51 protein-coding genes (1 of these 51 running past the window's edge) are annotated in these 57,671 nt (G+C 56.8%); 27 read left to right on the top strand and 24 right to left on the bottom strand.

Annotation, left to right across the window (positions count from 1 at the left end; genetic code table 11):
- Window positions 1-235: the 5' end (the start) of a glycerate kinase gene (locus tag L881_RS0100275; RefSeq protein ID WP_025731738.1), read on the bottom strand. It extends 944 nt beyond the left edge of the window; 235 of the gene's 1,179 nt are visible here — the first part of the coding sequence; its start codon is at window positions 233-235; its stop codon lies off the left edge, out of view.
- A gap of 336 nt (window positions 236-571) precedes the next feature.
- Between L881_RS0100275 and L881_RS0100270 the strand changes: the two genes are divergently transcribed.
- From L881_RS0100270 to L881_RS0100255, 3 genes are all read left to right on the top strand, one after another.
- Entirely contained in the window at window positions 572-1,264 is a 693-nt protein-coding gene (locus L881_RS0100270) for a DUF1007 family protein (RefSeq protein WP_025731737.1), read from the top strand.
- A complete protein-coding gene (locus tag L881_RS0100265; protein WP_025731736.1) occupies window positions 1,249-2,271 on the top strand; it encodes a nickel/cobalt transporter in 1,023 nt (340 codons plus the stop codon). The genes L881_RS0100270 and L881_RS0100265 overlap by 16 nt, the downstream gene beginning before the upstream one ends.
- A gap of 276 nt (window positions 2,272-2,547) precedes the next feature.
- On the top strand, window positions 2,548-4,812 hold the full coding sequence (locus L881_RS0100255) for a TonB-dependent siderophore receptor (protein WP_025731735.1): 2,265 nt from the start codon (window positions 2,548-2,550) through the stop codon (window positions 4,810-4,812).
- 146 nt (window positions 4,813-4,958) lie between these two features.
- Here the strand turns inward: L881_RS0100255 and L881_RS0100250 are convergent, their stop codons facing one another.
- A complete protein-coding gene (locus L881_RS0100250; RefSeq protein ID WP_025731734.1) occupies window positions 4,959-5,807 on the bottom strand; it encodes a siderophore-interacting protein in 849 nt (282 codons plus the stop codon).
- Between the two features lie 199 nt (window positions 5,808-6,006).
- Between L881_RS0100250 and L881_RS0100245 the strand changes: the two genes are divergently transcribed.
- Together L881_RS0100245 and L881_RS0100240 are read left to right on the top strand one after the other, a co-directional pair.
- Entirely contained in the window at window positions 6,007-6,684 is a 678-nt protein-coding gene (locus L881_RS0100245) for an HAD family hydrolase (protein ID WP_025731733.1), read from the top strand.
- Window positions 6,662-7,441, top strand: coding sequence for a formate dehydrogenase accessory sulfurtransferase FdhD (locus L881_RS0100240; protein ID WP_169730588.1), 780 nt, complete (start codon window positions 6,662-6,664; stop codon window positions 7,439-7,441). The genes L881_RS0100245 and L881_RS0100240 overlap by 23 nt, the downstream gene beginning before the upstream one ends.
- Before the next feature lie 651 nt (window positions 7,442-8,092).
- On the opposite strand, the gene L881_RS0100230 is transcribed toward L881_RS0100240, so the two are convergent.
- Window positions 8,093-9,010, bottom strand: a complete 918-nt coding sequence (locus L881_RS0100230; RefSeq protein WP_025731731.1) for a LysR family transcriptional regulator — start codon at window positions 9,008-9,010, stop codon at window positions 8,093-8,095.
- Window positions 9,011-9,337: 327 nt separating this feature from the next.
- Here L881_RS0100230 and trpB point away from each other — a divergent pair, with 327 nt between their 5' ends.
- From trpB to L881_RS0100215, 3 genes are read left to right on the top strand one after another with little or no spacing between them, the layout of a single operon-like run.
- Window positions 9,338-10,615, top strand: a complete 1,278-nt coding sequence (trpB, locus tag L881_RS0100225) for a tryptophan synthase subunit beta (protein WP_025731730.1) — start codon at window positions 9,338-9,340, stop codon at window positions 10,613-10,615.
- Window positions 10,615-11,439, top strand: coding sequence for a tryptophan synthase subunit alpha (gene trpA / locus L881_RS0100220; RefSeq protein WP_025731729.1), 825 nt, complete (start codon window positions 10,615-10,617; stop codon window positions 11,437-11,439). The genes trpB and trpA overlap by 1 nt, the downstream gene beginning before the upstream one ends.
- A 22-nt stretch (window positions 11,440-11,461) precedes the next feature.
- Window positions 11,462-11,911, top strand: coding sequence for an I78 family peptidase inhibitor (locus L881_RS0100215; RefSeq protein WP_169730587.1), 450 nt, complete (start codon window positions 11,462-11,464; stop codon window positions 11,909-11,911).
- A 79-nt stretch (window positions 11,912-11,990) separates the two neighbouring features.
- Here L881_RS0100215 and L881_RS0100210 read toward each other — a convergent pair whose 3' ends face one another.
- Window positions 11,991-13,064 (bottom strand): acyltransferase family protein, encoded by a 1,074-nt coding sequence (locus L881_RS0100210; protein ID WP_025731727.1) that lies wholly within the window; start codon window positions 13,062-13,064, stop codon window positions 11,991-11,993.
- 278 nt (window positions 13,065-13,342) lie between these two features.
- On the opposite strand from L881_RS0100210, the gene L881_RS12550 reads away from it, so the two are divergent.
- A complete protein-coding gene (locus tag L881_RS12550; protein WP_034577930.1) occupies window positions 13,343-14,077 on the top strand; it encodes an alpha/beta hydrolase in 735 nt (244 codons plus the stop codon).
- 103 nt (window positions 14,078-14,180) lie between these two features.
- Here the strand turns inward: L881_RS12550 and L881_RS0100200 are convergent, their stop codons facing one another.
- The 5 genes from L881_RS0100200 to L881_RS0100180 all read right to left on the bottom strand — a co-directional run bounded on the left by L881_RS0100200 (window position 14,181) and on the right by L881_RS0100180 (window position 19,332).
- Window positions 14,181-15,191: a hypothetical protein gene (locus L881_RS0100200; RefSeq protein ID WP_025731726.1), complete on the bottom strand. Its 1,011-nt coding sequence runs from the start codon at window positions 15,189-15,191 to the stop codon at window positions 14,181-14,183.
- Window positions 15,192-15,218: 27 nt separating this feature from the next.
- A complete protein-coding gene (locus L881_RS0100195) occupies window positions 15,219-16,529 on the bottom strand; it encodes an MATE family efflux transporter (protein WP_342664088.1) in 1,311 nt (436 codons plus the stop codon).
- A gap of 66 nt (window positions 16,530-16,595) precedes the next feature.
- A complete protein-coding gene (locus tag L881_RS0100190; RefSeq protein WP_025731724.1) occupies window positions 16,596-16,850 on the bottom strand; it encodes a YfhL family 4Fe-4S dicluster ferredoxin in 255 nt (84 codons plus the stop codon).
- Entirely contained in the window at window positions 16,851-17,375 is a 525-nt protein-coding gene (coaD, locus tag L881_RS0100185; RefSeq protein WP_245587901.1) for a pantetheine-phosphate adenylyltransferase, read from the bottom strand. It abuts the gene before it with no gap.
- Window positions 17,376-17,454: 79 nt separating this feature from the next.
- The gene (locus tag L881_RS0100180; protein ID WP_025731722.1) at window positions 17,455-19,332 is read right to left on the bottom strand and encodes a beta-ketoacyl synthase; all 1,878 of its coding nucleotides are present in this window, start codon (window positions 19,330-19,332) and stop codon (window positions 17,455-17,457) included.
- A 348-nt stretch (window positions 19,333-19,680) separates the two neighbouring features.
- Between L881_RS0100180 and trmB the strand changes: the two genes are divergently transcribed.
- The 3 genes from trmB to L881_RS0100165 all read left to right on the top strand — a co-directional run bounded on the left by trmB (window position 19,681) and on the right by L881_RS0100165 (window position 22,631).
- On the top strand, window positions 19,681-20,355 hold the full coding sequence (gene trmB, locus L881_RS0100175; RefSeq protein ID WP_025731721.1) for a tRNA (guanine(46)-N(7))-methyltransferase TrmB: 675 nt from the start codon (window positions 19,681-19,683) through the stop codon (window positions 20,353-20,355).
- A 98-nt stretch (window positions 20,356-20,453) separates the two neighbouring features.
- Entirely contained in the window at window positions 20,454-21,923 is a 1,470-nt protein-coding gene (gene dacB, locus L881_RS0100170; protein ID WP_025731720.1) for a D-alanyl-D-alanine carboxypeptidase/D-alanyl-D-alanine endopeptidase, read from the top strand.
- A gap of 321 nt (window positions 21,924-22,244) precedes the next feature.
- Window positions 22,245-22,631, top strand: coding sequence for a diacylglycerol kinase (locus tag L881_RS0100165; protein WP_025731719.1), 387 nt, complete (start codon window positions 22,245-22,247; stop codon window positions 22,629-22,631).
- Here the strand turns inward: L881_RS0100165 and L881_RS0100160 are convergent.
- Window positions 22,628-24,079, bottom strand: coding sequence for an aminotransferase-like domain-containing protein (locus L881_RS0100160; protein ID WP_025731718.1), 1,452 nt, complete (start codon window positions 24,077-24,079; stop codon window positions 22,628-22,630). The genes L881_RS0100165 and L881_RS0100160 overlap by 4 nt on opposite strands.
- A 168-nt stretch (window positions 24,080-24,247) precedes the next feature.
- On the opposite strand from L881_RS0100160, the gene pdxS reads away from it, so the two are divergent.
- Together pdxS and pdxT are read left to right on the top strand one after the other, a co-directional pair.
- Window positions 24,248-25,180, top strand: coding sequence for a pyridoxal 5'-phosphate synthase lyase subunit PdxS (gene pdxS / locus L881_RS0100155; protein WP_025731717.1), 933 nt, complete (start codon window positions 24,248-24,250; stop codon window positions 25,178-25,180).
- The gene (pdxT, locus tag L881_RS0100150) at window positions 25,180-25,752 is read left to right on the top strand and encodes a pyridoxal 5'-phosphate synthase glutaminase subunit PdxT (RefSeq protein ID WP_025731716.1); all 573 of its coding nucleotides are present in this window, start codon (window positions 25,180-25,182) and stop codon (window positions 25,750-25,752) included. Before pdxS ends, pdxT begins: the two co-directional genes overlap by 1 nt.
- 81 nt (window positions 25,753-25,833) lie before the next feature.
- Here the strand turns inward: pdxT and L881_RS0100145 are convergent, their stop codons facing one another.
- The 10 genes from L881_RS0100145 to L881_RS0100095 all read right to left on the bottom strand — a co-directional run bounded on the left by L881_RS0100145 (window position 25,834) and on the right by L881_RS0100095 (window position 37,225).
- On the bottom strand, window positions 25,834-26,550 hold the full coding sequence (locus tag L881_RS0100145; protein ID WP_025731715.1) for an NYN domain-containing protein: 717 nt from the start codon (window positions 26,548-26,550) through the stop codon (window positions 25,834-25,836).
- Between the two features lie 191 nt (window positions 26,551-26,741).
- Window positions 26,742-27,449, bottom strand: coding sequence for an SMUG2 DNA glycosylase family protein (locus L881_RS0100140; protein WP_025731714.1), 708 nt, complete (start codon window positions 27,447-27,449; stop codon window positions 26,742-26,744).
- 222 nt (window positions 27,450-27,671) lie between these two features.
- On the bottom strand, window positions 27,672-28,085 hold the full coding sequence (locus L881_RS0100135; RefSeq protein WP_025731713.1) for an NUDIX hydrolase: 414 nt from the start codon (window positions 28,083-28,085) through the stop codon (window positions 27,672-27,674).
- Window positions 28,086-28,144: 59 nt separating this feature from the next.
- On the bottom strand, window positions 28,145-29,452 hold the full coding sequence (locus L881_RS0100130) for an LLM class flavin-dependent oxidoreductase (protein WP_211238866.1): 1,308 nt from the start codon (window positions 29,450-29,452) through the stop codon (window positions 28,145-28,147).
- Window positions 29,453-29,456: 4 nt separating this feature from the next.
- The gene (locus tag L881_RS0100125; RefSeq protein WP_025731711.1) at window positions 29,457-30,236 is read right to left on the bottom strand and encodes a 3-oxoacyl-ACP reductase; all 780 of its coding nucleotides are present in this window, start codon (window positions 30,234-30,236) and stop codon (window positions 29,457-29,459) included.
- A gap of 187 nt (window positions 30,237-30,423) precedes the next feature.
- Window positions 30,424-31,500: an AbrB family transcriptional regulator gene (locus tag L881_RS0100120; protein WP_025731710.1), complete on the bottom strand. Its 1,077-nt coding sequence runs from the start codon at window positions 31,498-31,500 to the stop codon at window positions 30,424-30,426.
- Between the two features lie 131 nt (window positions 31,501-31,631).
- Window positions 31,632-32,165 carry a nucleoside 2-deoxyribosyltransferase gene (locus L881_RS12545; protein ID WP_084055334.1) on the bottom strand — a complete coding sequence of 178 codons (534 nt, stop codon included), beginning with the start codon at window positions 32,163-32,165 and terminating at the stop codon, window positions 31,632-31,634.
- A 368-nt stretch (window positions 32,166-32,533) separates the two neighbouring features.
- Window positions 32,534-32,797 (bottom strand): hypothetical protein, encoded by a 264-nt coding sequence (locus L881_RS0100110; protein WP_025731709.1) that lies wholly within the window; start codon window positions 32,795-32,797, stop codon window positions 32,534-32,536.
- A gap of 721 nt (window positions 32,798-33,518) precedes the next feature.
- Entirely contained in the window at window positions 33,519-35,933 is a 2,415-nt protein-coding gene (locus L881_RS0100100; protein WP_034577925.1) for a membrane-bound PQQ-dependent dehydrogenase, glucose/quinate/shikimate family, read from the bottom strand.
- A 476-nt stretch (window positions 35,934-36,409) separates the two neighbouring features.
- Window positions 36,410-37,225, bottom strand: a complete 816-nt coding sequence (locus L881_RS0100095) for an IclR family transcriptional regulator domain-containing protein (protein WP_025731706.1) — start codon at window positions 37,223-37,225, stop codon at window positions 36,410-36,412.
- A 225-nt stretch (window positions 37,226-37,450) separates the two neighbouring features.
- Between L881_RS0100095 and L881_RS0100090 the strand changes: the two genes are divergently transcribed.
- The 8 genes from L881_RS0100090 to pcaG all read left to right on the top strand — a co-directional run bounded on the left by L881_RS0100090 (window position 37,451) and on the right by pcaG (window position 44,917).
- A complete protein-coding gene (locus L881_RS0100090) occupies window positions 37,451-38,146 on the top strand; it encodes a 3-oxoacid CoA-transferase subunit A (protein ID WP_025731705.1) in 696 nt (231 codons plus the stop codon).
- Window positions 38,147-38,158: 12 nt separating this feature from the next.
- Entirely contained in the window at window positions 38,159-38,827 is a 669-nt protein-coding gene (locus L881_RS0100085) for a 3-oxoacid CoA-transferase subunit B (protein WP_025731704.1), read from the top strand.
- Between the two features lie 14 nt (window positions 38,828-38,841).
- Window positions 38,842-40,056, top strand: a complete 1,215-nt coding sequence (gene pcaF / locus L881_RS0100080) for a 3-oxoadipyl-CoA thiolase (protein WP_025731703.1) — start codon at window positions 38,842-38,844, stop codon at window positions 40,054-40,056.
- 26 nt (window positions 40,057-40,082) lie between these two features.
- Window positions 40,083-41,264, top strand: a complete 1,182-nt coding sequence (locus L881_RS0100075) for a lyase family protein (RefSeq protein ID WP_025731702.1) — start codon at window positions 40,083-40,085, stop codon at window positions 41,262-41,264.
- Between the two features lie 12 nt (window positions 41,265-41,276).
- Window positions 41,277-42,446, top strand: a complete 1,170-nt coding sequence (pcaDC, locus tag L881_RS0100070; protein ID WP_025731701.1) for a bifunctional 3-oxoadipate enol-lactonase/4-carboxymuconolactone decarboxylase PcaDC — start codon at window positions 41,277-41,279, stop codon at window positions 42,444-42,446.
- Between the two features lie 6 nt (window positions 42,447-42,452).
- Window positions 42,453-43,367 carry a LysR substrate-binding domain-containing protein gene (locus L881_RS0100065; protein WP_025731700.1) on the top strand — a complete coding sequence of 305 codons (915 nt, stop codon included), beginning with the start codon at window positions 42,453-42,455 and terminating at the stop codon, window positions 43,365-43,367.
- A 173-nt stretch (window positions 43,368-43,540) separates the two neighbouring features.
- The gene (gene pcaH, locus L881_RS0100060) at window positions 43,541-44,278 is read left to right on the top strand and encodes a protocatechuate 3,4-dioxygenase subunit beta (protein WP_025731699.1); all 738 of its coding nucleotides are present in this window, start codon (window positions 43,541-43,543) and stop codon (window positions 44,276-44,278) included.
- Window positions 44,279-44,281: 3 nt separating this feature from the next.
- Window positions 44,282-44,917, top strand: coding sequence for a protocatechuate 3,4-dioxygenase subunit alpha (gene pcaG / locus L881_RS0100055; RefSeq protein ID WP_025731698.1), 636 nt, complete (start codon window positions 44,282-44,284; stop codon window positions 44,915-44,917).
- Window positions 44,918-45,223: 306 nt separating this feature from the next.
- Here the strand turns inward: pcaG and aroD are convergent, their stop codons facing one another.
- The 4 genes from aroD to L881_RS0100030 form a co-directional block, all read right to left on the bottom strand.
- On the bottom strand, window positions 45,224-46,954 hold the full coding sequence (gene aroD, locus L881_RS13835; RefSeq protein ID WP_025731697.1) for a type I 3-dehydroquinate dehydratase: 1,731 nt from the start codon (window positions 46,952-46,954) through the stop codon (window positions 45,224-45,226).
- Between the two features lie 46 nt (window positions 46,955-47,000).
- The gene (locus L881_RS0100045) at window positions 47,001-48,320 is read right to left on the bottom strand and encodes an MFS transporter (RefSeq protein ID WP_025731696.1); all 1,320 of its coding nucleotides are present in this window, start codon (window positions 48,318-48,320) and stop codon (window positions 47,001-47,003) included.
- A gap of 444 nt (window positions 48,321-48,764) precedes the next feature.
- Window positions 48,765-50,363: an aldehyde dehydrogenase (NADP(+)) gene (locus L881_RS0100035; protein WP_025731695.1), complete on the bottom strand. Its 1,599-nt coding sequence runs from the start codon at window positions 50,361-50,363 to the stop codon at window positions 48,765-48,767.
- 258 nt (window positions 50,364-50,621) lie between these two features.
- The gene (locus tag L881_RS0100030; protein ID WP_025731694.1) at window positions 50,622-51,542 is read right to left on the bottom strand and encodes a LysR family transcriptional regulator; all 921 of its coding nucleotides are present in this window, start codon (window positions 51,540-51,542) and stop codon (window positions 50,622-50,624) included.
- 160 nt (window positions 51,543-51,702) lie between these two features.
- Here L881_RS0100030 and kdgD point away from each other — a divergent pair, with 160 nt between their 5' ends.
- From kdgD to L881_RS0100005, 5 genes are all read left to right on the top strand, one after another.
- Window positions 51,703-52,617 carry a 5-dehydro-4-deoxyglucarate dehydratase gene (gene kdgD, locus L881_RS0100025; RefSeq protein WP_025731693.1) on the top strand — a complete coding sequence of 305 codons (915 nt, stop codon included), beginning with the start codon at window positions 51,703-51,705 and terminating at the stop codon, window positions 52,615-52,617.
- The gene (gene gudD / locus L881_RS0100020) at window positions 52,617-53,966 is read left to right on the top strand and encodes a glucarate dehydratase (RefSeq protein ID WP_025731692.1); all 1,350 of its coding nucleotides are present in this window, start codon (window positions 52,617-52,619) and stop codon (window positions 53,964-53,966) included. Before kdgD ends, gudD begins: the two co-directional genes overlap by 1 nt.
- A gap of 278 nt (window positions 53,967-54,244) precedes the next feature.
- Complete coding sequence (locus tag L881_RS12535) at window positions 54,245-55,561, top strand: MFS transporter (RefSeq protein ID WP_034577910.1); 1,317 nt, start codon at window positions 54,245-54,247, stop codon at window positions 55,559-55,561.
- 346 nt (window positions 55,562-55,907) lie between these two features.
- Window positions 55,908-57,269, top strand: coding sequence for an MFS transporter (locus L881_RS0100010; RefSeq protein ID WP_025731691.1), 1,362 nt, complete (start codon window positions 55,908-55,910; stop codon window positions 57,267-57,269).
- A 161-nt stretch (window positions 57,270-57,430) separates the two neighbouring features.
- Window positions 57,431-57,671 (top strand): IS3 family transposase (locus tag L881_RS0100005; protein WP_025731690.1); only part of this gene is annotated, 241 nt, incomplete at its 3' end.

The following is a 57,671-nucleotide window of genomic DNA, read 5'->3' as shown; positions in this document are numbered from 1 at the left end:
GCCCCCACCTGGCAGTCGTTGGGCGACCAAGGGCATCCTTGACGTCCAACTGCTGTGGCTCAGCTCCGGAAGCGTGCAGAATCGCTTCCAGAGTCCCTTCACCACCGTCCCCGAGGGGGCAAAGGCAGGTGGTTGCATTGGCATATCCACGCTTAACGCCCTCTGCGATCGCGGCTGCTGCATCGCTGGCGGCAAGTGCATCCTTGTAGCTGTCTGGAGCAATAACGACGCGCATAGTGGCTCTCCCCTAGAAGGTTTGGGTATTCACTCACCTTTAGCACAAAGCAGCGACTCTCTCCTAACAATGGATGATCTCTTTCTTATCCTTACAGGAAGGTGCATGCCGTAAACTATTGGCCACTGCCTGCCTGATAGAGAGAAATCAGTGGGTTAAAGTCTGTCTGGAGTGAAATGGAGCAGGTTCACCTTCTCAATCGTGCACTATGGAGAAGGGCGTCACCTATGGCGCGAGTCGTTAAAAATGGAGCGGTACAATTATCGCTGGGGCGTCCTCTGTGCAGAAGGTTGAGTGGCTCTAGCGTTCGATAAATTAATGAAGGTGCAGCGGCACATGTTCGAATCGAAAAGTGTTATATTGTATCGTATTTTCGCTGGTGCAAGACTAGCCCTGCTGGCTCTTTCAAGCGTGGCGCTGCTGGCGGGTGTCTGTTCGCCGGCGATTGCTCACCCGCATAGCTGGGTTGATTACCGCACCGAGGTACATTTCAACGATAGCGGCGAGGTGATAGCGCTACGCGAAGTCTGGCTCATGGACCCTATGTACAGCATGTCGCTGATTGAAGAGATGCGAAACGATGGCAAGGAGGGGCAGCAGCGGCTGGCGGCTGATGTAAACCGTACCTTGTCAAAAGGTCACTACCTCACCCATCTGTTCAGTGGCGATACGTCTGGGAAGGAGCTGCCCATTGGCAAGGTCAAACCGCCTCGCGTGGAACAGTCGGGCCAGCGCATCATCATCAGTTTCGACGTACCGCTCAAGAAACCTCTGGCGGTCAGTGCGGAGCATCCGTTTTCCTACCAGGTGTACGACAGTACCTACTATGTTGAATTTCTTCACGATCCTGATGATATTCCGATCGAACTCGTCAATGCGCCGCAAGGCTGTTCGGCGGAGGTTAAGTCAGCCGATCCCGACCCCGCACTGGTTGCCAAGGCTGCCATGATTGACCAACAGGGACAGGCACCCGATGGACTGGGGCGTTTCTTCAGCGATACAGGAGTGGTGTCATGTCGCGGCGAGTAGGCATCATGGCGGTTATTGTGGTGCTGGCGATTGTGCTGCTGTGCAGCCTGCCTTTTTTTGACCACCTCTACGGCACATTCATTATCAAGGTATTGAACTGGCAGCGGCACTTTCATCGTCAGTTGGTGGGCAACCTTGTCTCCTTTACGCAACTGCCCTCCATGATATTGGCGGGCGCCCTGGCGTTTTTAAGCTTTGGTTATGGTGTGTTCCACGCCGCAGGGCCGGGTCACGGCAAGGCGGTCATTACCAGCTATCTGGCGACCCAGCAGCGTCATGTAGGGCGAGGAATTGCGCTCTCCATGCTGGCGGCATTTTTGCAGGCACTGGTCGCTATTGCAGCAGTCTCCATTCTGGTACTGGGGCTAGGAGTCGCGACGCTGCGGGCCGTTGCCAGCACTCGCTATCTGGAGCTGCTGAGCTTTGGATTGGTGATGGTGCTGGGTGTGTGGCTCATGGCACGGGCATGGCGAAAGCTGCGTCGTTTAAGGCGCCTACCCACGCGCTATACGGGGCTTGAATGGCAGCCCGCCTCGACAGCGCCCTCCAACGCTCTAACGATGAAGGGGGCGACGCCGCCGCTACAGGGAGAAGTGTGCCACTGCTGTGCTGGGCATCATGTCGATACCACGGCGCTGGGCGTAAGCTGGCGCGATGATCTTCTGGCGGTGCTGGCGATGGGCATGCGGCCCTGTAGTGGCGCTCTGCTGGTGCTGGGTGTTGCGGCGTTGATGGGGCAGTGGATGATTGGGGTGATGGCCGTGCTGGCGATGGCGCTGGGTACAGGGCTTACCGTGTCGATGCTGGCGATACTGACGGTTTTTGCCCGCAAGTTGGTACTGCGTGTCATGGTGGGAAAAGAGTCACAACGGCAGCGGTGGGCGGAAACCGGTTGCTGGGTGGCCCTAGCGGGTGGTGCCTTGCTGGTGTTTTGGGGGGGAACACTGGCGTGGACGGCGTGGAATACCACCGCTGCTGGCTCGATACTCGGTTTTCAAATGTCCTGATGCGCCTCCGTGCGGGCCAGAAATGGCCATCAGCCCATGGATTTCTCTATCCCGCGCGCCCGCCTATCGCCAGGGAGAAGAAAAGCGTTCAGCTAACTCCTTGAATACTTAATTGAAACCCTTGAAGGACCACATGTAGGCGATAAGTATAATCGTAATGGAATTGATAAACGTTATCATTTGTTGTTTAATCGTAAAACAAAACAACATTACCGCTCATTGGCGGTGCGGTACTTCAAACCATCACACTACACACGCTTCAAGGGATCAGTATCAATGGATAATCTCCGTTGTCAGTGTCTGCGCGCGCTTTCTTGCGTTGTTTTCGGTGCAGTAAATATTTACGCCTCGCCGTTGGTGCTGGCACAGCAAACAAATGCGACGCCCAACGCGTCAGCGCCTACCAGTGCCAGTGAGGCGGATGCCGATTCAGGCTCCACGCGTCTTGATACCATCACCGTTACCGGTAACCAGCTTTATCGCATGCAGCCCAGCGAGCAGACCAAGGGGTATGCGGTCAGCGCTGCCACGGTTGGCACCAAAACGCCTGCCGCGCTGCGTGATATTCCGCAGTCGATCAGCGTAATAACACGCGATGCCATGCAAGATCAGAACTTCCATACCCTCGATGAAGTCGCCCGTAAAACGCCTGGCCTGCGTATTCTTCCCAATGACGCGGGGCGTTCTTCCATCTACTCGCGCGGTTATGAATACAACGAATACGACATTGATGGCCTGCCTGCGCCGATGGCAAGTATCAACGGCACCCTGCCTGATGTCGGTGTATTTGACCGTGCTGAAATCCTGCGCGGCCCCTCTGGGCTTTTCAATAGCACCAGTGAGCTGGGCGGTATCGTGAATATGGTGCTGAAGCGCCCGACCGATACCTTTCAGGGCAAGGTCACCGGCAGTTACGGTAGCTGGAACCAGCGCTACCTGGAAGCCGATCTTTCAGGCCCTTTGAATAAATCAGGCACCGTGCGCGGTCGCATGGTGGTCTCGAACAATAAAACCGACGGTTTTTCCAAGCATAACGACAACACCTCGAACAACTTCTTTGGCACGATTGAAGCTGATCTGGATGATGCGACCACGGCGCGCGTCAGTTTTCTGCGCAACGATCGTGACATGTCGCCCAGCAATGGTAATCCGACCCGCAACGGTAAGCTGATTCACTATCCGCGCAACAAATACTTCGGTGGCAAGTGGAACGATTTCAGCAGCCAGCAGAATGACTGGATTGGCGAGCTGACCCACTATTTCGAAAATGGCGGTGTAGGCCATATCGGGGCGCGTTACTCCAACCGTAATACTGATTACAACTACGCCTTTGCCGGTGGGAAGGGTGTGAATGAAAACAATCAGGTGACTGCTGCCGGTACTTCAGCATCCGTCAGTCAGCACTCGCTGGCACTGGATGCCAGCTATAGCCAGCCGTTCGGCACCTTCGGCAATGTCAGTGAATTTGTCGTGGGCACCGACTACAAGCGCTATGCCACCGAAACTGAAACCGGCAAGTCGCAGAATATTTATGGCGCGTCAGATCGGAAAGCGGGTGTCGATTCCACAAGCGCTGGCTTCCGCGGTGTCGATCATTTTGATGACATCAGCTATGTCAATATTCTGGGATCAGCGCGCCAGGGCGTGGGCGGCTTTAAATACCATAATGGCCGCGAAACCCACGAAGAGTACGGTCTGTATGGCAAGCTGACATTCCGCCCGTTTGAGCCGTTAGCCTTGATTGCCGGCGGCCGCTTGAGTTCGTATCGCGTCAACTCTCGCGTTTATGCTGATTCCGATACCGGTGATATCAACGCTCATCGCAAGGATGATGCCAAGTTCACTCCCTATGCCGGGATGGTGCTTGACCTGGGCGATCACCATTCGCTCTACGCCAGCTATTCGCAGGTATTCGATCCTCAGACCGACACCGATAAAAACGGCAATCTGATTGAGCCGCGCAAGGGCGAGCAGTATGAAGTGGGCATCAAGGGTAGTTATCTTGATGACAAGCTGAATGCGCGAGTTAGCTTGTACCGCATGTACGACAAAAACCGTGCAACCAGCGTACAGGATACCTCGGCCAGCTATAACTCGGCAGTAGGCAAAACCCGTAACCAGGGGGTCGAAGTAGAAGTGACCGGCAGTATCACCCCGCAGTGGGACGTGATTGCTGGCTATAGCTACCTGGATACCAAGGTCAAGTCGGGAGATGATGAAGCGACCTTCCTGCTGATGCCGAAAAACACCTACAACCTGTGGACGCAGTACGCCTTTGACAGTGGCTGGCTCAACCACTTCACCATGGGTGGCGGTATCAACGGCATGAGCAGCTTCCACTCAAGTCAGGGCGTGAATGCACCGGGCTATGCGACAGTCGATACCATGTTCGCATATGACTTCACTTCCAACCTGCGCGGCCAGCTCAACGTGAACAATATTTTCGACCGGAAATATTACGAGCGCGTTGGTGGACTCGGCACATTCAACATCTATGGAGCGCCACGCAGTGCAGTAGCCTCACTTAGCTACAGCTTCTGACCGGTTGGGCAAGGTGGCTGTCGCCGCCTTGCCTGCTGCTCTGTACACATATAAAAATATCGCCCCGCCGATAACCTCGGCGGGGCGATATTTTATTGGCTTATGATGAGTGGAGTGATAGCAACGGGCCGGAAATAGTGGGCGTGCTATAGCTCATCCATGACACGGTGGCGCTCGCTGTGATAAGCCTCTTCATTGAGGCTTTCCTTCCAATAGGGAACGGCATAGAGCATCGGCTTGGCTAACCCGTAGCGTTCACGCAGCAATTTACGCAGCTCAATGACCACGCTGTTTTCGCCCGCCACCCATGCTTGCAGGGAGGCTTCTGCGGGGATTTCCAGCGCACTCAAGGCGTTGTACAGGAGATGCGATTGGCTGGGAGCCGCCGCGCCGCGCACCAGCCAGGTAATACCGACGCCTTGAGGATGGCGCAGCGCCTGCTTTTCGCTCTCATCGGGGATTTCGATAAACGCGTGGCCCTGGGCATCCTCAGCGAGATGTTCAAGAATTGCGGCAATACCTGGTAGCGCGCTGGTATCACCCGCCAGCACCATATAATCCGCTTCTTTTATCATCGGCAGAGGGCCAGCGGGGCCGACAACACCGACCTGATCGCCGGGAGCGCAGTTCAGCGCCCAGTAACAGGCGGGGCCGTGATCGGCGTGGAGCACGAAATCAACCGCCAGCTCGCCATTGCGCAGGTGGCGTACCGTATACGTGCGTACAATTGGCTTTTTCTTGCCTTCCGGCCATACCGGCCCCTTGTCGGTCAGGATAGGCAACGTAGGCTCTGACTCACCCGGATGCGGCAGCATCAGCTTGATGTGTGCTGCATAGCTGTGCTCATTGTAGCCTTCAAGAGAAGGGGCGGTCAGAACAACGCGCATCATTTGTGGAGTAACGCGCTGCTTGTCAACGACTGTCATCAGTCGGGCAGCCCGCTTGCGCTTAGGCGGGGGAGGTGCAGCCTTGCTGACAGTCGTGGCCTGATCCATGGGCGGGCTCCGGAAGAGTCTTTCGAGTAAGGGTTATCGGCGCTCAAGGGTACTATTGTTGAGAACGGTTATCAAAAGTAGTTTTTCGCATCCCCGTCAATTTTGCACCAGGAAGGCGGTGCAGATGTGGTTGAATAGTGAAATATATCCCTTTTAAAGCAGCAAATAGCCGCAACCAATGGCGGTTTCAGGAGTTCGAATGGCGCTCAACGCAATCTTGTTTGATTTTGACGGCACCCTTGCCAATACCGAGGAAGCGCATTGGCGCGTGTGGAATACCCTGCTGGGGCACTATAACTGCGCCTTGAGCGCGGAGGAGTTTGCTGCGCATTACACGGGACTGCCGGTATATGCCACCGTGGAGAGGCTGATTGAGCAGTTTCAGCTTCCCGTAGGGGTTGAAGAGCTGGTGCAGCAAAAGGTCGATACCACCATCGAGGTATTTGGCAAGGAGCCGCCGCAGCTTATGCCTCATGTAATCGAGGTGCTGGAGTGGGCAACGGCAGCGGGGCTGCGTATGGCTATCGTGACGGGGTCTGGTCGTGGAGAGCTGGATGCCGTATGTAACGCCTATGGGCTTTATCGCTTCTTCGAACACAGCGTTACCCGCAATGATGTAACGCATACAAAGCCCGATCCCGAATGTTATCTGAAGGCGCTTTCATTGATGAAGCTGAATGCCGCCGAAGCGATCGCCGTGGAAGATACCTCGTTCGGCGTGCTCTCCGCGGATGCTGCGCAGCTTGAAGTGATCGCCGTGCCGCACGAACAGTCGCGCGGTCAGGATTTTGGTGCAGCCATCCATGAAGCCGATGGACTGCTCGACGCCATTGAGTGGATCAAGGGTCATCGTCTTGAGTCGAATCACGATGGCTGAAGCGCCCGCTTCCGGTGTGATTGATCGACGTGATGTGCCTATTGAGGCGCTGGCCGGGCCGCGAGAGCTGCCGATCACGCTCGCGTTGAACGAGGTCGATTACGCCACGGTGCTGGCAACTCCCGATCAGCTGGAGCCGTGGGCGCTCGGGTTTTGCTTCGCTGAAGGGCTGATCGAGCAAGGCAGTGATATTCACGGCTTCACTACTGAACGCTTGCGCCATGGATTATTGCTGCGCGCGCAGGTAGATGCACGTCTGGCGCGTCTGGCTCAGGAGCAGCGCAGGGTAGGCGCTTCAATGAGTAGCTGCGGTCGCTGTGGAACGGCTTCCGAAGCGCTGCTGATGTATGGATTGCAGCAGTTGCCTGATCGGCCTTTGGTCGCCGAGGAGCATCTGCGGAGCGCTCTGGAGCACCTTCAACAGCAGCGTCAGGTAGGGCTGCATACGGCGCTCGGCGTTGATGGTCAGGGGCAGCTTCTAGGTTGCGCGCATGATATCGGGCGTCACAATGCGATTGATAAGGTGATCGGTAGCGGCCTTGCCAGCGGCACGATGCCATCGCTCCTGGTGGTTTCCAGCCGCTGTAGCATTGAGCTGGTGCAGAAGGCTGTGCGTGCCGGCGTTACGGCGCTGGCGTGTGTTTCGATGCCTTCGGCGCTCTCGGTAGAGATCGCGCGGTTATGCCAGCTACAGCTTTACTACTGCCGTCGCAACGCGCCTATCGAACTTTTTGGCGGTGGAAGCGCTCACCCGTAACTCTCCCGCAAGCTCATCAAGACTACTCACCGAGACTAAAGACGAGTTGCAATCAGGCAGGATGGCGCCGCACCCATTGCCATCTTTGACTTCATTGAACTTTCATCAGGGCACCGAGTCTGCTGAAGGGTGGCAGGTTGGGTGGGAAGGCTTTCCGTGAAACGGAATCGCATCTCCTTTATTCCAGGTTGATCAATTCACAGCATGCAGATACGCCGGTCGGCGCTGAGATTGTCATTGGCGAGGCCATCGCGATTGACTGGTGAGGGACAATAGCCTGCACAGCAAAGGATCTGATGCGGCCGGTTGAACTGCATATGGCGTAAAAAGTGGGGAGAGTGAATGAAAGTTTGGTTGGCATGCGCGGCAGCGCTGGTAGTGGCGGGCTGTTCCAGTGGTGGAGGCTCTCCTGAGCGCCCTGCAACGGTGAGAACCAATGTCGTTGCTGCTGCACACGATAATTGTCCGACAACCTGGACACGCGTGCGCTGTGCAGGAACCGATACCCAATGTATCCAGCGTCAAATGGATCAGATGAAGTTATATACCGCGTGCCATAAAAAGCACGGCTGAGCCAGATTGGTCAGCGACACAGATCCGCCGCTTCGGTACTCCTGAACGGCGGATTTTTTATTGTGACTACGCACACTTTCAGCGTCTTGAAGGCAGGGGTAAGGCGAGCATCGCTTCCAGCCAGTTGCCCAGTTCGTTGAGCTGTCGCTGGGCGGTGGCTCCTAGATCTTCGCGGCTGATCAGTGTCAGTCTGGCATCAGTGGCTGCAAATCCCCACGGAGCGATCAAGCGTCCACTTTCGATGGCGTCTTCCACCAGCAACTGTGGCGCGATGGCGATGCCAAGCCCCGCTTCGGCGGCTTCCAGCAGATAATAAAGGTGTTCAAACCCTTGTCCGAGCTGTAGTTCTTTCTCGTCGATACCGTACAAGCGTGCCCACTGGGGCCAGGCTTGCGGACGCGAGAGCGTATGCAGCAGTGGCTGGTTGAGCACTGAATGTGAGGCGCTGCCCGCCGCAAGGCCGAGTTGTGCGGCAAGCTGAGGCGCAATAACGGGGCCAATGCGCTCGGTGGCTAAGATACGCTGGTGAGTATTTGCCGGGTTTGGCTCAGTGAATACCAGATGTGCGTCAATATCCTGCTCTGCCGCAGCACTTTCGCGTTCATCAGAAACCCAGTGCAAGCGCAGCTCCGGAAGCTCGCTATTCAAGCGCGGCAGCCGAGGAATCAGCCAGCGTGCCAGCAGGCTGCCTGTACAGGTAAGTACCAACGGCGCTCCTTCCCGTGTGCGCTCAAGCGTGCGGCGTGCAGCGCTAATGATATCGAAGGCTTGCGTGCAGCGATCGGCAAACGCCTGACCTTCAGCGGAGAGCACCAAACGCCGCCCATGCCGCGTGAACAGCGGGGTGCCCAGTTCGCTCTCCAGTGCCTTGATCTGGCGGCTGATGGCGCCATGAGTCAGATGAAGAGAATCAGCGGCTGCGCTGGCGGACCCCAGGCGTGCGGTCGCTTCAAAAGCGCGCAGTGCGGTCAGTGAAGGCAGCGGATCACGCGTCATCGAAGCTCCTTCCAATAGATCGGGCACGGTATTGGCTTGAATCGAACAGCATCTGTAGCGAGGCTCCCGTGTTATAGGGTATACCCATGGCCTGTTTGAACGCCGGTTCGTTGAAGGTTAGCGCTCGCGTAGTGTCGCTGGATGAAAGCGCTGCGCTCATCGGGCGAGCATTCTCGGTCAACGATCACTGATGATACCGTGAAAGGTGATGCTCTGTATGTGAGTTTTTCTCACATATGGCTGCCTTTTTATCGGTTTTTCTCCTGCTGCTGGTGAGCTAGAGTGTGCTCAATCTCAGGATATTCATTGCATAACAGGATGGTAGCCATGACCTCTTCTGCACCTCTCTACGCCGACGGGCCGGACCCTTACGGGTTCTATGGCGATTTTGGCGGTCGTTTTGTTGCTGAAACGCTGATGCCTCTGATTCTCGAACTGGAGGAGGCGTATCAGGAATCACGCCACGACAAGGCATTTCGCGATGAACTTGCCTACTACCAGAGCGATTACATCGGGCGCCCTAATCCGCTCTATTACGCCGAGCGCCTCACCGAGGAGCTGGGCGGTGCCAAAATTTATCTGAAGCGTGAAGATTTGAACCACACCGGCGCGCACAAGATAAATAACTGCATCGGGCAGATTCTGCTGGCGCGCAAGATGGGGAAAAAACGCATCATCGCTGAGACCGGTGCCGGTATGCACGGTGTTGCGACGGCGACCGTTGCGGCGCGTTTCGGCATGAAGTGCGTGATCTACATGGGCGCCACCGACATCGAACGTCAGGAGCCGAATGTGTTCCGCATGCGGCTGTTGGGCGCCGAGGTAGTGCCCGTCACTTCCGGTACCGGCACGCTCAAGGACGCCATGAACGAGGCGCTGCGCGACTGGGTGACCAACGTCGATGACACCTTCTACATCATCGGCACCGTGGCAGGGCCTCATCCTTATCCCGCGATGGTGCGCGATTTTCAGGCGGTAATTGGCCGCGAAACCCGTGAGCAGATGCTGAAGAAAGAGGGCCGTCTGCCCGATTCTCTGGTGGCATGTATCGGTGGCGGCTCCAACGCCATGGGGCTGTTTGGCCCGATGCTCAACGATAGCAGTGTGGCGATGATCGGCGTTGAAGCGGGCGGTCACGGCATCGCTACCGGCGAACATGCGGCTAGCCTTAACGGTGGGGAGCCGGGAGTGCTGCACGGCAACCGCACCTATCTGCTGCAAAGCGATGATGGGCAGATCAAGGATGCGCACTCGGTATCGGCGGGGCTTGATTACCCCGGCATCGGCCCTGAGCACGCTTATCTCTCTACGACAGGGCGGGTGGAATACGTCTCGATCACCGATGACGAAGCGATCGAAGCCTTCAAACGCTGCTGTCATCTGGAAGGCATTATTCCCGCGCTTGAATCGGCACACGCCATTGCGCACGCGCTCAAGATTGCCCCGCAGCTGCCCAGCGATCACCTGATGGTGATCAGCCTGAGCGGTCGCGGCGACAAGGATATGTCGAGCGTTGCCGAGTATCTGAAGCGTAATGGGGAATATGTGGGCGTGCCGGGCAAGGAAGGTAACGAAGATCAACATGGCACAGAGGAGAACCGCTGATGGCAACTCGTATCACGCAGCGCTTCGAGGCGCTTCAACAACAGAACCGGGCGGCGCTGGTGACTTTTGTCATGGCGGGCGACCCTGACCCTGAAGGTACTCTCCAGGTGCTGAAGGCGCTGGCTGACAACGGTGCCGATGTTATCGAACTGGGCATGCCGTTTACCGACCCGATGGCTGATGGCCCGGCTATTCAGAAAGCTACGTTACGTGCCCTTGAAGGCGGCCAGACCCAGCGTAAAACGCTTGATGTAGTGCGTCGCTTTCGCGCAGAGAATAACACCACGCCCATTGTGCTGATGGGCTACTATAATCCGATCTATCGCTATGGCGTTGATGCGTTTCTCGCCGATGCCAGGCAAGCGGGCGTTGACGGCTTGATTGTGGTGGATCTACCGCCGGAGCACGATAACGAACTATGTCTGCCTGCGCGTCAGGCTGATATCGACTTTATTCGATTGGCAACGCCCACCACGGATGCCAAGCGCCTGCCGAAGGTGCTCGAAAATACATCAGGTTTCCTGTATTACGTATCTGTGGCAGGTGTCACTGGTGCGCGAGCGCCCACCCCGGCTGACGTAGAGGCAGCGGTAGCGCGAATCAAAACGCATACTGATCTGCCGGTGGCCGTAGGCTTTGGCATTCGTACTGCCGAGCAGGCGCGTGCGATTGCCCGGTTCAGCGATGCGGTTGTCGTAGGTTCGGCGCTGGTGGAGTGTGTTGAAAAGGCAGCCACTGCCGACGAAGCCGCACAGCAGGTAGCAAAACTTACCAGCGAACTGGCCGAGGGCGTGCGTTCGGCGCGTGATGTGGCAGCTCAATAACTGTGAACTCGGGAGTGATGTCGTGAAGGGAACTCATCTTGTACCTGTATTAACGCTGATGGCTGCGGGTGTCATTCTGGGCGGCTGTTCCAGCACTCAGACGGAAGAGATTGTCGGAGCGCCGGAAGGCGTGGGCGCTTACTCCACTAGCACTCAGGGCAATGCCGCAGCGCAGGGCAACAGCACGACAGCCCCCACCAGCAGCGCCAGTCAAGCGACGGGTCGCCAAGGGGGAAGCGAGGCGCTGCCAAGTGATAATGTGCAGAGCGACCAATGCAACGTGAGTGAGCTGGAAGGCTACGCTGGCAAGCCGGGCAATCAGCAGATCTTCTCGGAAATCCTTCAGCGCAGCGGTGCCAGCATCCAGCGCGTCCTCACTCCCCAAACGATTGCCACCATGGACTACCGTGCCGAACGGGTTGATATCCATGTTGACGGCAGCGGCAGAATTACCCAGCTAAGCTGCGGCTAATAGTTACCACTGCCAGTTACAACAACGCCCGCAGGGAGAATATTCCTGCGGGCGTTGTTGTATTGGAAGGTGGCAGGTATCAGGCCGTTTTTTCTGCGTTGAGTACCTTGTTCGACGATGAGCTGGCCGACTTCCTGGAGGAAGAGAGGCCCAGTAGCTGCTTCAACAGACGCGAGAAGCGAATCTCGATAAGGGTGAAACTTCCCCACGACAGCAGCATGATAATGGGCAGGCAAACCAGCAGGGTTTGATGCGGCGTGAAGCCAAGCTTCTCGTGAAGCAGATCAGCTGCGCCCCAGAGAATAATGATATGCACCAGATAGACCGAATAGGACCAGTCACCGAGGTGTTTCAGCCAGCGTTGATGCTTGAATAACGGTTCCATCGTAATGAAAGAAGCGACCAGCAGCACGGCAGGAATTCCCCAGGTGAATAGCCGGTATGGATTCTGGTCATCGAAGCAGAGAATGGTCGCGATGGAAGCCGCTGCGATAGCGAAGGGCAGCAGTAGCCACTTGCCGTGGAGTGCTGGCAGCCAGTTGCGCTGGAAAGCGAACGCCAGCGCGATGCCAAGCAGGAATTCATAGATAACCGGCTGAGCATAGAACGTGGAAATCCAGGAGGTCTGGGCCGCCCAGCAGCTAATCGCAATGACCAGCCCTGCGGTGACAAAGCCGCGGTATTTCTTGCCGACCAGCAGCGACAGCGCAAACAGCAGGTAAAACATCATCTCGAAATTGAGTGTCCAGCCGACGGGCAGGATCGGGTAATAGCCGAAATGCGCAGGATTTTGCGTAGGAATGAACAGCAGCGATTTCAGCAATGAGCTGGCATCAAGCCCGTAAGGGGGCATTACGCTGGCGTTGTAGTAAATAATGGCCGCCGTCAGCAGCGTGAACAGCCAGTAGGCAGGGGCAATGCGCACCACTCGCTCAAGTATGAAGCGCGACGAATTCGGGCGCTTGTTGGCGCTCGACAGGTAGATCACAAAGCCACTGACGATGAAGAAAACATCAACGCCTACCTGACCACGGGTGGAGAGAAGGTGGCCGGTAACCGTGTGCGCATGGAAGTCAAAGAACACCTGCATGAAATGGTGGAAGACCACCAGCCAGGCTGCCGCTGCGCGAAGCGCCTGAACCGAAATGAGCATGGTATGAACCCTTTTTGTAAAGCATGAACCGCTGTTTAAAGCTGTTTCAGCAAAGTGTGACCGTAGAAACCAGAAATTTATCCTGAACGGGTGTTGGGGTTATGTGACGCATTGTGTCCGGCCTTTGCCCAACCGTAAGCCGCGCAGATTCATGATTCGGCCTGTGCAAAGGCGCGTCGGCGCGCCCAGCATGCCATCTAAACGTGCTACGTTCGCTGTGCTGCGCTCCAGCCTGTGCGGTGCTAGTGTCGGTGGTACATCACACAATGGGGGATTTCATGGCATTGCTGACATGCAGGTTCAGGTCCGAGGTGCTTGAGGTTGATACCTCCCTGCAAGCAATTGTGCCCGAGCACCGGCAGGGGCCGTGGCCAACGCTCTATTTGTTGCATGGGTTGGGGGATGACGAAGCGGCATGGTGCCGTTATAGCGCCGTTGAGCGCTATGCAAATGAGCGCGGCATCGCCGTTATCATGCCTTCCAGCGGCAGAAGCTTTTACTGCAATATGGCCTACGGGCCACGCTGGTTTGATTTCCTGTCGAATGAGCTGCCGAGCGTTGCCGGGCGGCTGTTTCCGCTCTCGGAGCAGCGTGAGAGCACCTTCGTGGCAGGGCTTTCGATGGGTGGCTATGGCGCCTTCAAATGGGCGCTGCGCGAACCACACCGCTTTGCCGCCGCCGCCAGCCTGTCGGGATCGCTGGATATTGCAGACGTCGCCACACGGGCCGACCCTCCCCCCGATGCGCGGCTGATCTTCGGTGATCGCTCTCCTGCGGGCAGTGATGATGATCTGCTGACGCTGGTGGAACAGTTCTCCGCTGCTTCCGACACGGCCCCCAGGCTCTATCAATGGTGTGGCACCGAAGACTTCCTCTATCAGCCCAACCAGCGCTTTCTGAATGCGGCGTGCACCGCCGGAATTGCCGTCGATTACAGCGAAGGCCCCGGCGATCATCAATGGTGCTATTGGGATGAACAGATTGAGCGGGTGATCGACTGGATGTTGCGCTAGCCGGTAGCTTCAGCGGGCCTGCGCCAAGGGCGGTGGCCCGCTGGGTTCACTTTGAAAGCGCGGGCGGCATCACCTGGATGCCGCCGGATAAGTTTGGTATCGGCTACTGATCGTCATAGCGCTCTTTCCAGCGCTTCTTCTCGACTCTGGTTTTCAGCATTTCCAGGGTATCCACCAGTATCGTTTCGAACTGCCCCTCGCTCAGCGTGGGGTTAGCCAATACGTCGTTGACGCAGTGGCCCACGATACGCTCCACGGAAGATTTGAATTCTGCTGATTCAAGCCCCTTGCTGGTTTCTCTCAATAGCTGGGTGAGAACATCAATCAGAGCGCTCTCCAGCGAGTGCGATAGCTGCTTGCCAAATGGCAGGCTTTTCAGCATACGAATATTGGCGTTGTCTTCCAGCACCTTGCGCGTGGAATCCACCAGATAGCCTTCCACGTCGGCGCTGGTGTGTGCGCGTACTTCGTTAATAAGTGCGGAAGCCCGTGTAGCGATCTCTGCTGACAGCTGTTCACGCTGCGGATCAATGACGCTCTCCTTGATATTGGCGCCAAGATCACCGTCGTGACGAATATCCTCTTGAACGGTGGTGAGAAGTTTCACCGCAACGCGATCAGAGAGTTCTTCCATGAGGATGTTGTAATACTTCTGGAAAAACAGGAAGAAGCGCCATTGCGTGAAATCGACGCAGCCGCTCTTTTGCAGCCGTACCATCAGCCCCAGTACACGCAAAATGCGGAACCAGCGGAAGTTGGTGATGGGCAGGGAGCCGAGCACGTCATACCAATGCACGAACGGATAGAAGAACCAGCGATGGTAGCGGCGTTGAACAATCGCCACTAGCCAGCCAGCGAGAATATCAATCCAGAAGATGGTCAGAAACCAGACATCAATCTGGCTGGCGTGGTCAGAGAGCCAGTGGGCCTGATGATCCAACGCGGGCCAGATCACATTGAGCAGCCAGGGAAGCGGCGTGAAGCGATAGAATGAGTCGAATAAAATCAGTACCAGACTGAGCGCGACCAGTACCAGAATGATGACGTCCCACGCCTCAAGGCCCCACTGGCGGCGCGGTGCATGGGATGCCGTGTGGTTGGATTCGGTTAACAAAAGACGCTCCTATTGGTTGCTATTCCATCAGTGCAGCTCGTGCCGAGTGGCGGCGTCCGCCCAGATCCCTCTACGGTGGTGTACGTAGATCGCGCTCAGGCTGACCGAGCGAACGACCATGAATAGCGTGAATGCGAGCCACAGTCCATGGTTGCCCAGCCCCTGCGATAGATACCAGACCGGTAGAAACACTGCCACGGAGAGCAGCAGGGTGTCACGCATCGGGCGGGTCGCAATGGCGCCTACAAACACGCCATCCATTAAATAGCTCCATACCGCGATGACCGGCATCGCTACCAGCCACGGCAAATATTCACGCGCGGCCTGGCGCACGGCATCAATACTGGTCAGCACGTCAATCAGCCACGGGCCAGCCAGGGCAAAAATCAGCGCCGCTCCCAATGAGGTATAGACCGAAAATCTGGCACAGGCGCGCACCGCTGCACCAAACTGATCGAACCGTTGTGCTCCTGCTGCACGTCCCGTCAGAGCTTCACCGGCCTGCGCGAAGCCATCCAGCGCGTAGGAAGTGAGCATAATGAACTCAAGCAACACCGCATTGGCCGCCAGTATGGTGGTGCCTGAGGCGGCTCCTCGTGAGGTAAAAAACGAATTCACAAACAGCAGCGCCAGAGTGCGAATGAACAGATGCTTGTTGACCTGAAACAGTGCGCGATAGCGCTCCATATTGCCCAGCATGCCCAGCGCGAACTGACTACTCAGGCGGTGTGAATGGCGTATGACCAGCGCGATGCCCAGCCCCAGCGCAAGGTAGTCGGCCACCAGTGCTGCCCAGGCCACGCCATCGCTGTGCAGTCCTGCTCCCAGTACCAGCGCGAGGGTCAATGCCACATTGGCGGCGTTGCTGGTGATGGTCAGCAGCAGGGTGGTGCGTGCACGCTGCTGGCCCAGGAACCAGCCGAGAATAACGTAGTTGGACAGTACGGCGGGTGCCGAGAAGATGCGAATGTGGGCAAAGCTGATCGCTAACGCCTGAACCTCCGGTGCGCCACCAATCAGACGCACCGCGGCGGGCACCAGCCACGGCGATAGCACAATCAACGCAACACCGACGCTGACCGCCAGGGCCAGCGATTGCAGCAGCAGGGCACGGGCTTCGTTGTCATGGCGGCGTCCGTGAGCCTGCGACGTAAGGCCGGTGGTGCCCATGCGCAAAAAGCCGAACGCCCAAAACAGCATGTTAAAGAGGGTAGTGGCGAGGGTGACTGCGCCAAGGTAGCGGGCATCAGGCAAGTGGCCGATGACCGCTGTACCCACCAACCCCAGCAGCGGCACGCTGATATTCGACAGGATAATGGGCCAGGACAATCGCCACACCTGGCTAGCGGGCACATGTGCGGGGCGCGGGCTGGTATCAGTCAAGGTGTGTCACGCGAAAAACAGTCACTGGGCTTGCGAGGTAATCAACTGATACTTCGCAAGCAGCTGATCGCAGCTTTCGGCATGCCTGGGATCATGAGGAATACAGTCAACCGGGCATACCTGCTGGCACTGTGGTTCATCAAAATGCCCTACGCATTCAGTGCACAGGGAAGGATCAATTTCGTAGATTTCATCGCCCGGATAGATCGCCTCGTTTGGACACTCAGGCTCGCACACATCGCAGTTAATGCACTCATCAGTAATCATCAGTGCCATTTAACGCTCCTTCTGCTGACGTTCAGCAAGTGCGCGCTGCACCGCGGCAGGCACCAGACGTGAAATATCGCCCCCCATCCTGGAGATTTCGCGCACAAAACTTGAGGAAATCGCAGAGACCGAGGGGGAGGGCATCATGAACAGATTGTCAGTGCCGGGGCGCTGTAGCTGATTCATGCGCGCCAGTTGCCACTCATAGTCAAAATCGGTGCCACTGCGCAGCCCGCGCAGCATCACATTCGCACCGAGTGAATCCAGCAGTTCGGTGGTCAGGGTATCGAAGCCGATGACATCAATATTGTCAGCTTCCCCGATAACCTCTTTGACCAGCGCAATACGCTGCTCAAGATCGAACAGCGGTTTTTTGGCACTGCTGTCGGCGACGGCGACGACCAAGCGGTCGAACAGCGGGGCTGCTCGCGTAATAAGGTCGAGATGGCCGAGTGTGATCGGGTCAAAGGTACCCGGATAGACAATGGTTGGCATGGCGACAATGTCATTATGAAAATAGCAACGGTGACGCATGAATGTGCGCCACCGTCGATAGGATGTCTACCTTTCTATAGAGATACTTTCTACAAAGGCAGCCTGTAGGTTGCTCGATTTAGCTGAGCGAGCCGAAGGGGTTATCCACCTTCAGCGAGATACTGTTGGCGTAGCCCGGCAGCGTCACCGAGGTGCTGGTGATCTCCAGTTCGGAGCCATCAAGCACGTTTTCACCGAACACATAGCGCGGATCGAAATGGCCTGTCTGCGAGCGCTCTTCGAAGGCGAGAGAAGCCTCACGCACGGACTCGCGCTTGCGCTTCCATTCAGTGATGGCGTGTTCACCATGACGCTGGCGCAACAGCCGTTCGGTCACCTCGGGCGACAGCAGCGGGGCGCTGGCATTGTTGCCGCCAAAGCCCTTGGCATTGATAAAGCCAACATCAGCGTGACACTCGCTGGCTTGACGTTGCAGAACCAGGCGCTCGGCATGAACATCGTCGGGTACCCTGTGCAGATTGGCGATACCGGGCAATATCTGGTGCTGGAAGGTGCCTAGCGCACTGGCGATCTGATCGCCGGCCGCAGTGCCCTGGGAGTGTCCAAGGTAGGCTTTGATCGCGGCCACCGGCCACTGTTCGATGTCGAAGGCGCTGGCGACCTGATGAAGCACATGGGATTCAGTGGTGCGGTTTTTCGGCGTGCTGGTGCCGTGGGCGTGAATAAAACTGCGCTGGCGCACCGCTTCTTCCCCAAGAATCGAGGTTGCCAGACTCACGCTTTTGGCCAGCGTAATATAGTTGCCGATACCGGGGGCCGAGATGGAACGTTTCCAGCCATCGGCATTGACGTACACATCGGGCACCGAACCGAGCACCTCAGCGCCCAGCTCAAGCGCCAGATGATCGTCCATCAGCAGCACAAACTGGGCGGCTTCACCAATGGTAAAGCCGCAGTTTTCGGCAAAGGGCCGGCAGGCGCGCTGATAGTCGCTGTCGGTCAGCAGCTCCAGCGCATCAAGCGCCTTGAGGCTGTTGTCATCGGCCAGCGCGCTCATGGCACGGAAGCCCTCAATGACCTCCGGCGTGACCGGTGCATCGGCAGTGCCGACCATCACTACACGGCGACGTCCGCTGCGAATGTCTTCTACCGCCAGCCGCAGGTTGTAAAGGAAGGTGGCGCAGGCACCCAGCAGGCCAGCGGTAGTACCCACATTGCCCAGCACGTAGGCATTCAGGAAATCGGCGGGCATCTGCCCGTAACCCAGCGGCATCTGCTTGGAAGTGGCACGGCTGCCGGTCACATAGCTTTTCAGCAGGCCACCCCAGCCCTGCTGATCGAGCTGGCCGGTCGAATTGCTGGCATATACCGCTATTTGATCGGGCGACAGGCGATCGAGAATATCCTGCCACTCAAGACCGCTCTGACCAATACAGTCAGAGGCGCCGAACACAGTCATTGCCAGAGCGCGCGGATGGTGCACGCTGCGATAGAACGCAGTGGGTTCGAAGCCTGTGGGGAGCTGGGCGGCACTGTTGACCAGCGGAGTACGATGATCGGGCAGCAGCACCGCAAAATCGCCCGCCGGTACCTGTATCTTGACGCGACGATTATCGACTTCGCTGATCTGCCACTCACTGGGCGGCGTTTCAGGAAGATCGCGCTTGCGCAGGGTGAATTCGATAGGCTCCGCAAGATTGAGCGTAGTGGAGCGATTGGCCGGAATACCCGCTTCACCAAAGGCCGGTTCTTCCGTGCGGCGAATCAGCGTGTGACGAGCGATGTACTCCTGATGACGACTCACCACTTCCTCGGCGCTGCAAGGCGTGCCTTCACTATCGGCCCAGTTGCCCTGGTCGTCGCACTGTGCAAGGCCCATCAATGAAGCAAGCCCAAGCAGCGTATGGTGTCGCTGCTGCGCGGGCAGGGCGTCAAGCACCGTGCGGCGGTACGCCTGGTGGCCAGAGGTTCTGCCCGCCGGATTGATGCCACCCATCCCAACGATCACTGGTAAGTATGACAAGCCGCTATCCTCATCTTGCGTCACGGTCTCGATAGGTGGTCGATAGGCTTTATCGGTACTTGATGTCACGATAGGAGCCACTACCGGAATACTATCGGCGGCCGTTATGAACTGGTGTATCGCGCCGTGGCATCGCAAATATCAAGGTTGCGAGCGTGGCGAAAGCGGCCTCCCCGCTAAGGAGAACCGCGGGCGCGCTTAAATGTTGCGTAATGATAACATTGCCGTTATCACTCCGTCATATGGTTAGAAGCGACTTATGCGCCGGTTTCGCACTTGCTTCACCCTATGGCCTGAATCTCTCTGCCCGGACCAATCTTCATGCAGGCCAACTCCTCTCCTATTGAAAGCTCTCAGCGTGGCGTACATCACGGCCTTGCACAGCGCGTCGAGCGCGCCTTGCAACATCCCTGGCGGCGGCCCGTGGCCGAGCACAGCCGTCTAGCGTTCGAACATGCTCAGCAGTGGCGTGCGCCGCTGGCCGACAGAGCCTTGATTATTGATGCCGGCTGCGGCGTGGGGCTATCAACCCGACGTCTGGCTGAGCAGAATCCTGAAGCCGTGGTGATCGGCATTGATCGCAGTGAAGATCGCCTCGCCAGAGACCATGGCCGGTTGCCCGACAACGCGCTGCTGGTACGCGCCGATCTGGTGGACTTCTGGCGGCTGGCCCTGGCCGCGGACTGGCGCCCCACGCAGCACTATCTGCTTTATCCCAATCCTTATCCCAAACCGGGGTTGTTGAAACAGCGCTGGCAGGGACATCCTGTGCTGCCAACGATTCTACGGCTGGGAGGAAGGCTGGAACTGCGCTCGAACTGGCATATTTATGTAGAAGAATTTGCGCAGGCGACCCAACTGGTGACGGGCATTACGCCGACGGTTGAACCATTTGTACCGGCCTCGCCCGCCTTGACGCCTTTTGAGGAGAAGTATCATCGCAGCGGGCAACAACTGTGGCGCTTGCAGGTCGAATTGCTCCGGCAAAATGCGTGAGGATTGGTTAGACTGTTAACCAGTCTGGCGGGTCAGGCAGTGGGTGCGTCCGTACATGGGAGGCAAAAAATCGGTTAACGAGAGGAGCAAGCGGGTCGGTGAGCAACGCATATAACCTCAAAGGCGGTAAATACTGGCAGTCGATGGCATCGCTATGCGTTGTACTGTTGCTACTTTCGGTGCCGCTGGTGGCGCGGGCAGTTGGTCTGCCTTCCCTGTCCAATCTGGCCGGTAATGACTTCGATATCAGTGCGGAAGTCAAAATGCTCGACAGCGGACAGGTCGTCGCGCAGCAGCAGCCGCGCGCGATGCTGACGCCGGCATCGCTCTCCAAGCTCTATGTTGCCGGAGCCGCGCTTGACCGCTACGGCCCCCAGCACCGCTTCACTACGAGCCTCTACTCTTCTGGGCAGGTACGTGGCAATACCCTACACGGTGATCTGATCGTGGATGGCGGCGGTGATCCTGCGATGACCACGGAGCGCTACTGGACACTGGTGCAGCAGCTGCGTGCCCAGGGCATTCAGCGGGTCACCGGTCGTGTGGTGCTCTCCCAGTGGCCGTTCGGCCCAACGCCCTGCGTCGTGACGGATCGCTGTCAGGCTCGCGCCACGTCGTCGCACTCCTATGACGCGCTGCTGTCGCCAGTGGCCGTTGATTATGCTGCCTGGTGCACCCAGGTGATTCCGGGCGTGCCGGGAAGCCCTGCGCGCGTCGCCGGGTGCTTCAGCGCTACGCCGCTCTTGCCGGTCACCAACAAGGTGAAAACAGTGGGCGACTCACAGCCCACCCAGCTCAGCGCGCGCCGTACCACCTCTGGTGGCAAGGATACGCTGACGATCACCGGACAGATATCGACTTCCTCTGGCCCCACCTCGGTGTACCGTTCGGCCTCTGATCCGGCGCAGGAAACCATGACCACACTGCGTCAGTTGTTCCAGCAGTCCGGCGTGTCGGTGGCGGAAGGCTTTACCGTCAGCAACACCGTAACGCCGCGCAATGCCTCCTTGCTGGCCTCGGTACAGAGTCAGCCGCTGCAAATGGCGTTGATGGATATGCTCAATTATTCCAACAACTTCATGGCGGATATGCTGACCGTTGATCTATCGGCCGCGACGCCAGCCAGTCTTGCCAGCGGCACGGCAGCACTCAAGCGCTTCGTTGATAAGGTGCCAGGCCATGGGCCTTTGACATTGGGCAGCGGCAGTGGCCTGACGCCGGAAAGCCATACCAGCGCACGCGGTTTGACTGCGCTCATGGACTATATGTATCACCAGCCGCAACTCTTCCCGACCTTTTCGGCGGGTATGCAAACCCCTAGTAACGGGGTGGCGCGCCATATTCGGCACGGTTCAAGAGACTTTCAGAATAGCGTTATGGTCAAGACCGGCACCCTTAATGATCCCGTGCCGGTACGCGCCATTGCAGGCTATTTTCGCGGCAAGTCAGGGCGCTGGGGCACCTTCGCGGTGCTGGTGCAGGGGCGTGCGGCTACCCCTTATCTGACCTGGTCGAAGGTGATGGAAGCCGTTGCCGACGATATGGACACCATTATCGCTCATAACTAATGCTGTGGCGGCGCGGCGCTGGGATGGTTCTCCCCAGGCAGGATGGCCTTGCGCGGCGACTGCCTGCCCCCAGCAACCAACCGTACCGGAAAGAGGCATCCTCAAGGGTGCCTATGAGCGAGAAGCAAGCTGTCGCTTCCGCCATAGTGAAGTGTGATCACTCGGGCCGCTGAGCGTTTTGAACATGAATAGCGCCGTGTAATGTTGCGCCTGGCTGATGACCATTCTGTGAGTGAAGGGTAGGGTATTTGAATCTTTCACGGGCGCCCGCAGATGTTTCCTCAAGCAGGTGTGTGGGCACTCGACAATGAGCTTTGTGTAATGAAACCTAGACAATCCGGTATTTCCCGGCTAATAAAATCGGCGCACTACTCATGGCGCGGGCTATGCTCGGGCTGGAGCTCCGAGCAGGCGTTTCGGCTTGAAGTGGTGCTGGCGATTTTGTGCTTTCCCGCCACGTTCTGGCTGGCGAACAGCTTTTTGGGCTGGCTGATGCTGCTGGGCAGCGCGCTGCTGGTCATCATCACTGAACTGATCAACTCGGCGGTTGAAGCGACGGTTGATCGCATCGGCAGCGAGTTTCACGAGCTATCAGGACGCGCCAAGGATCTTGGCTCAGCGGCGGTCTTTGTCAGTGCTTTGTTTGCTGCCGTGGTATGGGGCGGCTTTCTGCTGGCGCGGCTGGGCATTCTGCCGATCGTGGGCTAAATTCCAGCATCGCTTTGTTTCTGACCGGCTTCTGTTGAAAAGAGAGCCGCCGGGCGTTGCTGCTGGATGATCTCCCCCAGCACCTCGTAAATGCGCGGCTCCAGCGATTGCGCCACATTAAAGCGCATGAAATGGCTGGCACGCTGCGACAGGCTGAACACATTGCCTGGTGCGAGCAGTACCTGCTGCTTGATCGCCTGCTGAGCGATGGTCGCTGCATCCAGTCCCTCTGGTAGCGCAACCCATAAAAACATCCCCCCACTTGGCTCTAGCCACGGCGTCATGCCAAGCTGCCGTACGCTGGCAAGCGTTTGCGCAGTGGCTTCCGCCAGCCGCCGCCTGACCGCCTCCATGTGCTTGCGATAGGTGCCGTTGCCGAGCAGCGTCAGCAGCAGTTCGGCAGAGAAATGGCCTGATTCAAAGGCAGTGGCCAGTTTGAGATCCACCAATCCTTCCAGCCAGTCGGCACGCGCAGCGATATAGCCCACGCGCACCGAGGCCGACAGCGTTTTTGAGAAGCTACCGATGTGAATCACCTGCTGTAGTCCGTCCAGCGCGGCCAGGCGTGGTGATGGCGTTGTTTCAAAGTCGGCAAAAACGTCATCTTCGATAATCGTCAAACCATGCTGTTCAGCGAGACGCAGTACGCGATGGGCCGTATCGAAGGTGAGCGTAGCGCCCGTGGGGTTATGCGGCGCGGCATTGGTGATATAGAGGCGTGGCCGATCGTGCAGCAGACATTGCTCGAAAGCGCGCAGGTCAGGGCCATTTGGAGTGTAAGGAACGCTGACAATATTGACGCGGTGCGCGCGCAGCATCGCTTGCAGGCTGAAGTAGCACGGATCATCCACCAGTACGGTAGCGCCTGGTTCCAGCAGAAACCGGCACAGCAGGTCGATGGCCTGGGTACTGGATTCGGTCAGCATCAGCTGCGCGGGCGATGCGTTGATGCCGCGCTCCCGAATACGTCGGGCCAGCAACTGACGCAGCGCTGGTAGTCCTTGCGGCGTGCCGTAGCTGGTCAGCGGCGCCAGCGGTTTACGAGCCAGGGTACGCAGGCCACGGCGAATGGCCTCATCAGGCATCCAGCTCTCGGGTAGCCAACCACACCCCGGTTTTAAGGTGTCGCTGCCGGTATCCAGTGATTGGCGCGTTACCCACACGGGATCTATCTCGCGTTCGATACGCGGGCCAGCGTCAGCGATGTTGAACGGCGGCAGGCGGTCACTGACAAAAAAGCCGGAGCCACGCCGCGCTTCGATCAAGCCTTCGGCAACCAGCCGTTCATAGGCTTCCACCACGGTGGATTTGGACACCCCCAACGCCGCCGCCTGCGCCCGAATGGAAGGCAGACGATTTCCATGATTAAGCGCTCTACGCTCGATTCTGTCGCGAATATCATTCATGACGCGGGTAATGAGCGCGCCTTCACCGCCTGGCTTGGTCATTTTGTTTATCCATGGGGGCCGCTGTACCGCTACTTTTGTCAGTACAGTTCGGTTGAATTGTACTGCTAGTGTATCTGTTGTTTTGCCGTGACTTAAGCCAGCATCGCGTTATTCGTTCCGCTCGTGGTCGAGCGTGTAATTGGGCTGGTCAGTTCAGGAGTCAGGCAGATGGTAGCGACAATTCCTTCCAACATATCCCGCGATGAGCGTATGCGCCTCAAGATCGGTTTGGCAGAGATGCTCAAGGGCGGCGTCATCATGGATGTGTGTACCGCCGAGCAGGCGAGGATCGCCGAAGCAGCAGGGGCGACCGCCGTGATGGCGCTGGAACGGGTGCCGGCCCAGATTCGTGCGGAAGGCGGCGTGGCGCGCATGGCGAATCCGCGTTTGATTCAGGAGATCATGGAGGTCAGCTCGATTCCTGTAATGGCCAAGGCGCGGATCGGCCACTTCGCGGAAGCGCAGGTGCTGCAAAGCCTGGGCGTTGATTTTATTGATGAAAGCGAAGTATTGACGCCCGCCGATGAAGTGCATCACATCGACAAGCACCACTTTGATACGCCCTTTGTGTGCGGTGCGCGTGATATCGGTGAAGCGCTGAGGCGTGTTGCCGAAGGCGCAGCGATGATCCGTACCAAGGGTGAAGCAGGCACCGGTGATGTTGTGCATGCAGTGAAGCACATGCGCCAGATCATGGCGGATATTCAGCGCGTCACGTCACTGCGCGAGGATGAACTTTATGTGGCTGCCCGTGACTATCGCGTACCGGTGGAGCTGCTTCAGCAGGTTGCTAGGGAAGGTAAACTGCCGGTGCCCAACTTCTCGGCGGGCGGTATCGCCACCCCCGCAGATGCGGCGCTGATGCGTAGTCTGGGGGCGGAAGCCATTTTTGTCGGCTCCGGCATCTTCATGAGCGATGGCTATACCTATGCCCCCCGCGAAGAGGCCGAGCAGCGTGCGCGTGCCATCGTGCGGGCCTGCACCCACTATGATGATCCGGAAATCGTAGCGGCATGCAGCGCTGAATGCACAGGGGCCATGAAGGGGCTGGCAGTCGCTGCGCTGGAGCAGCACCAATGGTTACAGGGGCGCGGTGAATAATGGCGATGCGGGTAGGGGTATTGGCCGTTCAAGGCGCTTATCAGGCGCATGCCGCACGGCTCAAGCTGCTCGGGGCCGAGCCGGTGCTGGTACGCAGCGCCGCAGAGCTGAATGATATTCGCGGCATTATCCTGCCGGGTGGTGAATCCACTACCATGCTGCGTTTTCTGGCGCGCGATCAACTTCTGCAAGCATTGACCGACTTCGCTGCCGAACACCCTGTGCTGGGCACCTGCGCGGGCCTTATTCTGCTGGCCCGTGAAGTTGAACCGCAGCAGCAAAGCCTCGGCCTGCTGAACGTAAGCGTGCAGCGTAACGCCTATGGTCGGCAGCTCGATTCCGCCATTATCAAAGGCTCCACCGCGCTGAGCGGTGGGCCACTTGAAATGGTCTTCATTCGAGCGCCTGCCATTACCCACGTCGGTGATGGCGTAACGGTGCTTGCCGAACGCGACAACCAGCCGGTGTTAGTGCAGCAGGGGCACCTATTGGGCTGCGCTTTTCATCCCGAGCTTTCCCAGGACACGCGCGTGCATCAGCTTTTTTTGGAGGGGATGGGAAGAGGTATCTAATATGAATAATAATATTGATCCATATTGAATATATTGTCCATTGATCTTAATGTGGAACGGTAATTATTCAGCCTTCTGTTTTTAAGAAGGCGGTAAATCTCCTGTTTTTAATGCCGGTATTTCCTGTTTATATTTGGAATAGACCTTCTTGACGCATGTTGTGTGAAGGCCATCAATATGTTCTTGAAGGCTTTCATGAATGTGACTCTTCATCGGGTCCAGTATGAAGTCGATGCCTTCACGCCTTGCGATTTTTGCGGCAGGAACAAAATCTGCGTCTCCGGAGATCAATACGATTTGATCAACCTGAGACTTTAATGCGAGAGAAGTAATATCAACCCCCAGGCGCATATCGACTCCCTTTTGGCGAAAGGTAAGGGTGACATCCTCTTCGGAAAGCTCATCTACTGTTATTTTTCTTTTGAGAAGCTCTTTTATCTTCGCAGGTTTGATTGTCCACTTTACATCTTGAGATAACTGCCCTAAGCGTAGGGCAACTTTGCGTTTGGTAAGTAATGACCGATGAAATTCTGTGCGGAATTTGAATTCATCTTTCCTGGAGAAGTCGATAGCCTTGCCTGTGATGGGATGATGTTGCTTGCCACTATAAGGTGGGCAGTCGTAGACAAATATACGGTAGAGATCACGTCGGGCCCGGTTTCCGGGATTTGATAGGTGTAAAATAGCCCATCTGAATAGGCATTCGGCGGCTCGTGATCCATTGTAAGCATTGTTGGGTTCTATGTGGCGGAAGCGCTTCACAAAAAAGCCTGCATCCACGAGTATTGCCGTTGACATCGCGCCTCGGAAATCCGTGCAAAAAAGCCTTTGGGCTCGGCACCGACCGGGATAGTTGGAAGGGCTTACTGCCAAAGGCGTTATGGGAGGAACTATAATCCTGTCTCAGATGCCTATCAAGGAATTTTCTGCATGATACTGTTCCGAGCCTTAACCGGGCCGTGCCTGCCGAAAAGCAGGCTTTCTTTTTATTACCCGCGCAGCTCTCTAAGGTACTTATCAATATAAAACGGTTTGTCTTTTGATTTGTACTGCTGGATATAACGGGGGTGCTCAAGAGTAACAAGTTCGTCGAACAGATGAGCGCGTTTGTTGAGCTTATCAATGAAGGTGCGGTTTTTCTTGCCGAGTACAAATCCTTTGCGGGTATCAATTCCCAGCGCAATATGGGCGCGCATGGATTCGATCATGAACGTTTCGACATCGGCAAACAGCGCTTTGTCGTCATAATAGTTGGCATTGACTTCCTTGCCGTTTTTATCCCGAACAATCGCCAGGGGGAAGGGCGAGTTAATGTAAATATCGCGATAAAACTGCTCGGCGCCGCCATAGGCACGAATCATGTCGTAGACAAATACCGACGATACCTCATGGGTGTGTGCCCACGGCACACTGATACCGCAATCGCTTTCAAGGCGCTTGGTATCGGTGAAGGGAATGCCGGTCACTGCCGCGCCATGGCGGCTGGGGTTGATACCGATCAACATGCGGCGCTGTTGGTTATCCGCATAAAAGCGGTCGTAAAACTGGCGCATCACGTTAGGGGTATCGGGATTTTCCAGAAAAGGATTGATGACCCGAAATCCCTCCGGCAAGGCACCTTCGTAGCGCAGGCCAAGATTGAAATTGACCACGCGCTCGCCAAACGTATTTCCCTGTAATTGCTCACACTGACTCATTGATTGGCTGCCTTTGCTTACCTGAAGAGAACGTATGCCCAGCGGGGCTAGTCTGAATACAATACTGCCGGCGCGCCGTTAATAACGGTTCAAATTGCCTGCTTGCCTTTATCAACGCCGCTTGTGGTTGTGCCTGATAATTGCTCGCCGCCGTTAGAGTAGTGTTGGGTGTTTACATCAAAGTACAACCCTTGGGCAGTGCGCTGTGGGCAACTGCGTGGGTTAGAAGCCGTGCGCTGCCTTGAGCGCGGGCAGAACCTGTGTTTCCAGCAAGGGGGCCAGTGGCAGCGTGGCTGAATGTTCAATAGGAAGCCAGCGGAACTCCTCGATTTCAGCCGCGCAGGTAATGGCTTCAGCGGACATGCCCTCAACGCAAAAGATGGTCGCCGTTACCTGACAATTCGGCTCATTGGCGGCGGCTGCGCTGAAGGTGCCCAGTAGCTTGATCTCGCCATCCGGCTGCACGCCAAGCTCTTCCTGCCACTCTCTGGCAAGTGTGGTGAGGGGCGACTCTCCGGTATCCGGCTTGCCGCCCGGCAACATGAAGCGCTGGGTGTTGCGCTTGCGCACCACCAACAAGCGCTGCTGCTGATCCAACAGGCAGCCTGCAACCACATTGATCACGGTGGTGGGCATGGCGATATGTTCCTTGATCGTGGGCCATAAAAAATAGCGATGGGGTGGCTGCCCCCTGCTCAATGGCGTGCAGGGCGCTCAAGACCAAGGTGTTCACGCAGGGTGGTGCCGCAATAGTCGCGGCGAAAGCGGCCACGACGCTGCAACTCAGGAATCACCTGATCCACGAAGTCATCAAGCCCGGCAGGCAGTGTGGGCGGCATCAGATTGAAACCGTCCGCAGCGTCGTTGTCGAGCCAGTGCTCGATATTGTCAGCGATCTGCTCTGGCGTACCCACCATGGTGCAGTGTCCGCCACCGGCGGCCAGCCGTCCGAGCAGTTGCCGCAGGGTGGGCTGTTCATCCTCGATAATGCGCAAAATAGTGGCGTAGCGCCCCTTGGGGCCGTTGAACGCTTCCAGCGGCGGGAGCGGAGGAACCGGCGCATCAAGTTCCCACTGTGAACAATCCTGATCAATGAAGAACTCAAGCTGACTCAGCGACGAGGCGACCGGCAGCATTTCATCAAGCTGTTGCTGCTGCTGACGCGCTTCGGCCTCCGTAGCGGCCACGTAAGTAACCAGCCCCGGCATGATCGGCACATCGACGGTGCGCCCTGCGGCGCGCACACGGCGTTTGATATCACGGTAGTAGCGCTGCGCGGATTCGATATCCCAGGCGACGGCATAAATTGCCTCGGCATAGCGCGCAGCCAGGTCGCGCCCCTGCTCGGAGGCGCCCGCCTGAAACAGCACCGGATGCCCCTGCGGTGGTCTGGGCACGGTGAGCGGCCCTTCAGTGCGGAAGAAGCGCCCCTGATGGTGCACTGCGCGCACACGTTCGGCATCAGCGTACCAACCGTCGCGCGCCATGCCTGGCTCGCCATCATCCCAGCTATCCCAGAGAGCGTGGGCGGATTGAATCATCTCTTCGGCGCGGGCATAGCGTTCGGCGTGTGCCGGCATCTTGTCGAAGCCGTGATTGCGCGCTTCAGGATCAAACATCGAGGTCACCAGATTCCAGCCCACACGCCCATGCGAGATGTAATCGAGCGATGCCAGTTGGCGTGCGGTATGAAAGGGCGTGCCGAAGGTGCTGGAGATCGTGGTAATCAGGCCGACGCGCTCGGTGGCGCGAGCCATGGCCGAGAGCAGAGTGATCGGTTCAAGGAACCAGCGCGGGCCATCGCTCAGTTCGATCGCCGCATGACCATCGGCGAAGAATACGCCATCCAGCTTGCCCCGTTCTGCGGTTTGCGCCAGCTCCTCGTAGAAGCTGACATCGCCCAGCCGCTCTACCTGAGAGTGCGGCTGGCGCCAGGCGGCGCGATGGTGCCCGACGCCAAACAGGAAAACGTTGAAATGTGCCTGCTTCAAAGTAGCTGTCATTGAATCAATCCTTTACCAGTCCGCCATCAACCACCAGATTCTGACCGCTGACCGAGCGTGCCCAGGGCGATGCGAAAAACAGCACCGCGTCGGCAAATTCCTGCGGCGTGGTCACGCGGCGTAACGGGGTATTGGCGGCAATCATCTCGAACACCTCTGCGGGGGTGGCGCTGGAGGCATCAGTGCTGCGCAGCAAACCGCCCGAGACCATGTTGGCGGTAATATTCTCCGGCCCCAGCTCCTGTGCCATGGTGCGCGTAAGTGACAGCAGCGCAGCCTTGGCGGCGGTGTAATCGTGATAGGGCACCACCGGATTCTGGAACAGGTTGGTGCCAATCGACACGATCCGCCCGAATCCCAGCTCGCGCATTCCCCCAAGGGTCGCCTGCACGCAGTTGAGAGCGCCTTGAACGCTGCCTTCAAACTGCTGATTCAGCTCGCGCCACTCCATATGTTCAAGAGGCGTGCGGGCTTCACCGTTGAAACTGAACCCTACCAGCGCGTTGTTCACCACGGTGGAAATCGGCTGACCAAAGTGTTGCTGCGCCTGGGCTGCCAGGGCAACGAGCTGTTCAGGCTGGGTAACATCTGCCTTGAGGGCGAGAGCCTGATCGGGGAAGTCGTGCTGTAGCTGCTGGGCGGCGTTTTCACTGCGGTGATAGTTGATGACGACCCGTGCGCCTTCACGCAGGAAGGCGAGGCTGATGGCGCGGCCTAGACCGCGTGCGCCGCCGGTCACCAGTACGCATTGCTGGTCGAGAGGAAGGGCGATAGCAGTGCTCATGGTGCTGTCCTTGATAATAAGGGAAGGAAGTAACGTAGCTTCGCGCACGGCAGCCGTGCCGCGCCGAAACACGCGGCGCTGGCCGGTTTTTCGGCACTGTTTCTCTACAAAGTGCGCACGGTGCTCGCCTGCCTATGGTCGCGCGACCAGCGAAGCGTTGCTATCTCCCTTTTACCAAAGGCGAGTGCTAGCTGCCCGCTGAGCCAGGTTTGGCAAATTTGGCAATTTGGGTTGCCATCCACGGGCCAATAAACACCACCGCAAACAGACGCAGTATCTGAAGTGAAGCCACGATGCCCACGTTAGCGTGCGTATCCATGGCGATGATCGTCATTGAATCGAGACCGCCGGGGCTACTGGCCAGATAAAGGCTGAGATAATCAGTGCCCATGATGTGCAGCATCAAGGCAGCCGATAGCGCGCACAGCAAAATCAGCAAGAGCGCCGAGATAACCATCAGCGGAATGGCGCGCAGCACGTAGAGCAGCGTCTCGCGGTCAAAACGCAGCCCCGCATAGCAGCCGATGACTGCGTAGGCCACCGATACCAGCGGTGTAGGCAGATCAATAGCTACCCAACCGGCGAGATGCAGCGGTGCCGCCAGCAGTACCGGACCGAGCAGCGCGCCTCCCGGGAGCAGGCGGCGACCAATGGCCGAACCCGCCACCAGCAGCACGATCGTGATGGCGATATGCAGCGGCTGCTGAGGTGTGCCATCAATGGCGGAGGATGGGGCAACATCGGCACTGCGCAGGTAATGGGCCGCTATCGCGCCCGTAAGTACCACGCATACGACCCTGATGTACTGCATCGCGGCCACTACCCGAGGGTCGCCGCCGTTGTCTTCCGCCATCGCTACCATTACCGATGCCGCGCCCGGCGTTGTGCCGTAGGCGGCAGTGCTGCCCGGCATTCCTCCATAGCGCACGTTGAGAATACCGACCGGAAAACTCATCAGCAGGGTCAGGAAGGTCAATATCAGCATCGCCAGCCAATAGTTGGCTAGCGTGGCGAGCACGGCAAAGGTGATCGCCTGCGCAATCATGATGCCAATGGCTCCCTGCCCAAGGTTGAACCAGGAACGCGGGATGGTGAGCGAGATACCGTTCAGTGCGAGCACAATGGCCATCAGCATGGGGCCAATGAACTGGCCGCCGGGCAGCCCGATGACACTCATTGACACACTGGCAATACCGGCCAGCACGATCAGAAGCAGCCATCGTACCGTGAAGGGAAGAGTTGCAAGGGTACCGCGTTGATGCACTGATTCAGCTCCGCAGAAAGGAAGGCGAGCGCTGCCGGCCGGAAAGTTCCGATATGAACGGCAGTGTCAGTTTGTTCATGAAAGTGTAACAAATAGCCATCGCCCTGAGCGCGATGGCCGAGTGGATAGCGCTAGCGTTGAAAGTAGCGCGCCGCTGCCTCGAAAGCCTGTTCCAGCGAAGGCTGTAGCGGTTGCTCAACGCTTTCGGTAATCATCAGGTTGTCGTAGCCGCCGAAATCCTCGATCGCGAGACCATCGTCGGTAACTCGTGAGCGATATTCGCTGCTGTCACTGCTGAACCCCCATACAGGCAGTCCGCGTCCACGGGCGTAGCCGACTTCCCAGATAGTACCCGCATCGGCAGAAGGGCCGCGGAAGGGGGAGAGATTGGCGATCACGAAATCGGCGCGCTGAATCAGATCAATGTTCTTGGCGAAAATCCAGGCCGCCATGCTTGGCCCATCGGGCAGCTCCGGCAGTTGATTGTCCATCGGCGTAAGCGCCACAAAACCGTAGCGCTGGGCAAGCTGACGCCCATGCTCTGCGCGTTCTGCTGCATCGGGGTAAAAAACATCGGGACCTGCTAGATAGAGACGCTGCGCCACCGTATCGACTCCTTGGCTGAAGGGGGAATAAGCGCAGTGTACGGCACTTGCGGTGTTCATTCAGTATCGGCGCGCTCTTTTGCTCGTTGGAATTGCTCGTTGGAGCTGGTCGTTGAATGGTTGCTGGAAATGCGATGAAGGGCTTGAGGGCGTGCCGTGCTGTATCGCGAACGCGATGCGGTATTTGTATGAATGCAATGCAGATCACTGGGCGAATACAAGAGCGCTGGCTATCGAATGAGACGTAGCAGAAGGGTAAGGGGGAAGGTATTCAGAAAAGAAGTAGTGCAGAAAAGAGGCAGTACGGAAGGGAAAAGGGTGGCACCGCTAGCGCTGTGAGGGGCAGGGATCACCTGCGTGAGTGCTAACGGTGCTGTTACTTGATGCGGACCATAAGGGTAGGTGTCCTGAATGGTTGTCAAATCAGCTTATAGCACGGAGACCCAGCGACGTGCGCCATCCCAGTCGTTACCGCCCCTGGCAACATGCATGGAGCCATCGTGGGCGACGGCGATAGTGTTGGGGCGAACCCGCGAAGCATCGCGCAGCTCCTGATGCCAACCGCGAACGCTGTTGTGCCAGATCATGACAATACCGCTGCGGCGACGGGTTTCTGCGTGCTGACGCTGCTCATCGGAGGCGTGGGTGGCCTGATGTTCACGCCAGTGGCTGGCCATTTGCTGATAGTTCATCGTATTCCTCGCTTCAGTGCAGGGTGAAACAGTGGTGTCGTAGGGTGACACCAAGGCTTCCGCTTCGAAGCCATGAGTCAAAACTAGCCAATCAAGGCGCTGAATCCAATCCTACCTTTGTTTAATGATGTTGTGAGATAAAATTGCCGTGTTTTGCGATTTAAGTGAAATTATGGTGCTTTATTTTGCCTGTTTGTGGCATTTGTTTGATTTGGTGTGACGCTTTTTTGGCATGACCTGCAAGCATGATGCCCCCTGCTTTCAATGGGATAGCCAGAACAGCGGCGTGCTCCTTGGGGCTGCCAAATACGCTCAGGGTATTGGCGGTAACACTAGCGTTTTCGTTGATGTACGCCGTGCTCTTTTGATGAAGGGGGGATGGCGTCGCGTTCAGCAATGGCCTTGAGAATCGGCTCCTCGTCGCGTCGCTGTTTCGGATCATCATCGTTATGGGTGGGCACAATGGCTTCAGCCAGATGACAGTGCCTTCGGAAAGGCTTTCTCTTGCCTCAATAGGAATGGGGAGTAGGGCGTAGGAAGTGGAGAACAGAGGAAATTCAATGATGTAGAGCCGGAAGGAGAAGCGCGGTTAGTCGTGCGCGGTAGAAAGATCAGAGGCTGCGTGGTGCTCCGTGCTTATGTTGCAGCGCTGTAGATATGCCAAAAAAATCCCCCCGCTGCAAAGCGGGGGGATGCCGGTTACACGATCATGATGAAACGCTTAGTGATCGTCTTGTGCGTGTGGCAGTTTAAAGGCAATTACGTAATCGCCAGGCGGTGTTTCCATGAAGTGGTGGCCGGTCGCAGTGATAACGACATACTGCTCACCATCAACGGAGTAGGTCATGGGTGTTGCCTGACCACCTGTTGGAAGCGTATGGCTCCATACTTCCTTGCCGGTTTTGATATCGAAGGCGCGAATCTTGTGATCCGTGGTCGCGGATACAAAGATCAGGCCGCCAGCGGTGATGATCGGGCCACCGTTGTTGGGCACGCCAATGTTGATCGGCAGGTGCGTTGGCAGTCCAAACGGACCATTGTGCTCAGCGCTGCCCAGCGAGTGCTGCCAGATGACCTTCTTGGTATGCATGTCGATCGCCGAGATCATGCCGTAAGGCGGCTCGTTACACAGCATTTTGGTGAAAGGTGCATAGAAGGCACTCACATGCACGCCGTAAGGTGTTTGCGCTTGCGCACCAGCGCCTTCGGCACCACCGGCTCCGGGGTTGAAGCGCGGGTCATCAATGGAGAAGACACCTTCTTCATCCGACTGTTCGCGTGTTACCACCTGGTTGCGGAACACAAGGTTGCTCCAGTTACCCACCATGATGCCGGTGTTCGGGTCATACGCGACGCTGCCCCAGTCCGAGCCACCGTTATAGCTTGGATATTGCAGCCACGGGCGTCCCATGCTGGGCGGAGTGAAGTCACCCTTGTAGTTGGAATGACGATACATGATGCGACACATCATCTGGTCGATGGGTGTCAGACCCCACATATGCGCCTCATTGAGCTTGTTCCACAGGCTGAAGTGAGGCATATCCACTGAATAGGGCTGGGTCTTGGCGAGCTTCTGACCCGGTACGTCGTTGTCGGTCGGTACGGATTTCTCTTCCACACGGCTCAGCGGCTTGCCGGTACGGCGGTCGAGGATGAAGTTCTGACCACGTTTGGTCGGTACCAGCATAGCGGGAACCATGGAACCATCGGGGCCGGGGTAATCCATCAGGGTTGGCTGAGAACCCATGTCGTAGTCCCACACGTCCATATGAGCTGTCTGGAATACCCAGCGCTCTTCACCGGTACGTGAATCAAGGGCCACGATGGCAGAGTTGACGCGGTTTTCGTTGTCGGAACGCATGCCGTTGTAGTAGTCAGCGGCAGAGTTTCCGGTAGGTACGTATACCAGCCCAAGCTGGTCGTCCGCAGTCATGGTGGTCCAGGAGTTGGGCGTGCCACGGCTATAGGTTTCACCTTCGGCCGGTTCGCCATGTTCACCAGGACGGTTAACGTCCCATGCCCAGCGGAATGCGCCGGTTTCAACATCCCAGCCGCGGATAACACCGGAAGGTGCCCAGCGCGCTTGACCATCGAGTACTTCGTGGTTGGTGACGATAACGCCGTTGACTACAGGCATGGCGTTGTTCATTGCCAGCCAGCCCGGTACCGAGTGACCGATGCCTTTCATGACGCTGACCTGACCATTGTCACCGAACTGCTCGCAGGGCGTGCCGGTTTCGGTATCAAGTTCAACCAGACGTGCATCCAGCGTGGCAACCAGCAGGCGGGTATGACACATCTGACCTTCAGGAACGGCATTGGAGGTCACATAGGTCACGCCGCGGCAGGCTGCTGTATAGGGAACGCTTTCGTACTTGACGCCAGACTTCCAGTGCCACTGCTCTTTACCGGTGGCCGGATCAAGACGCATAACGTTGTCGGTGGCCGAACATACATAAAGGCCATTACCGATTTTGCTCGGCGTATTTTCTGCCGCCCATTTGTTGGGCTTGTCGGCAGGAGGCATGTCACCGGTACGATAGGTCCAGGCAACACTTAGCTGCGAGACATTTTCCGGGGTGATCTGATTTGCCGGAGAGTAGCGGGTAGCGTTTTTATCGCGACCATAATAGGTCCAGTCGGCATCTGCCTGTTCGCTATCGGAATAGTGCGCATTGGCGAGCGGCGTGTCAGGCGCCGGATCGCCGGAGCTGTAGCTGAACTGAGGGCCACACACGCACACAATGGCAACGATAAAGCAGAGAACCAGCGCGCCGGACATCAGCCACGAAGCGCCGCGTTTGACGCCCTGGCCGAGCCTTGGCAGACACAGCGCCAGCCATAGGGCCAATACTGCCGGAAGCGCCATGCGCGGTACCCAGGCCCAGATGCGGTCACCGGCTTCGACAATTGTCCAAATAAGCGTGCCGATGAAGAAGAGGCCGTACAGGTAGGCACCGGCCATGCGGTTGCGCCACAGCAATACCCCCGATGGCACCAGCAGAAGACCGGCAATGGCGTAGTACCAGGAGCCTCCGGCCAGCAGGAGCATAACACCACCTATAAGGAGCGTTATCCCAAGCAATGTTATGAGTATCGAAAGTATCTTTATCGGCAGTGAATGTCGGGTTTTCATTTTTTTTGCACACTTAATTTGGAACTAAGAGTGAAATGATAGGTAGAGGGTCAACCTTTGTATATACAGGCTGTGTTCGAGTAAGACTAAAGTACAATAAAAATCGACGATTAAATGTTTACTTTTCCTTCCCGTTATAGCTGGTCACATAAATCGTGAGCACGCAGAGATGTGCTCAATGTCGGTGATTTAACATTAAAATATAGTTAAATATCTGCAAGAGGACAGGTGAAAACGCTGCTTTGACCAGGACTGGGAAGGCATTTTCCAGCGTGGGCCATTTTCCACCATTATCGGCGGGTAGGGAGCTGATGACGGGAGAAGACGGCCAGCGAGCGCTGCATGACCAAAAATAGCCGCAGCGACTTCCTATCCTGCATGATTATCCATACTTAAAAGAAAGCAGGGCCGCTTCATCTTCATTCATGTAGATAGAGCGGCCCTCTCTTCTTTTTGGGCATCTTTTGGGGAAGGCGCTACGCGAGGTGGGCGGCGAGGCTATCCCGATGAGCAATCAGCACGGGCAGGTAGGTATCCAGCAGGGTCGTCATTTCAACGCGGGCGGCGTTGGTACTGACATTGATCGCCCCGATCAGGCGGCCATTGGCGGCACGCAACGGAATCGCCAGCGAACGCAGGCCGAGTTCCAGCTCCTGATCGAGGATGCAGTAGCCCTGCTCATGCGCCATCCGGATCTGCTTGACCAATTCGTCGCGCTGGAGGGTGGTATAGGGCGTCAGCGGCTCCAGGGGCGTGCGACTCAGCAGAGCATCAAGTGCTTCATCTTCCATTTCGCCCAACAGCACCCGGCCCATGGATGTAGCTACTGCCGGCAGGCGTGTACCCACCGAGATGTGAATGCCCATCAGACGCTGGCTGGAAGCCGAGCGGGCCGCATAGACGACATCGCCGCCATCGAGCACGCCCAGTGACGACGACTCCCCCAGCGTTTGCGTAATGTCCGTCAGCGTTTGCTGTACGGCGGTCAGGTAGTTGTTGGACGACAGGAAGGAGTAACCGAGTGACAGCGCCTTGGGAGCCAGCTCGAAATAGCGGGCCTGTTTGTTGACGTAGCCAAGTGAATGCAGCGTCAGCAGGAAGCGCCGCGCACGGGCGCGATTAAGCCCTGTACGTTCGGCGATCTCCGAGAGGGTCATGCGCTGGTGATGTTCATCGAACGCAGTAATGACTTCGAGGCCGCAGGCCAGCGCAGTGACGTAATCCTTGTCATCCGGGCTGATGCGCTCTTCATGGGCTGAAGGCTTGAGCGACGAGGAGGGAGACGCAGACATGGGCATCCTTGTGTCGGCTGGTTGGTCTTGGTCAGTTCGGGCGAACACCTGAGTCGAATCCTGATTGGATGATAAAGCAAATAGCATGAATGTGCCTTCACACCAAGAAGGAAGAGGATTACTCTCTGTTCATGTTCTTCTAACGAATAATAGTTCGCAAGGTGAATGTTGGGAGATAATCAAGCCGGACGCTTGCTTCATTCTATCGACTCAAGACGAGGTTCCATGATCAACAAGGTTGTCACTTCTGTCGCGGAGGCACTGGGCGACATACAGGACGGGGCCACAGTGCTTATCGGCGGGTTTGGTACTGCGGGCATTCCCAATGAATTGATCGACGGCCTGATCGCCCAGGGCGCGCGCGATCTGACCGTGGTCAACAATAATGCAGGCAACGGCGATCAGGGGCTGGCTGCACTGCTGAAAGCGGGCAGGGTGCGCAAGATCATCTGTAGCTTTCCGCGTCAGGCGGATTCCTATGTCTTCGACGAGCTGTATCGCAGCGGCAAGCTAGAGCTTGAGCTGGTGCCCCAGGGCAACCTTGCGGAGCGTATTCGTGCAGCAGGCGCGGGTATTGGTGCCTTTTATTGCGCCACGGCCTACGGCACCGAGCTGGCAGGCGATCGTGAGGTGCGGGAAATTGATGGCCGCCACTATGTGCTGGAGTACCCCATCAAAGGGGATGTGGCCTTGATAAAGGCTGAATCCGGTGACCGATGGGGAAACCTGACCTATCGCAAGGCAGCGCGCAATTTCGGGCCGATCATGGCAACCGCGGCGCGTACTACCATTGCCAGCGTTTATGACGTGCGCGAACTCGGAGAGATAGACCCTGAGGCGGTGGTGACTCCCGGCATCTTTGTTCAGCGCGTGGTGCCGGTGCCAAGGTCAGTTACGCGCGCGGGCGGCTTCAAATCCTGAGGAGGCAAGGTTATGTCCAGTGGTTATGAAAGAAGGACCAAGCAGCAGTTGGCTCAGCGGGTAGCCGAAGACATCTTCGACGGCGCCTATGTCAATCTTGGCATCGGGATGCCGACCATGGTCGCCAACTACCTGCGGGCCGACATGGATGTGCTGCTGCACAGTGAAAACGGGCTGTTGGGAATGGGATCGGCTCCGCCGGAAGGAGAAGAGGATTACGATCTCATCAATGCAGGCAAGCAGCCGGTTACGCTGTTGCCCGGCGGCGCCTATTTCCATCATGCCGACAGCTTCACGATGATGCGCGGCGGCCACCTGGATATCTGTGTGCTGGGTGCCTTTCAGGTGTCCGCCACTGGCGATATCGCCAACTGGAGTACCGGTGAAGAGGGCGCTATTCCTGCGGTGGGTGGCGCGATGGATCTCGCTCAGGGGGCCAGAGAGACCTGGGTCATGATGAATCTTCTGACTCGTCAGGGAGAGAGCAAGCTGGTTGAGCGCTGCGCTTATCCGCTGACAGGGCTGGGGTGCGTCAAGCGTATTTACACTGACCTTGCCACGCTGGAGTGCTCGGCAGAAGGATTACGGCTGGTAGATATGGTGCCGGGGCTTGATCGTGAGACCTTGGAGACACTTGTGGGGCTGCCAATTGCCGCAGCCCGATCATCCGTACAGGCTTGAGGAGTCGAATAGCCATGCCCTTACAGGAAGACGCACTGATCTTCGATGCACTCCGCACTCCCTTTGGCCGCTACGGCGGTGGACTTGCCGCTGTGCGCCCGGATGACCTGGCGGCGGTGGTCATTCGTTCGCTGCTGGATCGCCATCCCGATCTTGCACGGGAAGCGATCGACGATGTGGTTGTTGGCTGTGCCAACCAGGCCGGTGAGGATAACCGCAACGTGGCGCGTATGGCGCTGCTGCTGGCGGGACTGCCCGAGAGCGTTGCCGGTTCGACCGTTAACCGGCTGTGCGGCTCTGGCCTCGATGCGCTGGGCATTGCCGCCCGTGCGATCAAGGCCGGTGAGGCTTCCCTGATGGTGGCGGGAGGCGTCGAGAGCATGTCCCGCGCTCCCTTCGTGATGGGCAAGGCGGAATCTGCCTATTCGCGGGGAGCCAGGCTCGAAGATACCACCATCGGCTGGCGTTTCATCAATCCGCAGATGAAAGCGCTCTATGGGGTAGATTCCATGCCCGAAACCGCCGAGAACATCGCCGATCAATACGGAATCTCCCGCGAGGATCAGGACGCCTTCGCCCTGCTGAGCCAACAGCGCGCCGCCGCCGCCCAGCAGAAGGGGCTACTGGCCGAAGAGATCGTGGCGGTAGAAGTTCCGCGGAGCAAGCAGTCTCCGCTCATCGTCAGCGAGGATGAGCACCTGCGCCCCGACTCTTCCCTTGAAGGTCTGGCTCGCCTCAAGCCTGTCGTGCGCCCCGACGGCACCATTACGGCGGGCAACGCTTCCGGGGTCAATGATGGTGCCGGTGCGCTGCTGATCGGAAACCGTCAGGCGGCGGAGCGCTATGGGCTAACACCCCGCGCGCGCATCGTTGCGACAGCGGTCGCTGGTGTTGCACCCAGGGTCATGGGGCTGGGGCCGGTGCCAGCGGTACGCAAGGTGCTTGAGCGCACCGGTTTACGCCTTGAGCAGATGGATGTGATCGAGCTGAATGAAGCCTTCGCCGCCCAGTCGCTGGGCGTGTTGCGGGAGCTTGGCCTGCCCGATGATGCTGATCACGTTAATCCCAATGGGGGGGCCATTGCGCTGGGCCACCCGCTGGGCGCGAGCGGCACACGAATCGCCATGGCGGCGCTGCATCAGCTTGAACGCACTCATGGACGCTACGCCCTGTGCACCATGTGCATTGGCGTGGGGCAAGGCATCGCTGCCATCATCGAACGTCTTTAACCTGGTCGCTATGAAGGAGCGTCACCATGTATGACCGGTTTTTCCGGCACCCTTTCATGAGTCGCCACGGGCTTGCCGAGCTTGATGACCGCAGTGTGGTGGAGGCGCTGTGTCGGGTGGAGCTGGCGCTTGCACAGGTCGAAGAAGAGGCCGGTATTCTGCCTGAAGGTGTTTCGGCTCAATTGGCGGCGGTCATTCTGCCCGCCCACTTTGATATGGATGCGTTGGCAGCCGATGTGGGCAAGGGCGGCAATGTCGCGATTCCCTTCGTCAAACAGGCGAAGGCGATGCTGCCCGAGGAGCTGCGCCGCTACTTCCATCATGGCGCGACCAGCCAGGATATTGTCGATAGCGCGCTGATGCTGCTGATCAAACCGCGCCTTGAAGCGAGTCTCAAACAGCTTGCCCTGCTGCGCGGTGGATATGGAAAGCTGATGCGGCGCTATCGCGACCTGCCGATGATCGGCCGTACCCTGATGCAGCAGGCCGTGCCGATGACCTTTGGTGTCAAGGTGGCGCAGTGGGCGGCGGCCATGCTCAAGGCGGAAGAACGTCTGGAAAACGTGGTGCAGCACGGGCTTTTTGTGCAGTTCGGCGGCCCTGTCGGAGTACATACCGGCCTTGGCGAACACGGCCTGGCGCTGATGCACGCGCTGGCTGGCAAGCTCGGCCTCGCGACCCCCATGCTGCCCTGGCACACCGACCGTCAGCCGCTGCTGGCACTGATGGCAGCACTCGACGGCGTAGCGGTAGGCGCCGAGAAAAACGCCCTCGATATCGCCTTGATGTGCCAAAGTGAAGTCGGGGAGTTGAGCGAGCCTGCGCAGGAAGGCGTGGGCGGCTCCTCCTCGATGCCGCATAAATCCAATCCGATCGGCTGTGGACGCATTCGCGCTGCGGCGCGCCATATTCATGCCCACTATGGCGTGATCTCGACCAGCGGTGCCCAGCCTCTGGAGCGGGGCCTTGGGGAGTGGCACGCGGAGTGGGCGCCCCTTTTGGATGCAGTGGTGGAGCTGGAAGGCGCACTGGAACTGCTGGCGGCACTGATAGACGGGCTTCAGGTGCATGAAGAAGCGATGGCACGCAATCTCTCCCATAGTCTTGAAGCGCTTGAACAGCGCCCGCTGGCAGAATATCTCGGTAGCAGCGGAGCACAGGTAGATCGTGTGCTCGATGCGCTGGCAGTACAGACCACAACAGCTTGAAGGAGGTACTTCATGTCCTTTTGTACCATCAATGGACGCACGGTGAGCTATCGCCTGCTTGGCGATAAAACCCAGTCACTGGTGATTCTGGCGCACCCGCTGGGGATGAATCAGAGCGTGTGGGATGAACTGCTCACTCCCCTGGTTCGCCATTTTCGGATACTCAGCTGGGATCTTCCCGGTCACGGGAGCAGCGCCCCCTGGCCTGAGCATCAGCCGCTGGGCGTCGCTGATCTTGCGCAGGAAGTGATCGCACTGGCAGAGGTGGCCGGAGCATCGCGTTTCCACTTCGTGGGTACCTCCATCGGTGGCGTGATTGGTCAGCAGCTTCTGGCTAAGCACAGCGAGCATCTGCTCTCTGCCACGCTGACCAACACCGGTGCGGTGATCGGGGCGCCGGACATGTGGCAGGCCCGCGCCGAGCGAGTACGCAGCGAGGGGCTGAATGCGCTGGTGGACGAGTTTGTGCCGCGCTGGTTCTCGGCACACAGCCATCATCAGCATGAAGCGCTGGCCGCCGGTTGGAAGGTGGCGCTTGGCCGCACGGATGGTGAGTCTTACGCGAGATTGTGTGAGCTGCTGGGAGCGACTTCCTTTATGGACGCGCTGCCCAAGGGCGACGTACCGGTACATTTGATAGCGGGCGCCGATGATGTTTCAACGCCGCCGGAGACTCTTGAAGCCTTGGCGAAGGAACTGGGCGGCGCGCCTATCGAACTGCTCAAGGAAGTAGGGCATGTTCCTGCACTTGAAGCGCCTGATGCCTTTGCCACGCTGTTGCAGCGCTGGTTAAGCGACAACACAGGTTACGTGCCCGGCGAGCCTGTGAGCTATGCCAGCGGTCTGGAGACACGCAAGCGTGTATTGGGCGCAGAGCATGTCGAAAGAGCTTCTGCCAGAGCGAGTTCCTTTGATGCGCCCTTCCAGAACATGATTACGCGTCTGGCGTGGGGCGAGCTATGGAGCAATCCCGATTTGACCCATCGCGAACGCAGCATGATTACCACCGCCATTCTGGCGGCACTGGGGCGTGAAGAGCTGGAGCTGCATCTGCGGACAGCCCAGCGCATCGGCCTCAGTGAAGCTGAGTTGCGTCAGGTGCTGATGCATGTAGCCGTTTATGCGGGTGTTCCGGCTGCCAACCATGCCTTTGCGCTGGCCAGACAGCACGGCTGGGGATAGCGCCTGATGCTGAATCCGCGCGTCAAACTGCGTCACCTGATAGCGTTTCAAGAGGTGGCGCGGCTGCGCAGCATGGTGAAGGCCGCGCAGTCACTCTCCATCTCCCAGCCCGCCATGTCGAAAACCATTCGAGAGCTGGAGGAAGTGCTCGACGCTGAGCTGTTCGAACGCAGCTCCGCCGGTGTCGCGCTGACAGCCGCAGGAATGACTCTGCTGCGTCATGCAGGGCCAGCACTGCGCAGCCTGGGCGACGGGATTCAGGCCGTTCGCCACAGCGCCGAGCGCTCGGTAGTGCGTTTAGGTGTGCTATCCACGGTAGAGCGCCATCTGCTGCCAACTGCGCTGTTGCGCCTGGGGAAGCTCAATCCGGGTACACGTGTGCAGGCCGTGACCGGCCCCAGTGCCTATCTTCTATCGCGGCTCAGCCAGGGCGAGCTGGATATGGTGGTGGGGCGGATGAGCGAAGCGCGCGAGATTCGTGGCCTGACCTTTGAACACTTTTACCGTGAACCGCTGGTGCTGGCAGTTCGCTCAGGTCATCCATTGGTCGAAGACCCCAACGCGGGCGAGCGGTTGATGCACTACCCCTGGATCGTACCGCTCCCCTCGACCACCCTGCGCGAGCAAGTGGAGAGATTCTGGGTGGAACAGGGCGGCTGGACGCCCACCATCGCCCTGGAAACACTCTCGCTGTGGCTAGGGCGGGAATACATGCTGGGCAGCGATGCAATCTGGGTCGCCCCCTGGGATGCCGTGCATCAGGAGGTCGATGCCGGTGCCGTGGCCCAACTGCCGGTAGCGCTGGAGCCACAGGGCGGCTCGGTGGGCGTCTCCACCAATATAACGCTGCCCTTGAGCCTCGCAGCACGTGAATTCTACGACTGCCTTGTGCTGGCAGCCGCAGAGAGCCGCACCCTATAACCATCCATGGATACCTTTTTATGTGCTCGCCGCCGTTATAAGCGTGTTATACCTTGGTTGGGTATATTCATATGGTTATATGGCGGCGCGAGCATTTCACTTGGCATCTGTGGCTGAACAGGAAAACATCACCGGACATTCAGGTGAGATATTCAGGTGAAAGGTGACCGCCAATGGCGAATGACATCAAGCAACATTTCGTGCCGCGAGATCGAACGTGGCATCCACCGGCCTATGCGCCGGGCTACAAGACCTCGGTGCCACGCTCGCCCCAGCAGGCGCTGGTCAGCATGCTCAACCGCACCGTCTCCGAGCTGAGCGGCCCGGATTTCCGCAAGCTGCGGATGGGCGCCCACGATAATGACCTGTTGCTCAACTTCCGTGACAACGAACAGCAGGCGGGTTTGCCGATTGGCGAGCGGATCATGATGTTCGGACGTGTTATCGACCAGTTCGGCAAGCCGGTGCCGCATACGCTGGTCGAGATGTGGCAAGCCAATGCCGGAGGTCGCTATCGTCACAAGAAGGATGGCTATCTGGCTCCCCTTGATCCCAACTTTGGTGGGGTGGGGCGTTGCCTGACCGATGAGGAAGGCTGGTATCGCTTCCGTACCATCAAGCCCGGCCCTTACCCCTGGCCGAATGACGCCAATAGCTGGCGCCCTGCGCACATTCATGTCTCGGTGATGGGGCCAGCCATCTCCACACGGCTGATTACGCAAATGTACTTTGAAGGGGACCCGCTGATACCGCTGTGCCCCATTGTGCATACCCTGCGTGACCCCGAGGCAGTAGAGACCATGATGGGCCGTCTCGATATGGCGCGCAGTCGCACCATGGATTATCTCGCCTACCGCTTCGATATCGTGGTGCGCGGTGCCTTGCAAACCTACTTTGAGAATCAGGGGTAAACCATGCAGCAGCCCAATACACTGCCCGCGTCTGCCAGCGTGCTGCGAGAAACCGCTTCCCAGACCGCCGGCCCCTATGTTCATATCGGGCTGGCGTTAAGCATTGCCGGATTACCGCCCCGTGCTGAAGAGATCTGGAACGAAATGGCCCATGAAGATGCTGAAGGTGAGCGCATCGAGCTGGTTGGCCGAGTGATTGATGGCAATAACGATACGGTTCGCGATGCCCTGCTGGAACTGTGGCAGGCGGATGCGCAGGGGGAATATCACGAAAGCTATGATCTGCAAGCGCCGTTCAACAGCTTTGGACGTACCGCCGCCACCGTCGAAAATGAGGGCGAGTGGCGCGTAGTAACCGTAAAGCCTGGTGCCGTTGAATTCCCCGACGGGCGCCACATGGCCCCCCATGTGAATCTGGCCATCTTTGCCCGCGGTATCAATATTCACCTGAATACGCGCCTCTACTTCGATGATGAAGCGCAGGCCAATCTGCAATGCCCGGTGCTGAATGCGATCGAATCCCCCAACCGTCGCAAAACACTGATCGCTCACAAAGAAGAGAGCAGCGATGGCATCACTCGCTACCGTTTCGATATTCGGTTGCAGGGGGAGAAGGAGACGGTGTTTTTCGATTTCTGATACGCCGAAATATCTAGCCTAAATATGCCGCCGGAAGCCCCAGAAGGGTGTTCCGGCCTTTTTTGGCTATCGCAGAAGTGTGGTTATCAGAAGAGCACGGTAGAGAGTAGCGTGCGCAGCCATCTCAGGCACAGAAGGGGGAGTTTGCCGCGTGTTCGCCCCCTTGATAACGATGCAGGTTGGGGAGCACGGGCCGGTAATGGTATGGAACGCAGGCGCTCGCGAATGCTCTCCAACGCCGTTGGCCGTCTGGTAGGCTTGCAGCCATTGGCGCTTCTGCGAGCGGCCCTGCTTTCAGCCTGACTATCAGGCGATGATCGAATGTATATCGGTCAGGCAGTGGCTCAGCTTTTCGACCTCCACCTGCCCGGGGGCCGATCCTGTACCTATCATGCCGAAGGTAGCGTCTGAACCAAACACCTCTCCCGCAAGGCGCGAGATCACGCCCAACTCTCCCATCGACATGCTGATCAGCTCATGGTCAGGGTGTTGCTGCTTGAAGGCCCAACTGGCAGAGAGCAGAGCGAGCACATCATCCATGTCATTCGGCATGGTCGCCACCTTGACCACATCAGCGCCCACCTCGTGCATACGCTCCATCAGAGCAAGAAGCTCATCCCGAGGCGCCGTCGCCTTGAAGTCATGGGATGAGAGAATCACCCCGACGCCATGCTGGCGGGCATTCTCGATAATGGCCGCTACCGCCTGCTCGCCGCGATTGATTTCCACATCAATAAAGTCAGGCGTGGCGTGGGCCAGCACTGATTCGTAGAGGCGAACGTATTCCTGCGTGGAAATAGCGGTTTCACCGCCTTCAGCCTTGGTGCGGAAGGTGACAATGGCGCCCGTCTTGTCCATCTGATGCAGGGCGCTGGCGACGTAGCGGCTGAGCGCCTGCGCTGAAGGTGCTTCGGTGAGCATATCAAGGCGCAATTCAAGAAAGTCGATGGCAGGGGCGTGCTGGGCCTTGCTGATAAAAGCCAGCGCTTCCGCCGTGTCGCCCTGAGTAACCGGCACCAGCACCGCAGGCATATCGCCTCTTCTTTTCAGGCGCTGAGGAATGCCCAGCACCTTCCGAAGTTTGCTCATGGCTTTCTGGGCAACTTCCGCAGGGGGCTGGCTGCGCATTTCATCATTGAAGACTTCGAGACCGATGGGGCCGGTATAGCCCTTCAAGCGCTCCAGCAGAGAGTCGAGCGGGAAGTCACCATCACCGGGCAATAGCCGCCGATGGCGAGCGATATCCACCAGATTATCCGCCGTGACCTGCTCGTCATGACCGAGATCGGAGAGCTGCACCAGAAATATCTTCTCCAGCGGAATGCCATCGAGATCAGCGGCAGTACGCTTGCGCACAAAAATGTGGAAGGCATCCACTACCAGACCGAGATTGGGTGCGTCGATTTCCTGCACCACGCGCCACGCCGCGGGCAGCGTCGGATTAACGGTGCTCCACGCCATGCCTTCATAGGCAATCCGCAGATTGCGTTGGGCGGCTTGCTGCGTCAGCCAGCGCATATCCTCGACAACACGCTGGGCCTGGCACTCGCGATCGGTGGAAGCGGGCACCAGCAGGGTGGTTGCCCCCACGGCTTTGGCTGTTTCCAGCATCTGCACGGCTTCTTCACGCTTGGCAGCGCGCTTGTCAGGAGGCGCACCATCAAAATCGAGCAGCACCTGATAGTCGGTCAGGCCGAGGGCTTGTTCATCCAGCAGGCTTTTTAAGCGAGCGGGGCCTTGAGCAAAGTGCTCGACATCCTGACGCCACAACTCGATCTGCTGGAAGCCTGCCTGACGCGCGGCGGTGACTTTCTCTTCTACCGAACCGCCCAGAATAATGGTGTTGATAAACAGCGGATTCTTGATGGCAGGCGCGTTGGTATTCGTCATCTTTCTCTCTGCGGGTGATGGGGCGCGCACTGGGGAGGCATGAGCATCTGCGGCGAAAAGATCACGCGAAGAATAGCCCATGGCAATGGCGCCCAGCATGGCGCTGGTGCCGGTCAAAAAGCGGCGGCGATGGTTTACATCAGACATGGGATGCACTCACCTGTAGGAGAAATGGGTCTTTGAATTCTGGATATCAAGCTGGGGCTGTACTTTCAGCGGGGCTTGTCTTGTCGATCAGCATCAGACAGAAGCTGCCGGCAAGCGCACCACAGCCCATGGTCATGGCGACACTTGTCAGGCTCAGTCCGCTGTCGAACAGGAAGCCCGCCAGTATCGGCGAAGCGGCCGCACCTGCCCGCCCCACGCCAATCGCAAAGCCGGTGCCAGCGGCTCTTACCTGGGTAGAAAAAACATCGGTAATCACCGAATAGACAGTCGCGATTCCGCCATTGGTAAAGAAACTGGTGATGGCCGCAGCCACCGCCAGCAGGATCAGGCTGGACGGCACGAAACCAAACAGGCTCAACATGATGAAGGAGAGCAGCATCACGCCAATCGCGGTGGTATAGACGGAGACATAGCGGCAGATAAATCCCGCTGCAATGCCGCCCAGAGCGCCGCCGATATTGGACCACACCATCACCCCGCCTGCGGCAGAAGCGCTGAACCCCTGACCAACGGCGATGGTGGGCAGCCATTTGATCAGGAAGTAAAAGGTACCCATGTGCAAGGCGGTGGCGGCTGACACAAGCAGCGTGCGCTTGATCCAGCGAGGGGAGAAGAGCTGTGCCAGCGGAATGGCGGGCGCTGGGCCGTCGGTGCTCGGCAGTGCTGCCACTTCCTCATGACCCATACGCTTCAGCAGCTTGTTCAACTTTACGAGAGAAGAGCGGCGCGGCCTGTTGCAGAGCTGGGGAACCGTTTCAGGCATGGCGAAGAGCGTTGCTATCAGGCAGATAAAAGTGGCGACGCTGCCGAACAGAAACACCGAGTGCCAGCTATAGCGGGTCAGCAGCCAGGAGGCGACGATCCCTCCCACTATGCCTCCCACCGGATAGCCCACGGCAGAAAATGCCACGCACAAGCCCCGGTTGCGCTCATTACTGTGCTCAGCGGCAGCAGCGGTAATCGCCGCCAGCGTGCCGCCTATCCCAAATCCCGTGATAACACGCAGGGCCAGCAGGCTATAGATATTGCTCACCAGTGCGGTAGCCAGCATGCCGCACCCAGTGATGGCAAGGCAGAGCAAAATGGTAAAGCGCCGCCCCCGCTTGTCAGCAAGGTTACCGAGTAGTATCGACCCAAAGCCCATGCCAACCAGTTCAGCCGCCAGTACGGTGCCCAGCATGCTATGGCTAACGCCAAATTCCTGGGATATACCGGGCGCGGCAAAACTGACGGACAGTACATCGAAGCCATCCAGCGCATTGAGCAGGATGGTCATGGCTACCGCGATAACCTGGATGCGGCTCATGGGAGCCTGCTCTACAAGCTGCACAGGGGTGGGACGCATGAAGAAATTCTCCACTTTGTTCTCTAGGGGAACATAAGTTCTCTCTACGAACTGACTGTAGAGGGAGACACGCCCATGTACAAATAGCCAATCGTCGCATAGGGGCTATGCAGTGGAGCGCGAAATGAACGTCAGCAATGGTCGGAAAGCTGCCAGAGCGCTCTCTGCCGTTGTCAGGAAGGCGCATTGCATCAGGCTATTTGAACGGAAGGTATATGTTGCCTTCGGTGTCCGATAAGGCAGGAGATATCTGCGCTATGGGAAGAGAGGCAGGCAGGTAATGGCTCAAAAGAGCAAGAAAACCGGGCACCCATACGAGTGTCCGGCTTGGTTGGAGGATTCACTTTTAGCCATGTTCATCTATGGCGTTATCAATGCAAAAGCGCTTATCAATCCGCTTGAAGACCCATAACCGTAGCGTCTCGCTATGGTTAATATAGCCTGTCAGTCGCTTAGTTGTAGTTTGCCGTTGTACAGGCGCGGTACGCCTAACGGATTACTTTCGTGAAGTTCTTCTGCAAGCAACTCAGGCGGGAAGTCCTGATAGCTGACCGGACGCAGGAAACGGCGAATGGCCAGCGTACCTACGGAAGTGGTGCGACCATCGCTGGTTGCCGGGAACGGGCCGCCGTGCACCATGGCGTCGCTTACTTCAACGCCGGTGCCGAAGCCATTCACCAGCAAGCGGCCTGCCCTTGCTTCAAGCATGGGGAGCACGTTACGCACGGCGGCGTAATCACCTTTTTCAAGATGCAGGGCAATCGTCAACTGACCTTCCACTTTCTCCAGCGCTTCGGGTAGCGCCTCGATGGAAGGCAGTCTTACCAATACAGAAGCGGCACCGAAAAGCTCTTCCAAAAATGCGGGCTGTTGCTGGAAAGCAGCCAGCGTGGTTTCGATAAGTACGCTTTGGCATTGGTTCGGGCCATCGCCTGGCTGGCCGCGAGCGACAATGTGCGCTCCCTCAAGCCCTGCGGTGTGCTCAACGGCATCCGTATAGGCAGTGTGAATTCCCGGTGTCAGCATGACCTGGGCAGGGCTTTGTTCAAGTGCAGCCTTGGCGGCGGCAACAAATTCATCCAGCTCAGGGCCATCGACCGCAAACAATATGCCCGGATTTGTACAGAACTGGCCTGCGCCCAATTGCAATGCGCCAGCGAAGGCTTGACCAATTTCAGCAGCGCGTGCCTTGAGCGCCTCGGGGAACAGCAACACCGGATTGATTGCGCTCATTTCGGCGTAGACAGGAATCGGCTCAGAGCGCTGCTGCGCTGTCTGTACCAGCGCCAGGCCACCGCGGCGCGATCCGGTAAAACCTACCGCCTTGATGCGCGGGTCAGCCACCAATGCCTGACCGATTTCACTGCCGGAGCCATACAGCAGCGAGAATACTCCTTCGGGCATGTCACAAGAGGCTACCGCGTCGGCAACCGCTTGCCCCACCATCGCAGAAGTACCGGGGTGCGCAGAGTGTGCCTTTACGACTACCGGGCAACCGGCCGCCAGTGCTGAAGCGGTATCGCCACCGGCCACTGAAAACGCAAGCGGGAAGTTGGATGCGCCAAATACAGCGACCGGGCCTAACGCGACGTTACGCAAGCGCAGATCAACACGCGGTAGCGGCTGGCGGTCGGGCTGGGCAGGATCAATACGGGTATCCAGGAAACCACCATCGCGAATCACGCGTGCAAACATGCGCAATTGATTGGCAGTACGGCCGCGTTCCCCTGTCAGGCGCGCCTCGGTCAAGCCACTTTCCAGCATGGCGCGTGCGACCAGCGGCGCCCCCAGCGCTTCAATATTGTCAGCGATAGTGTCGAGAAAGCGCGCGCGCTGCTCCAGCGGCACCGCCTGATAGAGAGGTGCCGCGGCGGCTGACAGTTGGCAGGCTCGTTTGACTTCCTCTCGCGTAGCGCCTGCAAAATCCGGCTCAATACGCTCTCCCGTGGCAGGTGCGACTCCTTGTACAGAAGCCTGTGTTCCTCGCACATATTCAGTACCGATCAACATCATTCCCGTCGGGGCGTTGCCGTCATACAGCATCTAGTCTCTCCTTGGCTCACGAATGGACAACAGAACGGCTATTGCTGCTACCAGCCGCCCTTTGCATAACGCCATCATCACCTGCTGATCTGACCAATGCAGTGGGGAGAGATAAGACGATAGTTGAATACATTTAACGATTGAATCAATCAATGCAGGCAACGTATTGGGAAACAGTGGCGAGTGTGGGAAAGATAACGTACTCGCTAATAATAAAAACCAGTACCGAGGTCGCTAATTTGAAAGGAATCAGAAGGGCTATTCGCTAGCTTTCACTTCCATCGGATCGGTAGCAAACAGCGCATTTTCAGCCTCGATAATATGTGCCAGCGCGGGGTTATCATTGCCTTTCTTCCATACCATATCGAGGGAAACCAACGGCTTCTCGCTGACCCCTGTGATGTTCCGATAGACGATGCCTTCATTGCGTAACTTGTTGGCCGACTCGGGAACCAGTGCAATTCCCATACCGCCATACACTAGCGCTAGAATCGAGTGAATCTGCGAGACATATTGGGAATAGAGCGGTCGGACATCGCCGCGTTCGAAGAGGCGTTCGACCAGCTCATGGAAGTATCTGGCTTCATCGGGGGAATAGTGAATAAACTGCCGACCGGCAAAATCGTCCAGCGTCAGATGCCGTTTCGAGACCAAAGGATCACCTTCGGGCAGTGCTGCCATCAGCGGCTCTCGTATTACCTGGCGGTGTTCCAGCTCATTACGATGAATCAGCGGACGCAATAGCGCTAAATCGAGCTTGCCATTCTCCAGGGCATCCAACTGGCTCATGCTCACCATCTCACGCAGTTGAAAATCGACGTCAGGCAAGCGCGACTTCCAGCGCTGGAGCGCCTGCGGCAAATAGCGATAGCTGGCCGCAGCGGTAAATCCAATCGCCACACTGCCTGCGTTGCCCGTCCCTACGCGGCGAATCTGCATACTGGTGGTTTGCGCCATCCTCAATAGTTCATAGGCATCCTTCAGTAGTGCCCGCCCAGCGGTAGTGAGCTTCACTGAACGATTGTTGCGCTGCAACAGTGATGTTCCCAACTGATATTCAAGTAGCTGGATCTGTCTGCTGAGCGGGGGTTGCGTCATGTTCAGACGCTCGGCTGCGCGGCGAAAATGAAGTTCTTCAGCGACCGCAACAAAGCAGCGCAATTGATTGAGTTCGAACATGTACAAAATCTCGGTAAAAGTCTCTCATGAAATAGTAATTCATTTGTCAGGTACGTCTATCAGTAATCCAAACCTGGAATCAATCAATACTTTTTTTAATATTTACTGAATCATAAATCGACTCATATCATCAATACATCATTCATTCGCTGGAGTCCTCATGAGCCGATACACCCCCCAGGAAGTTGCACAGATGCTGGCCGATGGCCTGCTTTCTTTTCCGGTTACCCACTTTGATAGCGACCTGGCGTTCGATGAACCCGCCTTCCGCGATAATCTCGAATGGCTATCAGGCTACCCCGCACCAGGACTGTTTGCGCCCGGCGGCACCGGTGAGTTTTTTTCGCTGGGGCTGGAAGAGGTCAATCGGGTCACCAAGGCCGCCGTCGAGGTGGCCGGTAAGCGCACGCTGGTAATTGGAGCAGCGGGCTATGGCACGTCGATTGCGGTCGAAATGGCGCAGGCTGCTGAACGCGCTGGCGCCGATGCCATTTTACTGTTGCCGCCCTATCTGACCGAAGCACCTTCGCAAGGCATTGCAGAACGCGCCGAGCAGGTGTGCCGTGCAACATCACTGGGCGTCATTGTGTATGGTCGCGCCAACGGCAAACTGGCGGCAGATGATCTGGCGCGTGTGGCTGAACGCTGCCCCAACCTGATCGGATACAAGGACGGTATCGGCGATATTGACCGTATGACCCGTATCTACAGCCAATTGGGGGATCGTCTTTTCTATATCGGAGGATTGCCCACCGCCGAAACCTTCGCCCTTCCTTATCTTGAAATGGGAGTGACCACTTATTCATCGGCGATTTTCAACTTCCTGCCAGAATGGGCGCTTGAGTTTTATGCTGCGGTGCGCGCCCGCGACCATGCCAAGGTCTACCGTGAGCTTAACGATTTTGTGCTGCCTTATACCCAGATTCGCAATCGCTGTCCTGGCTATGCGGTTTCAATTGTTAAAGCGGGAATGCGCGCAGTAGGGCGTTCCGCAGGGCCGGTGCGCTCACCATTGATTGAATTGAGCGATAGTGAGTTGGAAGAACTCACCGCATTAATAGGAGACCGCCGCTAATGACCATTCCAGCTTCTGTGACATCCCATGCTCCTCGGGTGACTGAAATGGAAGTAATTCCAGTCGCTGGCCGTGACAGTATGCTGCTCAACCTGAGCGGTGCCCATGGCCCCTGGTTCACCCGCAACCTGCTCATTGTGAAGGATAACAGTGGCAATACGGGCGTGGGTGAAGTGCCCGGTGGCGAAGCGATTCGCCAAACCCTTGAGGACGCGCGAGAGCTGGTGATCGGTAGCTCGATCGGTAACTACCATCAGGTACTCAACAGCATTCGTACCCGTTTCGCTGATCGTGATCGCTCGGGGCGTGGAAGCCAAACCTTTGACCTGCGTACCACTATTCATGCGGTGACGGCAGTGGAAGCAGCGCTGCTTGATCTACTCGGCAAGTTTCTTGAGCTGCCGGTAGCGGCGCTATTGGGGGAAGGGCAACAGCGCGAAGCCGTCGATATGCTCGGCTATCTCTTTTATGTGGGCGATCGCCGGCTGACTGACTTTGATTATCGTGATGGTGCCAACGCACAGGATCAATGGGAAGCACTGCGTGATGAACCGGCACTAACACCTGAAGCGGTGGTTAAGCTGGCAGAAGCCGCGCAGCAGCGTTATGGCTTCAAGGATTTCAAGCTCAAGGGAGGCGTGTTTAAAGGCGAGCAGGAAATAGAGGCCATTACCGCACTGGCCGAGCGCTTTCCTGAAGCGCGCGTAACGCTGGACCCCAACGGTGCCTGGTCACTGAAGGAAGCCATTCACTTGTGCCGGGATATGCGCGGCATACTGGCTTACGCAGAAGACCCATGCGGTGCAGAAGAGGGCTTCTCAGGTCGTGAAGTCATGGCGGAATTTCGTCGTGCCACCGGTTTGCCGACCGCAACCAATATGATTGCTACCGACTGGCGCCAAATGGTGCATGCGTTATCACTGCAATCCGTCGATATCCCCCTTGCCGACCCGCACTTCTGGACCATGCAAGGCGCCGTGCGCGTTGCCCAGACCTGCCGCGACTGGGGGCTGACCTGGGGGTCACACTCCAATAATCACTTTGATGTTTCTCTGGCGATGTTTACCCACGCTGCGGCGGCTGCGCCAGGCAATGTTACCGCGATAGATACCCATTGGATTTGGCAGGATGGTCAACAACTGACTCGCCAACCGTTGCGCATTATTGATGGTCAGGTGCAGGTACCCAAACGCCCAGGGCTAGGTATTGAGCTGGATATGGACGCAGTGCATGAAGCCAACCGCCACTATCTTGCCAATGGCCTTGGTGCTCGCGACGATGCAAAAGCGATGCAGTGCATCATTCCCGGCTGGCAGTTCGATAACAAAACACCATGCATGGTGCGTTAGGTGTTGGGGGGAGAGAGTATTCAAAAGAGTAACGCGTGCATGTAGGAAGTGTCGCTTATATGTGCGCGCCTTATGGTTACGTGTATTCGGGTTCGGTATATCTCGGATATGATGAAAATTATTAATTTAAAAACGGAAAATCTCAAAAAGGCCAATCTAATAATTTGAAATGGTAGAGAAATATTTTCCTCTAGTTATCAAAAGTCTAATGGCTATTTGTTATATAAAAATCCAGACTCTGAGAATATATGGAACGTACCTCTATTTAGGAATATCTCATGAGCACTCCTCGAAACGGACGCCGAAGATTTTTGGTCTTGGCGATGATATTTGGTCTGACGGTCATTAATTATGCTGATAGATCAACCATGTCTATTGCTGGTACCAGTATTCTCAAATCTCTGGACATAAACCCTGTAATGCTGGGAGTGATCTTTTCTGCATTTGCATGGGCCTATGCAATAGGTCAGATCCCTGGAGGCTGGTTTGTAGACAGGTTTGGGGCAAAGCGTGTTTATGGAATCAGTATAATTCTGTGGTCAACCTGTACTTTGCTACAGGGGGTAACCGGGTGGCTTGGTTTTTCAGCCATGTCAGCAGTAGTCTTTCTATTTATTGTACGTTTTCTGCTGGGGCTGGTGGAATCGCCTGCTTTTCCTGCCAATTCACGCGTCGTAAGCTGTTGGTTTCCCACCTCTGAAAGGGGGACTGCTTCGGCGCTGTTCAATTCTGCCCAATATATGGCTGTGGTAATCTTCACACCATTGATGGGGATTATCGTGCATGAATTGGGGTGGGAATATGTATTTATCATCATGGGAGTGCTTGGATTTATAGCCGGAGCCGGATGGTTTATGTTTTACCGTGATCCCAAGCAAGACAGGCATATATCACCAGAAGAACTAGCATTTATGGAAGAAGGGGGAGCTCTTGTAAATATAGAACAAAACCGGAGAGAAAAGAAAACAAGGATTTCGTTAAATGAAATAATGATCCTTTTCAAACAAAGAAATCTATGGGCGCTTTATGTTGGACAATACTGTATCACTGCCCTGACTTATTTCTTTATCACTTGGTTTCCTATTTACCTTATTCAAGGGCGCGGCATGTCAATAATGCAAGCCGGGTGGATTGCTGCATTACCTGCAATATGCGGATTCCTTGGAGGTATCTCAGGAGGAGCTCTTTCTGATCTAATGATTAGAAAGGGAATTCATGCATCAGCAGCAAGAAAAACGCCTTTTATCATTGGCATGTTACTATCCACGACCTTGGTGCTAGCCAATTTTACAGAGCAAAATACTCTGGTGATTGCACTAATGTCCTTGGCATTTCTTGGAAAAGGCTTTGCTGCCATTGGGTGGGCTGCTGTCTCGGACGTTGCTCCTCCAAAAATGATTGGATTATGTGGAGGGGTATTTAATGGACTTGGCAATATTGCTGGAATTATCACTCCTATCGTAATTGGCTATGTCGTAAATGTAACAGGGTCGTTCTCACTTGCGCTTTGGTTTGTAGCAGCACATGGCATTCTGGGAATTTTCAGTTATTCCATCATAGCGACCAGATTCAGAAGAATAACTGATGTTGAATAAGTAAGTATTATAAGAATAGCTTTACCAGAAGAAGGGGCAACAGTGTTGCCCCTTCTGTATATTTAAAATGATGATTGAGGTTTTGTATTATCTTAGCCTTTAAAATCTGTGAAAATGGTTGATGTATTATGTCAATATATATATCAATTGATTCAAATGTTGATAACAGAAAATCGGAAACCTCCCTAAACAAAGGGATAGAGCAACATTTTTTAGAATGAAGCACCGGGTCTTCTACCTTTAGGTAATGGATAGCTCTACGGCGAAAAGCTTAGCTTGGCTTTTAATCAAGAAGTGTTCAGTGGGTACATGACACTCTATTTATTCCTTCCATGAGTAATACTCCATGAATACACCACATTCACCTGAGTCAATACTTGATCAGACTGTTCGAAAAATAAAATGGCGTATCCTGCCATTATTCGTGATCATGTTCATTGCCAACTATGTTGACAGAGTGAACGTTGGCTTTGTTCGGCCTTATTTGCAGGAAGATATCGGGATTAGTACAGCAGCCTTTGGGTTTGGCGCTGGCTTGTTCTTTATCGGTTATGCAATCTTTGAAGTGCCTTCCAACATGCTTATGCAGAAGTTTGGTGCTCGTGCATGGCTGACGCGCATTATGGTGACATGGGGGATTGTCTCTGCTGCTACTGCCTTTGTGCAGAACGAGACCCAGTTCTATATTCTCAGGATTCTATTAGGCTTTGCCGAAGCTGGTTTCTTCCCTGGAGTGCTGTATTACTTCACCCGTTGGTTGCCCGCTAGCCAGCGCGGCAAGGCGGTTGCGGTATTCCTTGGCGGCTCGGCATTGGCCACTATTATTTCTGGCCCTCTCTCTGGTGCTTTGCTGAATATATCCGGTTTAGGGTTGCATGGCTGGCAGTGGCTGATGGTGCTTGAAGGGGGAGCCTCGGTTGTTCTCGGCGCTTTTGTATTGATATGGCTAGATTCCCGCCCTGAGCAGGCAAAATGGCTAAGTAATGAAGAACGAACGGTGTTGCTTGATGCCCTGGCAAATGAGCAGGAGGAGAAAGAGCGCGCGGTAGGAGGGCATCTTCCTGCCCTGGCTTTGCTAAAGGACCCTCAAATACTCATCTTCAGCATCATGTATTTTTGTATTTCACTGACGATTTATGGTGCGACCTTCTGGCTGCCGAGCATTATTCGCAGCATGGGAGGCATGAGTAATATGCAGGTAGGCATGCTGAATTCCATTCCGTGGATGATTTCGATTGTAGCCATGTATACCTTTGCCTCATTAGCCTCGAAATGGAAATTTCAGCAAGGATGGGCTGCATTCACATTAGTCATTGCTAGTCTCGGCATGTTTGCCTCTACCCAGGGTGGGCCTGTATTTGCCTTCGTCGCTATTTGCTTTGCGGCTATCGGCTTCAAGGCATCCTCCTCGCTCTTCTGGCCGATACCTCAGGGCTATCTGGATGCACGTATCGCCGCAGGAGTATTGGCGCTGATCAATTCCATCGGGGGCCTGGGAGGATTTGTGGCACCCACGGTATTTGGCATTCTGGAAGAGAAAACGGGTTCGGTAGAAGGCGGGCTATATGTGTTGGCATGTACATCATTGTTTGCTGCTTGCCTGATTCTCTTTACGAAGTCGAGACCTCACCGCAAGGCTCAGAATCAGCACAAGCCCGAATTCCCGCCAGAGCTTCACAATGGACCAGGGATAGATAGGCCTGCTTAAAAGCATGTTTGTTTTCTGAATGCCTATATGTAAAGGATGAACAATGAAGATTGTTAAGGTTACTGTTACGCCCATTGCTTTCAAGGATTGTAGTGGCACAGTGAATCTGGCCACCTGACTTTGAGTGTATGATGGCTCACAGAGACAATCAGGTGCAGATGATGACGAAGAAGAGAACGTTTAGCCCGGAATTTCGCTTGGAAGCGGCCCAGCTCGTGGTCGACCAGGGCTACACGCTGAAGGCGGCGTGTGAGGCCATGGGGGTTGGCAAATCCACCATGGAGTATTGGGTTCGCAGGCTTCGCGCTGAGCGGGCAGGCAAGGCGCCGCTGAAAGGTGAGGCTCTGACGCCGGAACAGCGTGAGATCCAGGAACTGAAGCGCAAGCTGCGGCGAGTGGAAG

The sequence above is a fragment of the Carnimonas nigrificans ATCC BAA-78 genome (assembly GCF_000526695.1).
GTDB classification, from domain to species: domain Bacteria; phylum Pseudomonadota; class Gammaproteobacteria; order Pseudomonadales; family Halomonadaceae; genus Carnimonas; species Carnimonas nigrificans.
Note: the sequence above shows the minus strand (reverse complement) of the source record. Positions and strands in the feature narration are given on the sequence as shown.

Excerpts from the sequence above, each read along its gene's own strand:
- L881_RS0100045 (WP_025731696.1), bottom strand. The coding sequence starts at position 48,320 with ATGCGTCCCACCCCTGTGCAGCTTGTAGAGCAGGCTCCCATGAGCCGC.
- L881_RS0100245 (WP_025731733.1), top strand. The coding sequence starts at position 6,007 with ATGGCGCTCAACGCAATCTTGTTTGATTTTGACGGCACCCTTGCCAAT.
- L881_RS0100165 (WP_025731719.1), top strand. The coding sequence starts at position 22,245 with ATGAAACCTAGACAATCCGGTATTTCCCGGCTAATAAAATCGGCGCAC.
- L881_RS0100145 (WP_025731715.1), bottom strand. The coding sequence starts at position 26,550 with ATGTCAACGGCAATACTCGTGGATGCAGGCTTTTTTGTGAAGCGCTTC.
- L881_RS0100140 (WP_025731714.1), bottom strand. The coding sequence starts at position 27,449 with ATGAGTCAGTGTGAGCAATTACAGGGAAATACGTTTGGCGAGCGCGTG.
- L881_RS0100085 (WP_025731704.1), top strand. The coding sequence starts at position 38,159 with ATGTCCAGTGGTTATGAAAGAAGGACCAAGCAGCAGTTGGCTCAGCGG.
- L881_RS0100095 (WP_025731706.1), bottom strand. The coding sequence starts at position 37,225 with ATGTCTGCGTCTCCCTCCTCGTCGCTCAAGCCTTCAGCCCATGAAGAG.
- pcaDC (WP_025731701.1), top strand. The coding sequence starts at position 41,277 with ATGTCCTTTTGTACCATCAATGGACGCACGGTGAGCTATCGCCTGCTT.
- L881_RS0100130 (WP_211238866.1), bottom strand. The coding sequence starts at position 29,452 with ATGACAGCTACTTTGAAGCAGGCACATTTCAACGTTTTCCTGTTTGGC.
- pcaF (WP_025731703.1), top strand. The coding sequence starts at position 38,842 with ATGCCCTTACAGGAAGACGCACTGATCTTCGATGCACTCCGCACTCCC.
- L881_RS0100035 (WP_025731695.1), bottom strand. The coding sequence starts at position 50,363 with ATGCTGTATGACGGCAACGCCCCGACGGGAATGATGTTGATCGGTACT.
- L881_RS0100250 (WP_025731734.1), bottom strand. The coding sequence starts at position 5,807 with ATGGATCAGGCCACGACTGTCAGCAAGGCTGCACCTCCCCCGCCTAAG.
- kdgD (WP_025731693.1), top strand. The coding sequence starts at position 51,703 with ATGAGCCGATACACCCCCCAGGAAGTTGCACAGATGCTGGCCGATGGC.
- L881_RS0100100 (WP_034577925.1), bottom strand. The coding sequence starts at position 35,933 with ATGAAAACCCGACATTCACTGCCGATAAAGATACTTTCGATACTCATA.
- L881_RS0100075 (WP_025731702.1), top strand. The coding sequence starts at position 40,083 with ATGTATGACCGGTTTTTCCGGCACCCTTTCATGAGTCGCCACGGGCTT.
- L881_RS0100125 (WP_025731711.1), bottom strand. The coding sequence starts at position 30,236 with ATGAGCACTGCTATCGCCCTTCCTCTCGACCAGCAATGCGTACTGGTG.
- L881_RS12535 (WP_034577910.1), top strand. The coding sequence starts at position 54,245 with ATGAGCACTCCTCGAAACGGACGCCGAAGATTTTTGGTCTTGGCGATG.
- aroD (WP_025731697.1), bottom strand. The coding sequence starts at position 46,954 with ATGTCTGATGTAAACCATCGCCGCCGCTTTTTGACCGGCACCAGCGCC.
- pdxS (WP_025731717.1), top strand. The coding sequence starts at position 24,248 with ATGGTAGCGACAATTCCTTCCAACATATCCCGCGATGAGCGTATGCGC.
- trpB (WP_025731730.1), top strand. The coding sequence starts at position 9,338 with ATGACCTCTTCTGCACCTCTCTACGCCGACGGGCCGGACCCTTACGGG.
- L881_RS0100230 (WP_025731731.1), bottom strand. The coding sequence starts at position 9,010 with ATGACGCGTGATCCGCTGCCTTCACTGACCGCACTGCGCGCTTTTGAA.
- L881_RS0100255 (WP_025731735.1), top strand. The coding sequence starts at position 2,548 with ATGGATAATCTCCGTTGTCAGTGTCTGCGCGCGCTTTCTTGCGTTGTT.
- L881_RS12550 (WP_034577930.1), top strand. The coding sequence starts at position 13,343 with ATGGCATTGCTGACATGCAGGTTCAGGTCCGAGGTGCTTGAGGTTGAT.
- pcaH (WP_025731699.1), top strand. The coding sequence starts at position 43,541 with ATGGCGAATGACATCAAGCAACATTTCGTGCCGCGAGATCGAACGTGG.
- gudD (WP_025731692.1), top strand. The coding sequence starts at position 52,617 with ATGACCATTCCAGCTTCTGTGACATCCCATGCTCCTCGGGTGACTGAA.
- L881_RS0100160 (WP_025731718.1), bottom strand. The coding sequence starts at position 24,079 with ATGACCAAGCCAGGCGGTGAAGGCGCGCTCATTACCCGCGTCATGAAT.
- pcaG (WP_025731698.1), top strand. The coding sequence starts at position 44,282 with ATGCAGCAGCCCAATACACTGCCCGCGTCTGCCAGCGTGCTGCGAGAA.
- L881_RS0100010 (WP_025731691.1), top strand. The coding sequence starts at position 55,908 with ATGAATACACCACATTCACCTGAGTCAATACTTGATCAGACTGTTCGA.
- L881_RS0100180 (WP_025731722.1), bottom strand. The coding sequence starts at position 19,332 with ATGGGTGGCATCAATCCGGCGGGCAGAACCTCTGGCCACCAGGCGTAC.
- L881_RS0100270 (WP_025731737.1), top strand. The coding sequence starts at position 572 with ATGTTCGAATCGAAAAGTGTTATATTGTATCGTATTTTCGCTGGTGCA.
- L881_RS0100210 (WP_025731727.1), bottom strand. The coding sequence starts at position 13,064 with ATGCTCATTTCGGTTCAGGCGCTTCGCGCAGCGGCAGCCTGGCTGGTG.
- trpA (WP_025731729.1), top strand. The coding sequence starts at position 10,615 with ATGGCAACTCGTATCACGCAGCGCTTCGAGGCGCTTCAACAACAGAAC.
- L881_RS0100065 (WP_025731700.1), top strand. The coding sequence starts at position 42,453 with ATGCTGAATCCGCGCGTCAAACTGCGTCACCTGATAGCGTTTCAAGAG.
- pdxT (WP_025731716.1), top strand. The coding sequence starts at position 25,180 with ATGGCGATGCGGGTAGGGGTATTGGCCGTTCAAGGCGCTTATCAGGCG.
- L881_RS0100110 (WP_025731709.1), bottom strand. The coding sequence starts at position 32,797 with ATGAACTATCAGCAAATGGCCAGCCACTGGCGTGAACATCAGGCCACC.
- L881_RS0100090 (WP_025731705.1), top strand. The coding sequence starts at position 37,451 with ATGATCAACAAGGTTGTCACTTCTGTCGCGGAGGCACTGGGCGACATA.
- coaD (WP_245587901.1), bottom strand. The coding sequence starts at position 17,375 with ATGCGTCACCGTTGCTATTTTCATAATGACATTGTCGCCATGCCAACC.
- L881_RS0100030 (WP_025731694.1), bottom strand. The coding sequence starts at position 51,542 with ATGTTCGAACTCAATCAATTGCGCTGCTTTGTTGCGGTCGCTGAAGAA.
- L881_RS12545 (WP_084055334.1), bottom strand. The coding sequence starts at position 32,165 with ATGAACACCGCAAGTGCCGTACACTGCGCTTATTCCCCCTTCAGCCAA.
- L881_RS0100265 (WP_025731736.1), top strand. The coding sequence starts at position 1,249 with ATGTCGCGGCGAGTAGGCATCATGGCGGTTATTGTGGTGCTGGCGATT.
- L881_RS0100190 (WP_025731724.1), bottom strand. The coding sequence starts at position 16,850 with ATGGCACTGATGATTACTGATGAGTGCATTAACTGCGATGTGTGCGAG.
- trmB (WP_025731721.1), top strand. The coding sequence starts at position 19,681 with ATGCAGGCCAACTCCTCTCCTATTGAAAGCTCTCAGCGTGGCGTACAT.
- L881_RS0100135 (WP_025731713.1), bottom strand. The coding sequence starts at position 28,085 with ATGCCCACCACCGTGATCAATGTGGTTGCAGGCTGCCTGTTGGATCAG.